The organism is Rossellomorea sp. NRS-1567 (assembly GCF_050467885.1).
In the GTDB taxonomy this organism is placed as follows: Bacteria; Bacillota; Bacilli; order Bacillales; family Bacillaceae_B; genus Rossellomorea; species Rossellomorea aquimaris_C.
The window spans coordinates 230,687-288,357 of record NZ_JBITPL010000001.1 but is presented as its reverse complement, the minus strand read 5'-3'; the positions used below and the strand labels follow the sequence as shown (position 1 = coordinate 288,357).

At 43.4% G+C, this 57,671-nt stretch carries 58 protein-coding genes, 1 other RNA gene and 2 other annotated features (2 of these 61 running past the window's edge); of the genes, 51 read left to right on the top strand and 8 right to left on the bottom strand.

Annotation, left to right across the window (positions count from 1 at the left end):
* The 8 genes from ACIFOD_RS01495 to pheA form a co-directional block, all read left to right on the top strand.
* Positions 1-648, top strand: partial view of an Rne/Rng family ribonuclease gene (locus tag ACIFOD_RS01495; protein ID WP_430313223.1) — the end only. 798 nt of this gene lie to the left of the window's left edge; the window shows 648 of its 1,446 coding nt (coding positions 799-1,446); its start codon lies beyond the left edge, outside the window; its stop codon occupies positions 646-648.
* A 67-nt stretch (positions 649-715) separates the two neighbouring features.
* Positions 716-794: a sequence feature (ribosomal protein L21 leader region), on the top strand.
* A gap of 12 nt (positions 795-806) precedes the next feature.
* Positions 807-1,115: a 50S ribosomal protein L21 gene (rplU, locus tag ACIFOD_RS01490; protein ID WP_060670849.1), complete on the top strand. Its 309-nt coding sequence runs from the start codon at positions 807-809 to the stop codon at positions 1,113-1,115.
* A gap of 11 nt (positions 1,116-1,126) precedes the next feature.
* Positions 1,127-1,462, top strand: coding sequence for a ribosomal-processing cysteine protease Prp (locus ACIFOD_RS01485; RefSeq protein ID WP_113969488.1), 336 nt, complete (start codon positions 1,127-1,129; stop codon positions 1,460-1,462).
* Between the two features lie 12 nt (positions 1,463-1,474).
* Positions 1,475-1,765 carry a 50S ribosomal protein L27 gene (gene rpmA / locus ACIFOD_RS01480; RefSeq protein ID WP_034757227.1) on the top strand — a complete coding sequence of 97 codons (291 nt, stop codon included), beginning with the start codon at positions 1,475-1,477 and terminating at the stop codon, positions 1,763-1,765.
* A 416-nt stretch (positions 1,766-2,181) separates the two neighbouring features.
* A complete protein-coding gene (locus tag ACIFOD_RS01475; RefSeq protein ID WP_430313222.1) occupies positions 2,182-2,712 on the top strand; it encodes a Spo0B C-terminal domain-containing protein in 531 nt (176 codons plus the stop codon).
* Positions 2,713-2,747: 35 nt separating this feature from the next.
* Entirely contained in the window at positions 2,748-4,034 is a 1,287-nt protein-coding gene (gene obgE / locus ACIFOD_RS01470; protein WP_397552078.1) for a GTPase ObgE, read from the top strand.
* A 145-nt stretch (positions 4,035-4,179) separates the two neighbouring features.
* A complete protein-coding gene (locus ACIFOD_RS01465; RefSeq protein ID WP_044339521.1) occupies positions 4,180-4,635 on the top strand; it encodes an ACT domain-containing protein in 456 nt (151 codons plus the stop codon).
* A 55-nt stretch (positions 4,636-4,690) separates the two neighbouring features.
* Positions 4,691-5,581, top strand: coding sequence for a prephenate dehydratase (gene pheA / locus ACIFOD_RS01460; RefSeq protein ID WP_430313221.1), 891 nt, complete (start codon positions 4,691-4,693; stop codon positions 5,579-5,581).
* A 44-nt stretch (positions 5,582-5,625) separates the two neighbouring features.
* On the opposite strand, the gene ACIFOD_RS01455 is transcribed toward pheA, so the two are convergent.
* Both ACIFOD_RS01455 and ACIFOD_RS01450 read right to left on the bottom strand, forming a co-directional pair.
* Positions 5,626-6,201 (bottom strand): transcription repressor NadR, encoded by a 576-nt coding sequence (locus ACIFOD_RS01455; RefSeq protein ID WP_430313220.1) that lies wholly within the window; start codon positions 6,199-6,201, stop codon positions 5,626-5,628.
* 15 nt (positions 6,202-6,216) lie between these two features.
* Positions 6,217-7,359 (bottom strand): IscS subfamily cysteine desulfurase, encoded by a 1,143-nt coding sequence (locus ACIFOD_RS01450; protein ID WP_430313219.1) that lies wholly within the window; start codon positions 7,357-7,359, stop codon positions 6,217-6,219.
* A 121-nt stretch (positions 7,360-7,480) separates the two neighbouring features.
* On the opposite strand from ACIFOD_RS01450, the gene nadB reads away from it, so the two are divergent.
* The 13 genes from nadB to yajC all read left to right on the top strand — a co-directional run bounded on the left by nadB (position 7,481) and on the right by yajC (position 19,911).
* Positions 7,481-9,070 (top strand): L-aspartate oxidase, encoded by a 1,590-nt coding sequence (gene nadB, locus ACIFOD_RS01445; RefSeq protein WP_430313218.1) that lies wholly within the window; start codon positions 7,481-7,483, stop codon positions 9,068-9,070.
* Positions 9,039-9,884, top strand: a complete 846-nt coding sequence (gene nadC, locus ACIFOD_RS01440) for a carboxylating nicotinate-nucleotide diphosphorylase (protein WP_430313217.1) — start codon at positions 9,039-9,041, stop codon at positions 9,882-9,884. The genes nadB and nadC overlap by 32 nt, the downstream gene beginning before the upstream one ends.
* A 2-nt stretch (positions 9,885-9,886) precedes the next feature.
* Positions 9,887-10,993 (top strand): quinolinate synthase NadA, encoded by a 1,107-nt coding sequence (gene nadA, locus ACIFOD_RS01435; protein WP_397552084.1) that lies wholly within the window; start codon positions 9,887-9,889, stop codon positions 10,991-10,993.
* Between the two features lie 159 nt (positions 10,994-11,152).
* The gene (gene safA, locus ACIFOD_RS01430; RefSeq protein WP_430313216.1) at positions 11,153-12,718 is read left to right on the top strand and encodes a SafA/ExsA family spore coat assembly protein; all 1,566 of its coding nucleotides are present in this window, start codon (positions 11,153-11,155) and stop codon (positions 12,716-12,718) included.
* 1 nt (position 12,719) lies between these two features.
* A complete protein-coding gene (locus ACIFOD_RS01425; protein WP_430313215.1) occupies positions 12,720-13,694 on the top strand; it encodes a phosphotransferase in 975 nt (324 codons plus the stop codon).
* 103 nt (positions 13,695-13,797) lie between these two features.
* Complete coding sequence (locus tag ACIFOD_RS01420; protein WP_397552087.1) at positions 13,798-14,535, top strand: YhcN/YlaJ family sporulation lipoprotein; 738 nt, start codon at positions 13,798-13,800, stop codon at positions 14,533-14,535.
* Positions 14,536-14,730: 195 nt separating this feature from the next.
* Positions 14,731-15,270 (top strand): BofC C-terminal domain-containing protein, encoded by a 540-nt coding sequence (locus ACIFOD_RS01415; protein ID WP_397552088.1) that lies wholly within the window; start codon positions 14,731-14,733, stop codon positions 15,268-15,270.
* A 220-nt stretch (positions 15,271-15,490) separates the two neighbouring features.
* Entirely contained in the window at positions 15,491-16,102 is a 612-nt protein-coding gene (gene ruvA, locus ACIFOD_RS01410; RefSeq protein WP_397552089.1) for a Holliday junction branch migration protein RuvA, read from the top strand.
* Between the two features lie 28 nt (positions 16,103-16,130).
* Positions 16,131-17,132, top strand: coding sequence for a Holliday junction branch migration DNA helicase RuvB (gene ruvB / locus ACIFOD_RS01405; RefSeq protein ID WP_324744679.1), 1,002 nt, complete (start codon positions 16,131-16,133; stop codon positions 17,130-17,132).
* Positions 17,129-17,335: a DUF2905 domain-containing protein gene (locus ACIFOD_RS01400; RefSeq protein WP_324744677.1), complete on the top strand. Its 207-nt coding sequence runs from the start codon at positions 17,129-17,131 to the stop codon at positions 17,333-17,335. Before ruvB ends, ACIFOD_RS01400 begins: the two co-directional genes overlap by 4 nt.
* Positions 17,336-17,374: 39 nt before the next feature.
* A complete protein-coding gene (queA, locus tag ACIFOD_RS01395; RefSeq protein WP_430313214.1) occupies positions 17,375-18,400 on the top strand; it encodes a tRNA preQ1(34) S-adenosylmethionine ribosyltransferase-isomerase QueA in 1,026 nt (341 codons plus the stop codon).
* 58 nt (positions 18,401-18,458) lie between these two features.
* Positions 18,459-19,598 carry a tRNA guanosine(34) transglycosylase Tgt gene (gene tgt, locus ACIFOD_RS01390; protein ID WP_113971487.1) on the top strand — a complete coding sequence of 380 codons (1,140 nt, stop codon included), beginning with the start codon at positions 18,459-18,461 and terminating at the stop codon, positions 19,596-19,598.
* Positions 19,599-19,638: 40 nt separating this feature from the next.
* Entirely contained in the window at positions 19,639-19,911 is a 273-nt protein-coding gene (yajC, locus tag ACIFOD_RS01385) for a preprotein translocase subunit YajC (RefSeq protein ID WP_113971488.1), read from the top strand.
* Positions 19,912-19,979: 68 nt separating this feature from the next.
* On the opposite strand, the gene ACIFOD_RS01380 is transcribed toward yajC, so the two are convergent.
* A complete protein-coding gene (locus tag ACIFOD_RS01380) occupies positions 19,980-20,351 on the bottom strand; it encodes a TIGR04086 family membrane protein (protein WP_324744672.1) in 372 nt (123 codons plus the stop codon).
* Between the two features lie 162 nt (positions 20,352-20,513).
* Here ACIFOD_RS01380 and ACIFOD_RS01375 point away from each other — a divergent pair, with 162 nt between their 5' ends.
* Positions 20,514-21,809, top strand: coding sequence for a sodium:proton antiporter (locus tag ACIFOD_RS01375; RefSeq protein WP_397552091.1), 1,296 nt, complete (start codon positions 20,514-20,516; stop codon positions 21,807-21,809).
* Between the two features lie 68 nt (positions 21,810-21,877).
* Positions 21,878-22,528: a DUF421 domain-containing protein gene (locus ACIFOD_RS01370; protein WP_430313213.1), complete on the top strand. Its 651-nt coding sequence runs from the start codon at positions 21,878-21,880 to the stop codon at positions 22,526-22,528.
* A 65-nt stretch (positions 22,529-22,593) separates the two neighbouring features.
* Here the strand turns inward: ACIFOD_RS01370 and spoVB are convergent, their stop codons facing one another.
* Complete coding sequence (gene spoVB / locus ACIFOD_RS01365) at positions 22,594-24,144, bottom strand: stage V sporulation protein B (RefSeq protein WP_430313212.1); 1,551 nt, start codon at positions 24,142-24,144, stop codon at positions 22,594-22,596.
* 125 nt (positions 24,145-24,269) lie between these two features.
* Here spoVB and ACIFOD_RS01360 point away from each other — a divergent pair, with 125 nt between their 5' ends.
* The 4 genes from ACIFOD_RS01360 to ACIFOD_RS01345 all read left to right on the top strand — a co-directional run bounded on the left by ACIFOD_RS01360 (position 24,270) and on the right by ACIFOD_RS01345 (position 28,363).
* Entirely contained in the window at positions 24,270-24,590 is a 321-nt protein-coding gene (locus tag ACIFOD_RS01360) for a post-transcriptional regulator (protein WP_113971491.1), read from the top strand.
* A gap of 129 nt (positions 24,591-24,719) precedes the next feature.
* A complete protein-coding gene (gene secDF, locus ACIFOD_RS01355) occupies positions 24,720-26,984 on the top strand; it encodes a protein translocase subunit SecDF (protein ID WP_397552094.1) in 2,265 nt (754 codons plus the stop codon).
* 145 nt (positions 26,985-27,129) lie between these two features.
* A complete protein-coding gene (locus ACIFOD_RS01350; protein ID WP_397552206.1) occupies positions 27,130-28,014 on the top strand; it encodes a cation diffusion facilitator family transporter in 885 nt (294 codons plus the stop codon).
* A gap of 13 nt (positions 28,015-28,027) precedes the next feature.
* Positions 28,028-28,363 carry a LapA family protein gene (locus tag ACIFOD_RS01345; protein WP_113971270.1) on the top strand — a complete coding sequence of 112 codons (336 nt, stop codon included), beginning with the start codon at positions 28,028-28,030 and terminating at the stop codon, positions 28,361-28,363.
* A 102-nt stretch (positions 28,364-28,465) separates the two neighbouring features.
* On the opposite strand, the gene ACIFOD_RS01340 is transcribed toward ACIFOD_RS01345, so the two are convergent.
* Positions 28,466-28,666, bottom strand: coding sequence for a hypothetical protein (locus tag ACIFOD_RS01340; RefSeq protein ID WP_430313211.1), 201 nt, complete (start codon positions 28,664-28,666; stop codon positions 28,466-28,468).
* A gap of 65 nt (positions 28,667-28,731) precedes the next feature.
* Here ACIFOD_RS01340 and recJ point away from each other — a divergent pair, with 65 nt between their 5' ends.
* The 4 genes from recJ to dtd all read left to right on the top strand — a co-directional run bounded on the left by recJ (position 28,732) and on the right by dtd (position 34,532).
* Positions 28,732-31,095: a single-stranded-DNA-specific exonuclease RecJ gene (recJ, locus tag ACIFOD_RS01335; RefSeq protein WP_430313210.1), complete on the top strand. Its 2,364-nt coding sequence runs from the start codon at positions 28,732-28,734 to the stop codon at positions 31,093-31,095.
* Positions 31,086-31,598 (top strand): adenine phosphoribosyltransferase, encoded by a 513-nt coding sequence (locus ACIFOD_RS01330; RefSeq protein ID WP_113971272.1) that lies wholly within the window; start codon positions 31,086-31,088, stop codon positions 31,596-31,598. The genes recJ and ACIFOD_RS01330 overlap by 10 nt, the downstream gene beginning before the upstream one ends.
* Positions 31,599-31,888: 290 nt before the next feature.
* The gene (locus ACIFOD_RS01325; protein ID WP_430313209.1) at positions 31,889-34,078 is read left to right on the top strand and encodes a RelA/SpoT family protein; all 2,190 of its coding nucleotides are present in this window, start codon (positions 31,889-31,891) and stop codon (positions 34,076-34,078) included.
* A gap of 13 nt (positions 34,079-34,091) precedes the next feature.
* Positions 34,092-34,532 (top strand): D-aminoacyl-tRNA deacylase, encoded by a 441-nt coding sequence (dtd, locus tag ACIFOD_RS01320; RefSeq protein WP_430313208.1) that lies wholly within the window; start codon positions 34,092-34,094, stop codon positions 34,530-34,532.
* A 75-nt stretch (positions 34,533-34,607) separates the two neighbouring features.
* On the opposite strand, the gene ACIFOD_RS01315 is transcribed toward dtd, so the two are convergent.
* Positions 34,608-36,350 carry an SH3 domain-containing protein gene (locus tag ACIFOD_RS01315; protein ID WP_430313207.1) on the bottom strand — a complete coding sequence of 581 codons (1,743 nt, stop codon included), beginning with the start codon at positions 36,348-36,350 and terminating at the stop codon, positions 34,608-34,610.
* Between the two features lie 225 nt (positions 36,351-36,575).
* Here ACIFOD_RS01315 and ACIFOD_RS01310 point away from each other — a divergent pair, with 225 nt between their 5' ends.
* From ACIFOD_RS01310 to ACIFOD_RS01265, 10 genes are all read left to right on the top strand, one after another.
* Positions 36,576-36,728: an RNA polymerase subunit sigma-70 gene (locus ACIFOD_RS01310; protein WP_395940685.1), complete on the top strand. Its 153-nt coding sequence runs from the start codon at positions 36,576-36,578 to the stop codon at positions 36,726-36,728.
* A gap of 70 nt (positions 36,729-36,798) precedes the next feature.
* Positions 36,799-37,027: a binding site (T-box leader), on the top strand.
* Positions 37,028-37,102: 75 nt separating this feature from the next.
* A complete protein-coding gene (gene hisS, locus ACIFOD_RS01305; RefSeq protein WP_430313206.1) occupies positions 37,103-38,377 on the top strand; it encodes a histidine--tRNA ligase in 1,275 nt (424 codons plus the stop codon).
* Positions 38,378-38,409: 32 nt separating this feature from the next.
* Entirely contained in the window at positions 38,410-40,176 is a 1,767-nt protein-coding gene (gene aspS / locus ACIFOD_RS01300; RefSeq protein ID WP_430313205.1) for an aspartate--tRNA ligase, read from the top strand.
* Between the two features lie 71 nt (positions 40,177-40,247).
* Positions 40,248-40,437, top strand: a non-coding RNA gene (gene ssrS / locus ACIFOD_RS01295) — 6S RNA.
* A 202-nt stretch (positions 40,438-40,639) separates the two neighbouring features.
* Positions 40,640-41,404 (top strand): tRNA threonylcarbamoyladenosine dehydratase, encoded by a 765-nt coding sequence (locus tag ACIFOD_RS01290; protein ID WP_397552102.1) that lies wholly within the window; start codon positions 40,640-40,642, stop codon positions 41,402-41,404.
* Positions 41,405-41,612: 208 nt separating this feature from the next.
* The gene (locus tag ACIFOD_RS01285) at positions 41,613-42,392 is read left to right on the top strand and encodes a hypothetical protein (protein ID WP_430313204.1); all 780 of its coding nucleotides are present in this window, start codon (positions 41,613-41,615) and stop codon (positions 42,390-42,392) included.
* Between the two features lie 3 nt (positions 42,393-42,395).
* Entirely contained in the window at positions 42,396-42,770 is a 375-nt protein-coding gene (locus ACIFOD_RS01280) for a GntR family transcriptional regulator (RefSeq protein WP_430313203.1), read from the top strand.
* Positions 42,771-42,772: 2 nt separating this feature from the next.
* On the top strand, positions 42,773-43,483 hold the full coding sequence (locus ACIFOD_RS01275; protein ID WP_397552105.1) for an ABC transporter ATP-binding protein: 711 nt from the start codon (positions 42,773-42,775) through the stop codon (positions 43,481-43,483).
* On the top strand, positions 43,483-44,409 hold the full coding sequence (locus ACIFOD_RS01270) for an ABC transporter ATP-binding protein (protein ID WP_430313254.1): 927 nt from the start codon (positions 43,483-43,485) through the stop codon (positions 44,407-44,409). Before ACIFOD_RS01275 ends, ACIFOD_RS01270 begins: the two co-directional genes overlap by 1 nt.
* Entirely contained in the window at positions 44,402-45,352 is a 951-nt protein-coding gene (locus ACIFOD_RS01265) for an ABC transporter permease (RefSeq protein ID WP_430313202.1), read from the top strand. Before ACIFOD_RS01270 ends, ACIFOD_RS01265 begins: the two co-directional genes overlap by 8 nt.
* A 168-nt stretch (positions 45,353-45,520) precedes the next feature.
* Here the strand turns inward: ACIFOD_RS01265 and ACIFOD_RS01260 are convergent, their stop codons facing one another.
* Positions 45,521-46,240 (bottom strand): protein-glutamine gamma-glutamyltransferase, encoded by a 720-nt coding sequence (locus tag ACIFOD_RS01260; RefSeq protein WP_430313200.1) that lies wholly within the window; start codon positions 46,238-46,240, stop codon positions 45,521-45,523.
* A 292-nt stretch (positions 46,241-46,532) separates the two neighbouring features.
* Positions 46,533-47,807 carry a replication-associated recombination protein A gene (locus ACIFOD_RS01255; protein ID WP_428974875.1) on the bottom strand — a complete coding sequence of 425 codons (1,275 nt, stop codon included), beginning with the start codon at positions 47,805-47,807 and terminating at the stop codon, positions 46,533-46,535.
* A 213-nt stretch (positions 47,808-48,020) separates the two neighbouring features.
* Here ACIFOD_RS01255 and cymR point away from each other — a divergent pair, with 213 nt between their 5' ends.
* The 10 genes from cymR to ACIFOD_RS01205 form a co-directional block, all read left to right on the top strand.
* On the top strand, positions 48,021-48,440 hold the full coding sequence (cymR, locus tag ACIFOD_RS01250; RefSeq protein ID WP_044339554.1) for a cysteine metabolism transcriptional regulator CymR: 420 nt from the start codon (positions 48,021-48,023) through the stop codon (positions 48,438-48,440).
* Positions 48,441-48,453: 13 nt separating this feature from the next.
* Positions 48,454-49,596 carry a cysteine desulfurase family protein gene (locus ACIFOD_RS01245; RefSeq protein ID WP_430313198.1) on the top strand — a complete coding sequence of 381 codons (1,143 nt, stop codon included), beginning with the start codon at positions 48,454-48,456 and terminating at the stop codon, positions 49,594-49,596.
* 47 nt (positions 49,597-49,643) lie between these two features.
* Entirely contained in the window at positions 49,644-50,759 is a 1,116-nt protein-coding gene (mnmA, locus tag ACIFOD_RS01240; RefSeq protein WP_430313196.1) for a tRNA 2-thiouridine(34) synthase MnmA, read from the top strand.
* A gap of 172 nt (positions 50,760-50,931) precedes the next feature.
* Positions 50,932-51,603, top strand: coding sequence for a tetratricopeptide repeat protein (locus ACIFOD_RS01235; protein WP_397552112.1), 672 nt, complete (start codon positions 50,932-50,934; stop codon positions 51,601-51,603).
* A 17-nt stretch (positions 51,604-51,620) separates the two neighbouring features.
* On the top strand, positions 51,621-54,014 hold the full coding sequence (recD2, locus tag ACIFOD_RS01230; RefSeq protein WP_430313194.1) for an SF1B family DNA helicase RecD2: 2,394 nt from the start codon (positions 51,621-51,623) through the stop codon (positions 54,012-54,014).
* 808 nt (positions 54,015-54,822) lie between these two features.
* Positions 54,823-55,419 carry a biotin transporter BioY gene (locus ACIFOD_RS01225; RefSeq protein WP_430313192.1) on the top strand — a complete coding sequence of 199 codons (597 nt, stop codon included), beginning with the start codon at positions 54,823-54,825 and terminating at the stop codon, positions 55,417-55,419.
* Between the two features lie 18 nt (positions 55,420-55,437).
* Entirely contained in the window at positions 55,438-56,439 is a 1,002-nt protein-coding gene (gene bioB / locus ACIFOD_RS01220; protein WP_397552115.1) for a biotin synthase BioB, read from the top strand.
* A gap of 203 nt (positions 56,440-56,642) precedes the next feature.
* Positions 56,643-56,828 (top strand): hypothetical protein, encoded by a 186-nt coding sequence (locus ACIFOD_RS01215; protein WP_034757353.1) that lies wholly within the window; start codon positions 56,643-56,645, stop codon positions 56,826-56,828.
* A 15-nt stretch (positions 56,829-56,843) separates the two neighbouring features.
* Entirely contained in the window at positions 56,844-56,975 is a 132-nt protein-coding gene (locus ACIFOD_RS01210; RefSeq protein WP_082051298.1) for a YrzQ family protein, read from the top strand.
* Between the two features lie 107 nt (positions 56,976-57,082).
* Positions 57,083-57,671, top strand: partial view of an AI-2E family transporter gene (locus ACIFOD_RS01205; protein WP_430313191.1) — the 5' portion only. 488 nt of this gene lie beyond the right edge of the window; 589 of the gene's 1,077 nt are visible here — the first part of the coding sequence; the start codon lies at positions 57,083-57,085; its stop codon lies off the right edge, out of view.

The following is a 57,671-nucleotide window of genomic DNA, read 5'->3' as shown; positions in this document are numbered from 1 at the left end:
TCTGTATGGGAGAACGTACTGAAAAAAGTGGTATGGCTCGATAATGGAGCATTTATCGTCATTGAGTCAACAGAAGCCATGACCGTAGTGGATGTGAATTCAGGAAAGTTTACGGGTAAAGACGATTTGGAACAGACCATTTTACAAACCAATAAACTGGCAGCGAAAGAAATGGCGAAGCAACTCACACTTAGAAATTTGAGTGGCATGATTCTCATCGATTTTATCGATATGAAAAAGGAAAGCCACAAACAGGAAGTGATGGATGCACTTTCTGATGCGTTAGTATCAGATAAGCAGCGCACGACGATCGTAGGCTTTACATCCCTTGGCATTCTTGAATTGACGCGAAAGAGAACCCGTCAGCCCCTGTCTGCCTACTTGACTCGCCCTTGCTCGGTATGTCATGGTACAGGGAGAGAAATGACGCCTGAGACGCTTGCATTCCAGCTTGAACGGGAGCTGTGGGAAATGAAGTCAATGGGTGGATCCCTCATTGAAGTGGAAGCGACCGTGGAAGTCGCAACCGTTTTTTCCGGGCATCAGAACGTTCACCTTCAAAGATTGGAAAAAGCGTTGAGTAAAGAAATCAAAATCAAAGAAATCACTCATGGACATCCTTATTATCATGTAACAAAGTTGATATGATTTTCTTGATTGTTATTGACAGTACATCGATTTTTATGATAGGATTCTAATGTTATTGATTGTAGCACCCGTGCTACAACCGCTCATTACAGGTACAAAAGTGTGGAGCAATCCAACACCTGTCATTGGCGAGTCTGAGTTTATAAGGAGGTGCGATTATGTACGCAATTATCGAAACAGGTGGTAAGCAAATCCGTGTAGAAGCTGGTCAAGCAATCTACATCGAAAAGCTTAACGGAGAACAAGGCGATACGGTAACTTTTGACAAAGTTCTATTCGTTGGTGGCGACGATGTGAAAGTAGGAAGTCCGTTAGTGGATGGAGCTACTGTAACAGCGAAAGTTGAAAAGCAAGGCCGCGCGAAAAAGCTTGTAGTATTCAAATACAAAGCGAAAAAGAACTACCGTCGTAAGCAAGGTCACCGTCAACCTTACACTAAAGTTGTCATTGACGAAATCAACGCGTAAGGCGTGAGATTATGATTAACGTTTACGTAGAGCGTTCATCGGGGAAAAGAATCCGTTCTTTCTCTATGGATGGACATGCTGATTTTGCCGAAAATGGGCAAGACATTGTTTGTGCAGGTGCTTCTGCTGTTTCATTCGGCAGTATTAATGCCATTATGGCGTTAACCGGTGTAGAACCGTCCATCGAGCAATCCTCTGATGGTGGATATCTTCGCTGCGTCATCCCTGATGATCTTCCGGAAGAAACAGAGAGCAAGATTCAGCTGCTACTGGATAGCATGCTTATCAGCCTCCAGACGATTGAAAGAGACTATAGTGATTTTATTAAAATAACCTTCAAAAAGTAGGAGGTGGAACAGATGTTAAGATTAGACCTTCAGTTTTTTGCGTCCAAAAAAGGAGTAGGTTCGACTAAGAATGGTCGTGACTCTATCTCAAAGCGCCTTGGTGCTAAGCGTGCAGACGGTCAAATGGTTTCTGGTGGATCAATTCTTTACCGTCAACGCGGTACGAAAATTTATCCAGGCCTAAACGTCGGCCGTGGCGGCGACGATACACTTTTCGCTAAAACCGACGGTGTTGTTCGTTTCGAACGCATGGGTCGTGACAAGAAAAAAGTGAGCGTATACCCAGTTGCGAATGAAGCTTAATCGCATATCTTTAACGAAAACTCTAACCGACTTTCGGTTAGAGTTTTATTTTTATCAATAACTTCCTGAGGTTTGGAACGAAATTGTATTGTGATTATGGGCCATTTTTTTAATTCAGGCTAGAGTAAGGTTGAATTTGAGTGAGTCATAAATAAGATTTAACGAGTATGAACGGGTGTGTTGAGGATATTATCGACTTTCGCTGATTTATTATCGAGTTTTGGGAATATATTATCGACTTTTCCAGGTTTATTATCGACTTTGCTCAATTTATTATCGACTTTCGATTTTCTAATTTCCAAAATCGATCAGCAGACCCTATTTTCATTCACCCACCAATTTTACAGAAACAATATACGCGAGAGTCTCATCTTTGATATACTTACAGGTAGCACTTAAAGTATAGGAGTTAGATTATGAGCGAAAATTGGGGTGTAGTCGAAGCGTTAAGGCATGCTCGCCACGACTGGATGAATGATTTGCAATTAATAAAAGGCAACTTGGATCTTGATCGCATGGAGCGTGCGAAACTAGTGATCGAGGAAATGGTTCTTGTTGCACAAAATGAGTCGAAGCTATCGAATTTAAAGCTTCCATTATTGGCAGAATGGATATTAACCTATAATTGGTCAAGACATTTGATTAAGCTGGATTTTGAAGTCCTTCAATCAGAGTCATCACACGGGCTTGAAGATCGAAGGCTTTACAACTGGTGCAAGGAGTTTCTTGAATTCCTTGAATCAAATGTAATGAACAATGTAGAAAATCAATTATCCATCTTACTGGACATTACAAAAGAACAATCCCGTTTTATATTTGATTTCACAGGTATACTAAAGAGTAGAAGCTTGGTGGAAGACTGGATAAAGAATCAACGATCAAACGGAGAAAATATAGAAATAGAACAACTTCAAGAAGAGGTTCTTGTCATTCATGTAGTCGCCTGATGAGGCGATTTCACGGATAAGTTAGGAGTGAAAGTATGTTTATAGATCAGGTCAAGGTTTATACAAAGGGCGGTGACGGCGGAAACGGTATGGTTGCCTTCCGTCGTGAGAAATATGTACCTAAAGGTGGTCCCGCCGGAGGAGATGGCGGTCACGGTGCAGACGTTATTTTCGAAGTGGAAGAAGGGCTAAGAACCTTAATGGATTTCCGCTATCAACGTCATTTCAAAGCACCTCGTGGAGAGCACGGGATGAGTAAGAATCAGCACGGACGCAATGCGGAAGATATGGTTGTGAAGGTACCACCCGGGACAGTCGTGAAAGACGATGATACGGGTGAAACGATTGCAGACCTTGTACAGCATGGTCAACGTGCCGTGATTACGAAAGGTGGACGCGGCGGAAGAGGGAATTCCCGATTCGCAACGCCTGCCAACCCTGCTCCTGAGCTTTCTGAAAAAGGGGAGCCGGGACAAGAACGCTATATCGTAATGGAATTAAAGCTACTGGCTGATGTTGGCTTGGTAGGATTCCCAAGCGTTGGGAAATCCACATTGCTTTCAGTTGTTTCAGCAGCGAAGCCAAAGATTGCTGCATACCATTTCACAACGATCGTTCCTAATTTAGGAATGGTGGAAACGGGAGATGGTAGAAGTTTTGTTATGGCTGACTTACCTGGATTAATCCAGGGAGCACATGAAGGCGTTGGACTCGGTCATCAATTCCTTCGTCACATTGAACGTACACGTGTTATTGTTCATGTGATCGATATGAGTGGAATTGAAGGCAGAGACCCGTACGAGGACTATCTGACAATTAATGAAGAGCTAAAGCAATACAATCTTCGTTTAACAGAAAGACCTCAAATCATCGTTGCCAATAAAATGGACATGCCTGATGCAGAAGAGAACCTGAAGATCTTCAAAGAAAAAATTCAGGAAGATTATCCTATCTTCCCGATCTCAGCGGTCACTCAGCAGGGGTTAAGTGAACTTCTATATGCTGTAGCAGATAAAGTGGAAACAACGTCTGAGTTCCCTATTCATGAAGAAGAAGAAACCGGCATTCACCGTGTGCTTTATAAGCATGAAGAAGAGGAAAAAGAATTCGAAATCACACGTGATCCAGATGGAACATTCGTTGTGGGCGGTGCGAAAATCGAGAGACTATTCAAGATGACGGACTTCTCACGTGAAGATTCGGCAAGACGTTTCGCCAGACAGCTTCGTTCGTATGGTGTAGATGATGCGCTTCGTGAACGTGGTGCCAAAAATGGCGATACGATCCGTTTAATAAAATATGAATTCGAGTTTGTAGATTAAGTTTCATTCTTCATCTATTTCAGAGAGAAAAGCTGAGTCGTTCTTTAATTGGGCGGCTCTGCTCTACAATAAGAAAGCAAAAGCGGTTTTCATAGGGCACAGACTGCCTCAAACCACTGCAGCCAGACAATTGGAGGAATAGTCATTGGGGAAAAAATTTCAAGAGGGCAAGTTTTATTTAGTGCGTGAAGATGTGCTGCCCGAAGCGATGAAGAAAACCCTGGATGCGAAAGAATTGATTGAAAGAGGCAAGGCCGACTCAGTATGGGAAGCGGTCCATCGGGTTGATTTAAGCCGTAGTGCCTTTTATAAATATCGTGATACTGTGTTTCCGTTTCACACCGTGGTGAAGGAGAGAATCATCACGCTATTCTTCCATCTGGAAGATCGTTCAGGAACGTTGTCTCATTTACTCAGTGAAACAGCCAAGCATGGTTGCAATATTTTAACGATACATCAGACGATCCCTTTGCAAGGAAGAGCGAATGTCACGCTATCACTGAATGTGACAGACCTTACGATAGGATTGGAAGACTTACTTTCAAAGCTGAGACGATTAGAATTTGTAGAAAAAGTAGAAGTGTTAGGTTCAGGTGCCTGATGCTTCTTTTTTTTTTGCTTAAAAACTCTTCCTCTTTGATGCTGGACGTGTTAGAATGGTCAATAAATTTGGTGAGTGTGAGAGGAAGATCAGAGTGAAAATTGCTTATTTAGGACCCCAGGCTTCCTTTACAGATTTAGCTGTCAAGAAGGCATTTCCAGAACAAGAAACGGTGCCATATGTAACGATTCCTGATTGCATTGAAGCGGTGATAGAAAATGAGGTCGATTATGCCGTTGTTCCTTTGGAAAATGCCTTGGAAGGCTCGGTACATATTACAGTCGATTATTTGTTTCATGAAGCGGATTTAACGATTACAGCAGAATTGACGTCCGCAATCCAGCAGCACTTAATGATACATCCGGAATGGACCGATAGTGAAGAACCGATTCGAAAGATTCTTTCCCATTCCCATGCATTGGCACAGTGCCATAAGTTTTTACATAAGCAGTTTCGGGGCGTTTCTTTAGAACAAACGACCAGCACGGCAGCCGCAGCTAAATTCGTGAGTGAGAACCCTGATGCGTTTCTAGGGGCGATCGGAAACGAGTTGGCCGCTGAAAGATACGGGTTAACGATCCTGCATGAAAACATTCATGATTTTGCCTATAATCATACAAGGTTCATCGTTTTACATAAGACGGCCGATTCCTTGTCGCTTCCCCAGGAAAAAACGATGGAGAAGACGACCTTGATGGTGACTCTCCCGAAAGATCGATCCGGAGCGCTCCACCAGGTATTATCAACCTTTGCCTGGAGACAATTGAACTTAAGTAAAATTGAATCCAGACCGTTGAAAACAGGGTTAGGGGATTATTTCTTCTTGATTGATGTGGCTCACGAAATGGATGATGTGCTACTGCCCGGAGCGATCAGTGAAATGGAAGCCCTCGGATGCAAAGTGAAAATGATCGGAACGTATTCTTCTTATTTATTGGATAATTGAACAGTGAAAAGGCAGATTTCCAATTGGAAATCTGCCTTTATTTCTTAAGACTGAATTAGAAACCCTGCTTCCTGAAGGGCACTTTCTGCTTTTTCCAGTGTTTCTTCATTTGGAGCCATTAGTGTATGTAAATGAACTCCATCTGTTAGTTCCGATAGAAAGGAAGCTCCTGTATCCTCAATTTTGTTCATGAATTGTTCTACCTCTTTACGGTTTGAAACCATGATCGAAGCGGTTAGATCTCCGTAAACGCCGTGCTCGATCTTTACATCTTTAACAGTTACGCCGTGATCGACAAGTAAGAATAGTTCTTCTTCTGATCGTTCAGGCGTGTGCTGACAGGCAACCGTGCGTTCAATCAGCGTTTCCTGATTGGAAGTCGGCATGTACAGATAGCCTTGACTGGTTGCAATGATGGGTTCTCCTTTTGCTTTCAGCAATGTGATGTCACTTACGATGACTTGACGACTGACATTGGTCTGTTTAGCGAGATCTCCACCTGTTACAGGAGCTTGTTTTGTGATTAATTTATCGAGGATCCATCGTCTTCTCTCATCCCCAAGGATCTTTTTTCCTGCCAAAGGTATCTCCCCCGTCCCCCATTTTATATAGGAAATCATACCACATCTCGTTCTTCAAGTTAAGGAAGATACGTGAGCCGCATGGATTTTAGAAAAAGTTTCTACCAATGCTTCTACGTGTTCTTCCCTCGTATCTCTTCCGAATGAAATCCGGATGAATTCTTTTCCGGCTCTTTGCTCGACTCCCATACTGGTCAATGTCTTAGACATATCCTGTGATCCTGCCGCGCACGCACTGCCTGTGGAAATGCCCATTCCTCGCCTGTTGCATTCGAGCATGAGCCATTGACCCTCCAGGCGGTGAATCCCAAGTCCGACAACATGTGGCAGCTGAGCGGGTGCAGGCCCTTCATAGAGGGTGTAAGTGCCCGAGAGTTGTTCTTCTAATCGTGATAAGAAATGAGTTCTCAACCGACTAAAATGCGGTGTTGAAAAGGATTCGTGACACATACCTGCGGCTGTCACGAATCCCGCTATTCCCGGCAGATTCACCGTTCCTCCCCTGAACCCGTCTTCATGAGTCTGTCCCGGAATCATGGGAGATACGTCCAGGGAAGGATTGATATAAAGAGCGCCGACTCCCTTTGGTCCATAAATTTTATGAGAAGAGAGTGTGAAACTGTCGACGATGGAAGTGAATTCCGTGATGTCCATTTTCCCGAAGGATTGAACCATATCGCTGTGCAGTAAAATGTCACGGTTTTTCAATAGATTCTTAATGTCGTACAGTGGCTGGATCGTACCGATTTCTCCGTTGACGTGTCCGATGCTGACAACGGTCGTGTCTTCTGAAATCGATTCTTCTAATTTTTGAAGGTCGATCAATCCTTGAGAGGTGAAAGGGATTTTTGTAATGATAAAGCCAAATTGCTCAAGAAAAGCCGCTGAGGAATGCAGGGATGAATGTTCTGCACCACCCAGGATGATGTGTTTTCCTTTCTCTTGTCGGCTTAGTGCGAGTGTGACAAGGGCTAAATGATTACCCTCTGTCCCCCCGGAAGTAAAGTATATTCCTTTAGGTGGGACCCCAAGCATTCCCGCCAATTTTTCTCTGCATTTAGTCAGTAGAAGCTGTGCTTTTCCGCCAATGTCGTGAAGACTGCTCGGATTTCCCCAGAACTCCTCACTGACTGTTTGAACCACATGTAAACTTTCAGGATCTATAGGGGTTGTAGCGGCGTAATCAAAATAGTTCATCATGTAACCTGCCTTTTAAAATAGTCTGAATATATGAGTCTGGTAAAAAACTCTTGTCATTAGTTTAAATATGTGTAAATATATGTGTCAAGACACCTGTAAATAATCAGGAGGGTTTTTGATGAAAAAAACCGATATTATCATCGTTGGAAGTGGCATTGCCGCCTTGCAATTGGCACGTCAGCTTCAACATCATTTTTATGTGATGATTATCACAAAGGATAAAATCAAAAGTGGTAACTCTTACCTCGCTCAAGGCGGGGTTGCGGCACCTTTAGGACTGAAGGATTCTGTAAATGCTCATTTTAAAGATACATTGGAAGCAGGACGCTATCACCAGGATGAAGACGGTGTGAATCAACTCATAACAGATGGTAAGAGAATCGTACAATCCCTGGTGGAGGAAGGAGCACCCTTCGATAGAAAGGAGGATGGAAGTCTTTCTCTGGGGATGGAGGGGGCACATAGTGCACATCGCATCCTGCATAGTGGTGGAGATCAAACGGGGAAATATTTAGTGAAGTATTTGTTGAAATCCCTTTCAAATGAAAAGGTCGAATTCATTGAAGGGGAAATGGTTTACGAGCTTGTAAAAGATGACAAGGGCCATTGCTGTGGGGTGAAAACGAAGGATAAGAGTGATTCAATCCGCTATTACTATGCTTCCCATGTCGTACTCGCCACAGGAGGAATCGGCGGGTTATATTCCTCTACATCCAATCATCCAGCTGTGACGGGGGATGGAATGGCGCTTGCCTTTCTTGCAGGGGCAAAGCTGTCAGATATGGAATTTATTCAGTTTCATCCGACCCTGCTTTGGCAGGACGGGAAAACATGCGGTCTTATTTCAGAGGCCGTGAGAGGGGAAGGCGCCCTTCTGTTAAATGATAAGGGGGAAAGGATCATGGAGGGAGTCGATCCCCAACTTGAACTTGCCCCCCGGCATATTGTCGCTGAACGTATTTATAAGGAGCGGCAAAGGGGAAGGAACGTGTATCTGGATATTAGTAGAATAGAAGATTTCCAGGTGAAATTCCCTTCCATCTCCACTCTTTGCTTGAAACATAACATTTCCATCGAAGACGGGATGATCCCTGTTTCCCCGGGATGTCACTTTATGATGGGCGGGGTCGTAACCGATCATGCGGGGAGAACGAATATCCCCGGGTTATATGCCATCGGGGAAGTTGCCTGCACCGGCATTCACGGGGCTAATCGACTGGCAAGTAACTCATTATTAGAAGGATTGGTATACGGTGATCGCTTGGGCAAATTTCTTATTCAAAAGGGAGTCAGCCCCTCGCCTCATCTCCACTCCACATCCGACCAGATCAAAGAGGGGGAGTCCCTGAATATCCCCTTTCAATCGGCTGATATAAAAGAAGGTATGATGAATCGTGTCGGGATCATTCGCGAGGAAGAAGGGCTGCTCGCTCATTTGAAGTGGTTAAAGGTACAGCCACTGACATTCCATGAGCTTCTTGATTTTAATTCACGTGAAGAAATTCACATGTATTTCATGTGGATCGTAAGCCTGCTCGTGACCGAGTCCGCTTTATTACGGAAGGAAAGCAGGGGAGGTCATATTCGATCAGACTTCCCTCGTGAAGATAATGATCAATGGTTTAAACGAAAAATGGTTTTACAAAACAATGATGGTAGATTGAGGGTGGAATATCATGAACAAAATGAAACTAAAATCTATGCTTGAAGAGTTTTACCGTGAAGATCTGGGTGATGGAGATCTCTCTTCTGAAATTCTGTTTTCTCAAGACGAGGAAGGATCTTTTTCATTCCTGATGAAAGAGAACGGAATATTTTGTGGGAAAGATGTGATCGAGGTTGGGTTCGGGCTCTTCCATCCATCCATCCAAACAAGTGTGTTCATTGAAGATGGAGAAAGGGTCGAAACAGGACAATTGATTGCTGAAATCAGAGGTCCTATGAGGGATCTTCTCCAGGCTGAACGAGTTGTCCTTAATTTGATTCAGCGCATGAGCGGTATTGCCACCGAAACCCATCGAGCCGTACAGCAGGTGAAAGGCAGTGGAGTTCGATTATGTGATACACGGAAAACAACTCCCGGATTACGGATGCTTGAGAAGTATGCTGTAAGGACCGGAGGAGGATTCAATCACAGAAATGGCCTTTATGATGCCGTCATGCTGAAAGATAATCACATTTCATTTGCGGGATCGATTACAAATGCTGTGAAAAAGGTGAAAAGTCACATTGGCCATATGGTGAAAGTGGAAGTGGAAATCGAAACAAGGGAGCAATTAGTGGAAGCGATCGAAAGCGGAGCAGATGTCATTATGTTCGATAACTGTAGTCCAGAGGCGATCCGGGAGTGGATCCCCCTTGTTCCCTCTCATATCGTGACGGAAGCATCGGGTGGAATCACGAGGGAAAGTCTCAGTGCTTATGCAGTGACAGGTATTCATTATATCTCCCTCGGGTACTTGACACATTCGGTGAAATCACTTGATATCAGCGCAAGAGTAAGAATAGCGAAAGGGGTATGAATATGGGGTTGCTGGATGAATTAACAAAAGAAACGGGTGTTTTGCCTGAATCGATTACAAGCCTCACAACGGAAGAAATGGAAAACAGAGTGAGGGAAATTAAGTTCCAATTAGGAAAGAAGCTTTTTATTCCGGGGCATCATTATCAAAAAGATGAAGTGATCCAATTTGCTGATGCCGTCGGGGATTCTCTTCAACTTGCCCAAATATCCGCTCAAAATAAAGAGGCGGAATTCATTGTGTTTTGCGGTGTCCATTTTATGGCCGAAACGGCAGATATTCTAACGGATGAAAATCAAGTTGTCATCTTACCCGACATGAGGGCGGGGTGTTCAATGGCAGATATGGCAGATATTTATCAGACGGAAAAGGCATGGATCAAACTGACGGAGCAATTCGGTGATACAATCATTCCCCTCACGTATGTCAATTCCACCGCAGCAATCAAAAGCTTTGTTGGAAAGAATGGAGGAGCTACGGTTACGTCATCGAATGCACATAAAATGGTCGAATGGGCATTAGGGCAGAAGGAACGGATTCTCTTCTTGCCTGATCAACACTTAGGACGTAACACGGCGGCTGATCTTGGTGTTTCTTTAAGTGAAATGGCTGTCTGGGATCCGATTAGAAACGAGCTGATCCATGATGGAGACCTTGATGGTGTGAAAGTGATCCTATGGAAGGGCCACTGTTCCGTACATGAAAATTTCACAGAGAAGAATATTGAGGAAATCCGGAAGACTCACCCTGACATGAAGATCATCGTTCATCCTGAATGTCGCCGTGAAGTGGTGGAGAAATCAGATTATAATGGAAGCACGAAATATATTATAGAAACGATCGGCCAGTCGGCTCCAGGCTCTTCCTGGGCGATTGGAACAGAAATGAATCTCGTGAAAAGACTGATCAGTCAACATCCCGATAAGACAATTGTTTCCCTAAATCCATATATGTGTCCCTGTTTAACGATGAATCGCATCGATTTACCCCATTTAGTATGGTCCTTAGAAAAGATTATGGAGGAAAAACCCGAAAATATCATTAAAGTGGATGAAGATACTTCAAGAAATGCGATTTTCGCTTTAGAGCGCATGTTAGCCCGTGCTTAATGAAGCTGAATAATAATAACGGCCAAGCCGAAATATACCTTCCCATCGCCTGGGACGGTATATTTTTTTTGAATCACTCATAAGTTTTTATGTAGATGATTAGCAATTTGCCTATCTTTTCATAGGATATATAGACTTATGCCTGAGGAGGGAAAAAGAGTGAAAATCCATATTGTTCAAAAAGGGGATACTCTATGGAAGATCGCCAAGAAGTATGGCGTGAATTTCGAAGAGTTAAAACAGATGAATGCCCAGCTATCAAACCCTGACATGATCATGCCTGGCATGAAAATTAAAGTGCCGACTACAGGCGGATCCGTAAAGAAAGAGACACAGATCAAATACGGTTCCAAGGAAATGCCAAAGAAGGAGATGCCGAAAGCAGAGCATCCGTTCAAAGAGCAGAAGCCTATGGCCATGCCAGTCGAAGAGCCGAAGAAAGAAAAGCCGAAAGAAGTACAAAAGCCATTTGCACCTAAAATGCCTCAACCAGTAGTGCCGGAAATTGATATTAACAACTACTACATGATGAATATGGCGAATATGCAAATGCAACAGCCGATGCAACAACCAATGCAGCAACCAAAGCAGCAAGCAAAGCCAAAACCAAAACCTCAAACGCCGCCTAAACCTACTAATGTACTTCCAAAAGCAAAAGAACAGCCAAAGCCAAAACCGAAACAAGAAGCCGTTCAAGGTATTCAAGAAGAAGAAAGCTTGCAAATGCCATCTAAACCACAAGGAGGGAACACCCAGCCTATGTTTAACCCAAATAATTGCGTACCCGTATCACCGGTAATGCCAGGATCAGGTTTCTGTCCACCACATGGATGGGGGATGCAGCCAGGAGGATATGGAATGCCGATGGGTCAAGGAATGCCGATGGGCCAAGGAATGCCAATGGGACCTGGAAGCGGGGTTCAGGGTGCTTCCATGATGCCTGGAATGCAGCAGATGCCAATGATGCCACAAATGGGGCAAGAAGAGTCTTCATCTGTCATGCCATACATGCCGCATGGTCAAATGCCGATGCAGCAGCCGATGCAAATGCCGATGCAGCAGCCGATGCATATGCAGCAGCCGATGCAAATGCCAATGCAACAACCAATGGGTCAGCCGTCCGGAGTAATGGGTGTGTCAGATGAAAATGGCTATCCATCCGTTCAAATGCCGCAACAGGTATCACCGGCCATGATGTATCCTCAGAACTGCTATCCAGTCTCTCCTGTCATGCCGGGACCGGGATTCCAGGGTGGAATGCCAGGCGGTTATCCAATGGGGCCAGGAGGTCAAGTTCAGGGAGCAATGTCAGAAGAGTCTCCTTCTTCGATGTATGGACATCAAATGCCGATGGGCCAGCCATCAGGTGTGATGGGAGCCCAAATGGGTGGTCAGATGCCAATGGGTCAGCCGTCCGGAGTAATGGGAGCAAGCGACCAAGGTGATTGCGGATGTGGTGCACCTCAAGGATATGGGCCGATGATGCATCATCCAATGATGCAACAGCAAATGCAACAACAAATGCCTCAAGGAATGCAGCAACAACCATACGGCTTCGGACCGGGAATGATGGGGCAGGGAATGCCTGGCCAAGGGATGCCTGGCCAAGGGATGCCGATGGGACCCCAAGGTCAGGGGATGGGCATGCCAATGGGACCTCAAGGAATGTTTGGTCCAAGAGCATTTTCCATGCCGAACTTCAATGACGATGACTTTGAGGGCTAACATGCATGTACGAGGGGACGATTATTCACATCGTCTCCTTTCTTATTTACAATCTAAGTTAAACGATCCCGGAGCATCCCTTAAAATGTTAAAAGAAGGAAAATGGAAGCTCAAAAGCAATGGAAGAAAGTGGTTTGTGAAACGATTTCCAAATCAACTGAGATTCTTACATCAGGAACGGCTGATTTCAACGTTGTTAAGGGAAAATTTTTATCACGTTCTGCCTTTTCATCCTATTCATGAGCGGGAGATATTATTATTTGAAGGTTCTCCGATCGGTATTACCACGTGGTTAGAAACGTCCCGGTCCATCCGTTATGATCAACCTGAAGATCGGGAAGATGCCTTAAAGGTCATGAAAAAATTTCATTCAGTATCGAAAAAGATCAACCATTCATGGACAACTGAAATTCCACGGTACAAATGGCTGAAAAAATGGAAAAAAAGAATGATGCAGTTTCAATATAATCTTCCCTATCTGCAAGCCTTCATTCAACCTTATTATTTGTATACGTATTTAGAATGGGGGAAGTGGGCACTGAAAGAATTAAAATCAATCGACATCGATGAGTATGGAAAATGCATTACTCATGGAGATGTAGCACATCATAACTTCTTAAGAGGAAAAAACGGGATGGTGTATATGATTGACTTTGATTTAATGTCACTTTCTACAGAGTTAACAGATGACCTGCAGTTTTGCAACCGGATTTTACCTTATTTAAATTGGTCTCTAAGTGACGTCAAACGCCTGACACCGTTCAAATCATACGAGGATGAGCTCATCTTTTATCTTGGTTTAATGTATCCATCAGATGTGTTTCGGGAGTGGAATCGATTCATCCGTGAAGATCAATCTTATAAGCAGCGTGTGTGGGGTTACTTAATCAATTTAACCCTTCATCAATTTTCGCAGCGAATGCAATTCAATCAAGAGCTTCATGGAGAAGTGAAAAGGATCAATACCCAATTGTAGGGGATGTCTCCAAACTTTGACCCGAATGAAAGGTGAGCCCCTTTCACAACCTAATGGTGAGCAGAAAATATGCTCAAGTATTGGGTTGAAGGAGGAATCACCATTGAATAAACGATTATTCATGGTACCATTAACAGCCGTCATGACATTGGGCCTTGCTGCATGTAATAGTGGAGAAGAAGAAGCCCAAGATCGCTATACAGACTCCTATGAACCCCTCGGCTTCTATTCAAACGAAGGCCACGGAGGAGATAAGGGAGATGAGAGGGACGGACCTCTAACGGAAATGTATGATCACTCTGTTGGGAAAGAAGGACAGGACATCCGACATAAGAAACGAGATTTCCTTCAAGTGAAGGATGAAAATGGAAATCCCCAAAATCCTTCAAGACCCCTCGCTGACAATGACGAGAATTTCATGGCCCAAGACGGCCGCGCGAGCCATGGTGATGCGAATTATCACGGTCATCTTGATGACAATACGCGAAATGCGAAGAGATCTTATTATACAGCTTATGAAGGTGACCTCGCTGAGAAAATTGGCGATGTCACAGGAAAAGTTGAAAATGTAAGTGACGTTCGTGCGGTAGCTTATGGTTCTGATGTCCTGATTGCTGTAGAGCTTGATGACCATAGCAAAATAGAAGAAACGAAAACCAGAGTGAAAAAAGCCGTACAGCCGTATCTTCATGGAAGAACCGTTTCGGTCGTGACCGATGAAGGAACATTCAGTCGGGTCAGAAACATTGACAATGATTTACGTGACGGCGGACCAAGAGAAGGAATTAACTTTGATATGCACGATATGTTTAAGTCAGTAAAGCATCGTATCAATGAATAAGCAGGGTGAGACTACTTAAAGAGTTCAATCTCTTTGGTAGTCTTTTTTTGTTCTTCAAAGTTCACCTTTTTGAGTGGGGATCACTCCTTGAGGTCCGTCCCCCTGAAATAATTCACTCCAGACTGGATATTCTTAGCATGGTTTGGCAAGACTAGTGGATAGAGCGTTACATAATTTAAGTTCGAGGTGATCACGATGACGATTAAGGTTCGAATCGTGTTTATGGTGATGTTGTTAATAGGTGCTTTTTACTTCACATTCTTTTATACAGAAGAGAAGCAGGCTGCTGATGGAGGCGGGCTGAATGAAACACCGGCAGAGGTTGCGTCCGCCCATACAATCACGGTGATACTGGAAAGAGTATATCTGGATGGTGAGGTCAGTGAGGAAATCGTTCAGGAAACGATTTGGAGCATGGAAGACTTCTGGGCTGCATACGAGGATTGGCAGCTGATGGATATGACGGAAGAACAGGTCGTGTTTCAAAAACAGATGGATGATATATCCCCTCTCCTAAAAACCAATGGATATTTCGGTATATCCGATAATGGTGTTCTATCCATTTTTAATGGAAAACCGGGACAGGCAGAGATTATTCAATCCTTCTTCCAGATTGATGTTGAGAAGCTTGAAAGTAAGCGGCATGATGATTTAGTCAAGGGCATCCCCATTAAGTCGAAGCAGGAATATGAAGAGGTACTCGAACAATTTAAAGCGTACTCCGTCCCTAAATAAGAGTGAAAAACCAGTGAGGATACCACTGGTTTTTTTATCGTTGAATTCTTCCCTGCCCAAGCTATTCCAATCTGATGAAATTAGAACAAGTGTTTCTTTTTTTGTCTCTCTTTCCCATCACTTCAAATAGTGATATGATACAATAGGTTTTATATGACTTATGAACATGGCATGAAAGACTTTAGATAAATAGTGATAGTGGGAACAAGGAGAGAATGTAATGTATGAATATATAAAAGGGACAGTGACTCAAGTGGGTCCCGAGTACGTAGTGGTGGAGAATAACGGGATCGGGTATCAGTTGTATACGGCGAATCCGTTTGTTTATTCTAAATATCAAAATCAAGAGATTCAGATTTTTACATATCAGCATGTGCGTGAAGACCTTATTGCCCTTTATGGCTTTCTGGCAATGGAAGAAAAATTGCTATTTATGAAACTATTAAACGTTTCGGGAATTGGTCCCAAAGGAGCTTTAGCGATTTTGGCCTCGGGTGCCCCCCAGCAGGTAATCACCGCCATTGAAGAAGAGAATGAGAGTTTCCTGACGAAGTTTCCCGGAGTGGGTAAGAAGACAGCACGTCAGATGATCCTTGACTTAAAAGGGAAGCTTCAGGATGTTGTGCCTGATTATTTTCCAAGTTTATTCTCGAATCCAGAGGAGGCAGAAGTGTCCTCAGGGAAGGATGAGGCATTTGATGAAGCGATTCTTGCTCTTAAAGCCCTAGGCTATTCTGAACGTGAAATCAAGAAAATCACTCCAAAGTTAAAAGGAGAAGGGCATACATCAGACGAAATCATCAGGAAAGCTCTTCAGCTCCTATTGAAATAAGTGGATTCCATGAAGGGAGGAAGTCTGGATGGAAGAAAGAATCGTATCAGGCGAATCAGAGTTAAATGAAGATTCCTTTGAATATTCCTTGCGTCCTCAGACAATAAAACAATATATTGGGCAAGATAAAGTAAAGCATAATCTGGAGGTTTTCATTGAAGCGGCAAAGATGCGTCAGGAAACCCTGGATCATGTTCTTCTTTACGGTCCACCAGGATTGGGGAAAACAACCCTCGCTGCTGTCATTGCAAATGAAATGGGCGTAAACCTGCGCACCACATCCGGCCCTGCTATTGAGAGACCGGGAGATTTAGCTGCCGTCCTGACGGCACTGGAGCCCGGTGATGTGTTGTTCATCGATGAAATCCATCGTTTGCCACGGGCGATCGAAGAGGTTCTTTATCCGGCAATGGAAGACTTTTGTCTGGATATTGTCATAGGGAATGGTCCGAGTGCCCGGTCCGTTCGTTTAGACCTTCCGCCTTTCACACTCGTGGGAGCGACGACCCGCGCCGGTGCATTATCAGCCCCTCTCCGTGACCGATTTGGAGTTTTATGCCGTTTGGAATATTATAATGAGGAACAGTTGAATGAAATTGTTCAGCGGACAGCCGCGATATTAAATACAAAGATCGAAGCGACTGCATCTGAAGAATTGGCCAAGAGGTCAAGGGGGACCCCACGTATCGCCAACCGGTTACTCCGAAGGGTGAGGGATTTTGCTCAGGTGAAGGGCAATGGGGAAATTACGACCAACCTTTCAAGGGAGGCCCTCGAGCTTCTTCAAGTTGACAAACTGGGCCTTGATCATATCGACCATAAGCTTCTTAAGGGCATCATCGAGCGCTTTAGAGGCGGGCCGGTAGGACTTGATACAATCGCAGCGAGTATCGGGGAAGAGTCCCACACGATTGAAGATGTATACGAGCCGTACCTCTTGCAAATCGGGTTTATTCAACGGACTCCAAGAGGGAGGATCGTCACTCATCTTGTGTATGAACATTTCCAGTTGGAGGTGCCAAACAATTGACGGGATTGCCTAAGCTACTAATGATTATAGGTGGAATCATCCTTATTATCGGATTCCTGATGCAATTTATCAAAATAGGTAAGCTTCCTGGAGACATTATTATTAAAAAAGAAAACACAACATTTTATTTTCCACTTATGACTTCTATTCTGTTAAGTGTTATACTTTCCGTTGTCTTTTATTTAATTGGGCGATTTAAATAGGAATCATGGGTGAGATTTAAATAAGCTAGGTGACAAATTGTGAAAGTAGAAGATTTTGATTTTCATTTACCGGAAGAACTGATTGCCCAGACTCCTCTGGAGAATCGTTCCGAAAGTAAACTGATGGTGTTGGATAAAAAGGATGGATCCATGGATCATCTCCATTTTAAAAATATCGTGGATTTCCTTCACGAAGGGGATTGCCTCGTTTTAAATGACACAAGAGTACTACCGGCACGTCTTTTTGGACAAAAAGAAGATACGGGTGCCAATATTGAAGTGCTTCTTTTGAAACAAGAGGATGGAGACCAGTGGGAGACGCTTGTAAAGCCTGCGAAACGAATCCGCGTAGGTACGGAGATCGTCTTTGGAGATGGAAAGTTAAAAGCAACCTGTGTCGGTTTAAAAGAGCATGGGGGAAGGATTCTTGAATTCCATTACGAAGGGATCTTCTACGAGGTTCTTGATGAACTGGGAGAAATGCCCCTGCCTCCATATATTCGCGAGCGGTTGGAAGAACAGGACCGCTACCAAACCGTATTTGCAAGGGAAAGAGGATCAGCGGCAGCTCCGACGGCCGGTCTTCACTTTACGGAAGAACTGTTGGAAGAACTGAAAGCAAAGGGTGTACATATTGCGTTTATTACCCTTCATGTGGGGCTGGGTACGTTCAGACCGGTTTCCGTCGATACGATCGAGGAACATGATATGCATGCTGAGTTCTATCAGGTATCTGAAGGAACTGCCCGTCTTTTGAACGATGTGAAAGAAAAGGGAGGGCGTATCGTAACAGTCGGAACAACGTCGACACGAACCCTCGAAACCATTGCTTCAAAACACGGAACCTTTGTAGAAGAAAATGGCTGGACCAATATTTTCATTTATCCTGGATATGAGTTTAAAGGAATCGATGGATTGATTACCAATTTCCATCTTCCGAAATCAACCCTGATCATGCTCGTCAGTGCCTTTGCGGGACAGGAAAACGTGATGCATGCCTATGAAACGGCCGTAAAAGAACATTACCGCTTCTTCAGCTTTGGAGATGCGATGTTTATTAAGTAATACGCTGATTGAACAAACTATTTACCCCTTTATGGAAAGTGGAAGGAGAATTCGCACGTTGACTGCAATTAGATATGAATTAATCAAAACATGTAAACAAACGGGAGCCAGACTGGGGCGTGTCCATACACCACACGGTTCATTCGAAACGCCTGCCTTCATGCCAGTAGGAACCATGGCCACAGTAAAGACCATGTCTCCAGAGGACTTAAAATCAATGGATTCCGGCATCATATTAAGTAATACCTATCATCTATGGTTACGACCTGGACATGAAATCATAAGAGAAGCGGGCGGCCTTCATAAATTTATGAACTGGGACCGTGCCATCCTTACCGATTCAGGCGGCTTCCAAGTGTTCAGTTTGAGTAAGCTTCGCCAAATTGAAGAAGAAGGAGTCCATTTCCGTCATCACCTGAACGGAGACAAACTCTTCCTCAGTCCGGAGAAAGCGATGGAGATTCAGAACGCCTTGGGCTCGGATATCATGATGGCTTTCGATGAATGTCCACCGTATCCTGCTGAATATGAGTATATGAAGAGTTCTGTAGAGCGTACATCGCGCTGGGCAGAACGCTGTCTGGAAGCTCACGAACGACCGCAGGATCAAGGTTTATTCGGGATCGTCCAAGGCGGGGAGTACGAAGAGCTTCGTAAGCAAAGTGCCCGTGACCTTGTATCCATGGATTTCCCGGGTTATGCTGTGGGAGGCCTTTCTGTCGGGGAGCCGAAGGACGTCATGAACCGGGTACTGGATTTCACGACGCCTCACCTGCCTTCTGATAAACCTCGTTACCTGATGGGAGTTGGATCTCCGGATTCACTGATCGATGGTTCGATGCGCGGAATTGACATGTTTGATTGTGTCCTTCCAACCCGTATCGCCCGTAACGGTACCCTGATGACAAGTGAAGGCCGCCTGGTTGTGAAAAATGCTAAATTCGCAAGGGATTTCAGACCGATTGATGAGAATTGCGATTGCTATACATGTAAAAATTATAGCCGTGCGTATATCCGTCATTTAATTAAATGTGACGAAACGTTCGGAATTCGCCTTACGACTTATCATAACCTTCATTTTCTGTTAAAATTAATGGAGCAAGTCAGACAAGCGATTCGTGAAGATCGTCTGGGAGACTTTAGAGAAGAATTTTTCGAGCAATACGGATTCAACCGGCCTGATGCGAAAAACTTCTAAAGCTAAACCATAAATAGATAGTTGAAAGGAGGGGAAAAGAATGGGAGGAAGTTTAGGAACAATTTTACCTTTAGTATTAATGTTCGTTCTGTTTTACTTTTTACTGATCCGTCCTCAGCAGAAGCGTCAAAAAGCCATTTCAAAAATGCAAAATGAGCTTGCCAAGGGTGATAGAATCATCACGATCGGTGGATTGCACGGTGCGATCGATGCTATCGAAGAAGGAAAAATAGTCATTCTATGTGGTGACGGCAGTCGTCTTACATATGATCGTAATGCGATCAGAGAAGTAGTGAGAGCAGATCAAGTATAATAAATTAGGGTTCCTCATCATTGTGCCTAGGCACTTTGGGAGGGACCCTTATTTATTTGGTGAGGGAACTAATTCTCCCTTTTTCCACCACTCATATTCACCCCGAGGATTCCCCCCATCATGGCTGTGAGGATGTAGCAGCCGTGATAGATAAGCTGCTCCATTGAAAACAGACTATCATAGCCGAGGTATTGAAATAAGAAGATGACCAGGGTGTAAATGAGCCCGGTTGATCCTCCGAGAACCCATCCTTTTGTCTTTCCTTTTCCCCCGGACATAAATCCGCCAACAAATAAAGACAGAAACGATATGATGGTGACAAATAATGTGATGGAGCTTTCAGTCAGTTCCGTAAACCGAAGCAGCAAAGAGAATAATAAGCTTGCGACAATCGCTATGACAAATATGGTTGTTGTCCCGTATAGAACGGCACCTCCCATTTTTCTCGCCTCGATGATGGTCCTCTCCCTTCTAACTCATTAAATTTTATTCATGTGATAGTACAAGCATATTCATCCATCCCTTGAAAAAGACTAGAAATTTTTTATGGTCAAGCCTCATAGACTAGTATGAAACTTCCTGGAGAAGGAGGGGGTGTGACCATGTCTCCGATGATCGTATTGATTGTGTTTGTTTCTGTATACATCCTGCTGATAACTGAGAAATGGAACCGGGTACTTGCTGCCATGGCAGGCGGTGTTGCCATGCTTTTAATTGGGGCTTTTCCCATTGAGAAGGCGTTGTTTACGTATATAGATTGGAAAACCATCACTCTGCTGTTTTCCATGATGTTAATTGTGACGTTGACGAGTAAAACGGGGTTCTTTGAGTATATTGCCATCCGGTTTGCACAATGGGTGAATGGGAATGGACTGGCTCTTCTTACCCTATTTTCCTTATTGGCGGCGATTGGCTCTGCCTTTTTGGCTAACGTAACGATTGCCATGTTATTAGTACCAATCCTTTTTAAACTGACGAAGCTGCTTGAACTTCCTCCCATCCCTTTTCTCATCATGACGATCCTCGCTTGTAATATTGGTGGAACTGCGACTTTAATTGGCGACCCGCCTAATATGATGATCGGTCAGGCGGTTAAACACTTTACGTTTAATGCATTTATTGAGAATTTATTACCCGTCGTTTTGATGGTTTATATTGTTACCTTACTCATCATGTGTGTCCTGTACAAAGAAGTCCTCCATGTTAAGGAAGACAGAAAGTTACTCCTCAAAGGAATTAAGGCAGAGGAGTATTTAAAGAAAGACAGGGGGCTCCTTCAGTCCCTGGTTGTGCTTGGATTAGTGTTGGCCGGCTTTTCTTTATATCCGATGTTTCATCTCGATATAACGACCGTCTCCCTTGCCGGGGCTGTTCTGTTAATGCTGCTTCTCGAAAAAATTTATCCTCCGGAATCGATATTAAAAGAGGTGGAGTGGGGGACGCTGTTTTTCTTTATGGGCTTATTCCTTCTTGTGGGAGGAATCGAAGAAGCGGGCTTCATAGATGAAATCGCACGTGAAATTTTGCGGCTGACAGATGGAGATATGAAGAAAACGGCATTCGTCATTTTGTGGGGGACCGGTATATTGTCTGCCATTGTAGATAACATTCCATTTGTAGCTGCCATGATTCCGGTCATCCAGGAATTTGGTGAATTCGGTATGGTCAATATGGATCCATTATGGTGGTCGTTGGCTCTGGGTGCTTGTTTAGGCGGGAACGGTACATTGCTTGGTTCTTCATCAAATCTTGTGATTGCTGGACTGGCATCAAAAGAGGATGTACATATCAAGTTTTATCAATATTTACTTATTGGTGTACCCGTGACGTTGATTTCCCTTGCTGTTTCAACGATTTATGTGTATTTCAAATATATTCAGCCATTTTTAGGTGGATAAATATTCCTCCCATTAAATTTCTCTATCTGTCGATACTACAAAAGACGAATGTATGAGGGGGAAAAGCAGTGGAGGAATATTTCCTGATTATTATACGCACTCTTTTTCTTTACTTTTTGATCATCTTTATTTTTCGAATCATGGGAAAAAGAGAGATCGGCGAACTAAGTATACTCGATTTAGTGGTCTTTATCATGATTGCCGAGATGGCTGTCATGGCCATTGAACAACCTAAGGACCCCATCATCCACACGTTGCTTCCAATGGGGGTCATTGTGACGATACAAATCGTATTTGCATGGATTTCCCTAAGGTCCAAACCGTTTCGTGAACTGTTGGATGGTACACCATCCGTTATCATCCATAAAGGGAAAATCGATGATAAGGTGATGAAAAAACAGAGATATAACTATGATGATTTACTTCTGCAATTAAGAGAAAAAGATATCTTCAATCTGGCAGATGTGGAATTCGCAATCCTGGAACCTTCAGGTAAATTATCTGTATTAAAGAAAGATGATGAGGAGGAAGGGTCTCAGTCCCTGACTTTGCCGTTGATATTGGATGGAGAGGTCCAAACCACTCATCTGGATATGATCGGGAAAACGGCTTTCTGGTTACGTAAGGAATTGAGGGATAGAGGCTTTAAGAATATACAAGAGATTTCATTCTGCAGCTTTCAGAATGGGCAATTCTATGTTGACGAAAAAAATCATTAGTCTATTTGTTAACGTTCACATAAAAACACCTCCACAACATGTGAAGGTGTTTTTATGCGTGATGATTACATGGTAATAAATCGGCGGATGAATGGAATGCGTGCAAGGTCGTGTTTCACGATAAGCTTAAGGCCGATGGAGAGGAGAAGGTATACAATCGTTGAAGACATGACTCCAAATAATAAGCGGAACACGAGGCCTTCATTGCTAAATAAGTATAGATACGAATAATGGGCCCATAATCCTGTCGCAATCAGGACGAAGCCGGTCTTTAAGTAATCCCTTAAGTAAATCGTCATCGGGATATATTTAAGGATGGTCATGAAATGAAGCAAGGTGACGAGCATGAATCCCGTTACAATCCCGAGAGCGGCCCCGTTGATCCCGAAAGCGGGTTGTGAGGCAAGAATGAAGATGACCCCGGTCTTCACCACGGCACCGATCAAGCTGTTGATCATGGCGGCCCTTGCCAGGTTCAGAGCCTGGAGAACAGCTTGCAGGGGCCCTTGATAGTAATAAAATATAAAGAAAGGGGCCATAATCATTAAGAAACCTGCCCCACTTTCGCTTCCGTACATCACCTGCATGAGAGGCTTGGCATAGACGTAAAGGATGACGACGGATATGCCTCCCGTAATCAAGCAGAATCTCAGTGCCTGTTGAAGCCTGTGCTCAATTAATGTGAAGTTCTTTTGAGAGTTGGCTTCGCTTATGGCTGGTACTAGAGATTGAGATAATGAGAGTGTAATGAATGACGGAAGGAACAAGAGAGGCAGGGCATACCCTGTAAGGGATCCATACTGCTTCGTTGCCATTCCCGCCGCCACTCCGGCAAGGGCTAAGCTGTTGACAACGACGATCGGTTCGAAAAACCAGGCAATCGAGCCTATCATTCTACTCCCGGTTGTTGGCAGGGCCACACTCATCAATTCATTAAACGTCTTCCGACCATTTCGGATCGAGGTGAAGAAATTTCGTCTGATTTTGAACTTTTTCTTGATTTTAAAGCTGGCAAACAGGTAGAGAAGAGAAGCAAGTTCTCCTAATACAGACGCCACCATGGCAGCGGCGGCTGCATATTCAATCCCATACGGAAGGAAGGTTTTCGTTAATACGGCAATCAACGTAATCCGGACGACTTGCTCAATGACCTGGGAATAAGCAGAAGGCTTCATGTTCTGTCGTCCCTGGAAATAACCTCTGATGACAGAGGAAATCGCTACAATCGGAATGATCGGAGCGATGGCAACCAAAGGATAATAGATTCGATCATCAGTAAATAAAGCTTCGGTCAAGTACGGAGCAAGCAGAATGAGAGCCGGGGTGAAAATGATGGAAAGCCCGAGTGTGATCGATAAGGAAACCACCAATATTTTTTTGACCTTCCGGATATCTCCCCTGGATTCAGCTTCAGCCACATTTTTTGAGATGGCTACAGGAAGGCCCAGTTGAGTGATGGTGATGACAAGGATCAGGGTCGGAAATGCCATCATAAAAAGACCGACGCCTTCTTCACCGATGAATCTTGCGACGACGATCCGGTTTACAAACCCTAATATTCTAGTAATAAAGGCTGCCATCATTAAGATCATTGTGCCCTTAAGAAATTTTGACATAAAATTCCCTGCCTTCTCAAAATTGGTATTATCGTATACAATGATGTATATGCACAAGGGTGGACAAAGCATGACAAGTAGTGAACAATTCCGGCTATATTTAGCCCAGATGGGGTGAACGGGGAATGAAGAATAATCAGCATCCTTATGAACGTTTCTATGAATCGTTAGAACCGGCACTAATAAGCAAAGTAGAAGAATTTGAAATTCTTGGCTACGGAAAAGCAGAGGTTAGCCGACTTTGGTCCTATTTAACGAAGAAGAAATGGAAGAAACCCGAAACGGATGTGAAATTCTTTCAGTTAGTGAGTGATGTATTAACGGTTAAACCCGGGGAGTATATGAGCTTTGAAACGATTGAAGCATTCAGGTCTCCCAATTGGTTCGCAGATGTGAATGAAGATGAGTTGAACGAACTTCTTCGTCCCAATAAGCACGGAAAATAGCCCGAAAAGAAATTGACACCTTTTTCTTTCTCATAGATAATGAGAATATTGAAGATTTCAGGAATTATATTACTTTTTGAAGCACATAGTTCGCATGGTTTTTAAAACGGCAAGGAGGATCTATACATAATGGTAAAGCGTGGCCGAATAATTGCCTTCTTTATACTTGTGGTATTACTTGCAGGTACTATGGGAGGAACAACGAAGAATATTGTCGATAACATTAAATTAGGTTTGGACCTGCAGGGTGGGTTTGAGGTTCTTTACGAAGTTCAACCGATCAAAAAGGGTCAGGAAATTACGAAAGAAACGGTTGCCAATACAGCTGATGCGTTGGACAAGCGTATTAACGTATTAGGTGTCAGTGAGCCTAATATTCAAATTGAAGATGGAAACCGGATCCGTGTTCAATTAGCGGGAGTGGAAGATCAAAACGAAGCAAGAGAAATCTTGTCCACTCAAGCCAACCTGTCGTTCCGCGACGTAAATGATAAAGTCCGGTTGGATGGTTCCGATCTTGCATCCGGGTCTGCGAAGCAAACCTTTGATGACAAGAACAATCCAATCGTTTCCTTGAAATTAAAAGATCGTGAAAAATTCTATGAATTGACAAAAGAAATATCTGCAATGGCTCCTCAAAATCAGCTGGTGATCTGGCTGGATTTCGAGGAAGGAAAAGATTCTTATCAAGCTGAAGTAGGGAAAGAAGATCCGAAATTCTTGTCGGATCCCGCTGTAAGACAGCCGATCAACTCTGATGAAGTCATCATTGAAGGGAATTTCACCGTTGAGCGTGCTCAGAATCTTGCTTCCTTATTGAATGCAGGAGCACTCCCTGTAAAGCTGGATGAAAAATATTCAACTTCTGTCGGGGCAAAGTTCGGTCAACAGGCTCTTGATAAAACAGTCACTGCCGGTATCATCGGGATTGCGATCATCTTCTTATTCATGATTGCGTATTACCGTTTCCCGGGCCTGATTGCTACGATTACACTTTCAGTTTATATTTACTTGATTCTATTGATTTTCGATTTAATGAATGGGGTCCTGACACTCCCTGGAATTGCAGCACTCATCCTTGGGGTCGGTATGGCCGTCGATGCCAATATCATCACCTATGAACGGATCAAAGAAGAAATGCGCGTTGGAAAGCCGATTCGTTCAGCCTTCCAAGCGGGTAATAAATCTTCGTTCTTAACGATATTGGATGCTAACGTAACAACGATCCTTGCAGCAACGGTACTATTCTTATATGGAACAAGCTCTGTAAAAGGATTTGCAACGATGCTGATTGTCAGTATCCTGACAAGCTTCGTTACAGCTGTATGGGGTTCGCGTTTATTACTTGGACTGTGGGTGAACAGCCGATTCTTTAATAAAAAACCAGGCTGGTTCGGCGTGAACAAAAACGAAATCAAAGACCTGGCGGAAAATTACGATACGCTGGATCTGCCAACTCGCTTCGATCGCTTTGATTTTGCTGCACAGCGCAAAAAATTCTTCGGATTATCAGCTATCCTGATTACGGCGGGAATCATCATCCTGGCTATATTCAGATTGAATCTGGGGATCGACTTCGTGAGTGGTTCACGTATGGAAATCCTTGCCGATCAAAGCTTAAAGACAGAAGAAATTCAAGAGGAATTAAAAGAGCTTGATTTGCCTTCTGAAGATGTAGTGATTTCAGGGGACGATGGGAATATCGCCGTTGTTCGCTATACGGAAGATTTAAACAAAGATGAGATCGCCGCATTAAAGGACCGATTTAACGAACTGTACGGAGCGGAACCAAGCATCAGCACCGTTTCACCTGTTATCGGGAAAGAGCTTGCTAAAAATGCGATGATCGCTATTGCGATCGCATCGATCGGGATTGTCATCTATGTGACATTCCGCTTTGAATGGAGGATGGCAGCCGGTGCGATTCTTGCACTCCTGCATGATGCATTCTTTATCATTGCCTTCTTCAGTTTAACAAGACTTGAAGTAGATCTTACATTTATCGCAGCTGTCTTAACCATTGTCGGTTACTCGATAAATGATACGATCGTTACCTTTGACCGTCTGAGGGAAAACCTTCATAAGAAGCGTAGGTTGAAAACGGATAAAGATATTGAAGATGTCGTGAATCAAAGTATCAGACAAACGATGGGGCGTTCGGTGAATACCGTATTAACGGTGGTGTTTACGGTTCTGGCTCTCATGATCTTTGGTAGTGAGTCCATTCGTAACTTCTCCATTGCCTTATTGGTCGGGTTGATTTCAGGTACGTATTCTTCCGTATTCATTGCCTCTCAAGTTTGGCTGGTGTTGAAGAAGAAAGAACTGAAGAAAAATGGTACGATTAAAACCGTAAAAGAAAAGAAGACGTGGTCAGACGAACCACAAGTATAAGAGTATGAATGGGTCCGGGGAGAGCTTCTCCCCGGACCTGTCTTTTTTTGTTTTTTTACGGTATTGGGTTACAATACTAATAGTTGAAAGGAGGCGGAACCGCTTGAATCATGAAGACCGTTTTAGAAAAGCTGAAATAGCTGCAATGATTGGTGTTGTAGGGAATATTGTACTGGCGGTTATTAAGTGGGGAGCCGGTACATTAGGAAATAGTAGAGCGTTGATTGCAGATGCCGTTCACTCTGCCTCGGATGTTGCAGGGTCTCTCGCCGTCTTTATCGGATTACGTGCAGCTAAGCAGCCTCCTGATCAGGATCATCCATATGGGCACGGGAAGGCCGAGTCCATAGCAGCAATCATTGTGGCCGTCTTATTGTTTTTAGTAGGGATTGAGATTGGAAAATCGTCCATAGAATCTTTCTTTCATCCTTTAACACCTCCAACAGCAATTGCCATCTATGCCGTCATCTTTTCCATTATTGTGAAGGAAGCAATGTTTCAATATAAATATCGATTGGGTAAAAGAATAAAGAGTGATGCTTTGATCGTCAATGCATATGAGCATCGTTCAGACGTCTTTTCATCCATTGCCGCACTTGTCGGGATTTCCGCATCCATCCTCGGAGGGAAATTCGATATTGACTTTCTTGTATACGCAGATCCGGTAGCCGGTATCTTTGTTTCACTCCTTGTCCTCAGGATGGCCTGGCACCTGGGAGCTGAATCCATACATAATACGCTGGACCACGTCATGCACGAGGAGGATATCGTCCCCTTTCGTAAAATAGTGGACTCTGTACCTGAAGTGAAGGAAATCAATGAACTTCATGCCAGGGAACATGGGCATTACGTCATCATTGATTTGAAAATCAGCGTAGATCCGCATATGACTGTCGAGGATGGTCATCGCGTCGGGAAGCAGGTCAAGAAGAAACTTCTCGAAGAATCCAATGTGAATGATGTGTTCATTCACATTAATCCGTACAATCCGGATTCTGAAGAAAGGGATGAACAAATAGACTTATCATAAGGAGGGGAATCCCATGAAATTTCAGTGGACATTATTATTAGGTATTTTCTTTGCATTGGTTGTTTCCGTTTTCGCTGTCATCAATGTAGATCCCGTCACCGTCAATTATTTCTTTGGTGAAGCTGATTGGCCTCTTATTTTAGTCATACTTGGATCTGTATTTATGGGGGGAATCATTATCGGGTCGGTTGGACTGTTTCGATTATTCGTCGTCCAACGAAAAGTAAAGGCTCTAGAGAAAGAAAATTTACTATTAAGAGAACAGGCTGAAGGTATGCATAAAGAAAAGGCCGAAAAAGTCCCTTTGAAAAAGAGTGCTCCCGGCTCAGTAGGGGAAACAGGGGAGTAAACAGCTTGGTGGTTTTGCCACCAGGCTGTTTTTTTATTGTAGAGGATCATTCTGATGGGAAAGGCATCCAGACCGGTCGTCAGTCCTGTTTGGTAAGAATTGTTAAACGGCCGGATTTTTTCGAATTTCGGCCGGATTTTCAACCCAAACGGCTGGATTATCACCAATTTTGGCCGGATTATCACGAAAAACGGCTGGATTTTCACCAATTTCGGCTGGATTATGACCCAAAACGGATGGATTTTCTTCACAACTATCCAGGAGTGGGTTCGGATTCCAAAGCAGCCTTTTCTTTTGTATCACCCTTCTATTAAGATTGAAACCAACCCTTCCTTTTTGTATAATGAGTAAGGCTGAGGGGTGAACGTATGTTAAACTCAAAAACACGTTGGATGATGACAGAATCAGATCAACATAAAATATCAGAACTGGCAAATGAATTAAAATTACCTTCGCTTGTGGCGAAACTATTAATCAACCGGGACTTGGACGATGTAGAAGAAGCCCGGAATTTTTTATTTGATACAGGCGATTCATTTCACGATCCATTTCTATTTGAAGATATGAAAAAAGCAACCGAAAGAATCCATAAAGCCATTGAAAATGGCGAGAGGATTCTTGTTTATGGTGACTATGATGCCGATGGAGTCAGCAGTACGTCGGTATTGATGACAGTGTTAAGGGACCTGGGTGCAGAGGTGGAATTCTATATCCCAAACCGGTTCAGCGAAGGATACGGCCCGAATGAAGGTGCCTTTCGCTGGGCAAAGGAAGAGGAATTCACGCTCATCATAACAGTAGATACGGGAATATCCGCTGTGAATGAAGCAAAATTGGCAAAAGAACTGGAAATCGATTTGATCATTACGGATCACCATGAACCTGGACCGGAATTACCTCCGGCTTTTGCCTTGATTCATCCAAAGGTCGAAGGGACCACTTATCCATTTGGAGAACTGGCAGGAGTAGGAGTGGCATTTAAACTGGCTCATGCCCTTTACGGTGAGCTGCCTGTCCATCTGCTTGATCTTGCTGCGATTGGGACCATCGCCGATTTAGTACCATTAAGAGGGGAAAATCGCCTTTTGGCCAAGCGTGGGATTGCCCAGCTTCGGGTTTCAAACCGATTGGGGATAAAAGCATTATGCAAAATCGCCAATGCCCAACAACAGGAAATTACGGAAGAATCCATAGGATTCATGATTGCTCCCCGTATAAATGCTGTCGGTCGGTTAGGGGATGCAGACCCTGCCGTCGATCTTATGCTCACAGAAGATGATGAGGAAGCAAAGGTCCTGGCTGAAGAAATTGACAGCTTGAATAAAGAAAGACAGGCGATCGTGTCGCAAATGACAGAAGAAGCGGTTGAGATGGTGGAGAATGAATTTCCCCTGAACGATAACTCTGTCCTTGTCATTGGAAAAGAAGGCTGGAACCCTGGAGTAGTCGGAATTGTAGCTTCACGCTTAGTGGATAAGTATTATCGTCCAACCATCGTGCTTAGTTTCGATTCCGAGAAAGGAACGGCAAAGGGGTCTGCAAGAAGTATCGCAGGTTTTGATTTGTTCAAGAATTTATCAACCTGCCGTGATATCCTTCCACATTTCGGAGGACATCCCATGGCTGCAGGCATGACTTTACAGTTAGGCGATGTAGCCCAGTTCAGAAACCGATTAAATGAGTTGGCTCAGACTGAGTTAACGGAAGAGGACTTTATACCAGTCACACAGCTTGATGCTTCTGTTACAGTGGACGAAATCTCCGTAGAGTCGATTGAAAAGCTTCAGCTTCTGGCACCTTTTGGGATGCATAATCCTAAACCGAAGTGGATCATAGACAATGTAAGCATCGGACATTATAAAAAAATTGGATCTGCACAAAATCATCTGAAGCTGGTCTTAGAAGATAAGGGCGTACAAGTGGATGGTGTCGGTTTTGGATTGGGAGAACTGGCCGATCATATGACCCCATTTTCGAATGCCTCTGTTATAGGTGAATTATCCATTAACGAGTGGAATAATCGCAAGAAGCCTCAGGTGTTTTTACATGATGTGAAAATTGAACATTGGCAATTATTTGATGTTCGCGGGATTAAACAAGTCCATAAATGGAATGGGCTTATCCCGGAAGAAAATAAAGTAGTCATTTGTTTTAATCCAGCTACTTTAGAAAAGCTGAGTCTGGAAAAAGACGAAGTGATGCTACTTGAGGATGGTTCTTCACTTGAAGGATTTTCCACCGATAAGGCAAGCCTCGTGCTTCTGGATCTGCCCACTTCCAAACCAATACTTGAAGAGCTCTTGAAGAAAGGGCAACCTCACCGGATCTATGCTCATTTCTTCCAGGATGAAGATCATTTTTTCAGTACGATGCCAACACGTGAGCATTTCAAATGGTACTATGGATTTTTAACAAAGCGTGGAACATTTGATTTAAATAAACATGGTGATGACCTGGCGAAATACAAAGGCTGGTCAAAAGAAACAATAGATTTCATGTCACAGGTGTTTTTTGATTTGAAGTTTGTTACAATAGTGAATGGATTTATTTCTCTCAATCCTGAGAAAACCAAGAAAGATCTTTCTGAATCTCTAACATATCAGAAGAAACAACAACAATACGAACTTGAAAACGAATTGTTATATTCTTCCTATCAAGAGTTGAGGACTTGGTTTAATGAAAGGATAGAAGAGTCTGTTACAATTGAGGAGGAAGTAAAAGCATGGACTTAAAACAATATGTTACGATCGTTGAGGATTGGCCTAAAGAAGGAATTAAGTTTAAAGACATCACAACATTAATGGATAATGGTGATGCTTATAGATATGCTACAGACCAAATCGTCGAATATGCTAAAGAGAAGCAGATCGACCTGGTTGTGGGACCGGAAGCACGTGGATTCATCATCGGCTGCCCAGTCGCTTATGCATTGGGTGTAGGCTTTGCCCCTGTTCGTAAACCTGGTAAATTACCGCGTGAAACGATCCAGAAGGAATATGGTTTGGAGTATGGTAAAGATTCTCTAACGATCCATAAAGATGCGATTAAGCCTGGTCAACGTGTATTGATCACAGACGACTTACTTGCTACTGGTGGAACGATCGAAGCAACGATCAAGCTTGTAGAAGAATTGGGTGGGGTTGTCGCTGGTACAGCATTCTTAATCGAATTAACGTACCTGGATGGCCGCGACAAGCTTGACAACTATGATATTCTTACATTAATGCAATACTAAAATTGTTTATCGATTCTCATATTCGTATATACTATGTGATATACTGTTAACTTAAGGGACTGACATCTGGTTTTGAATGTCAGCCCTTATTTTTTATTTGGAAGGGTCAAATCGAGGGTAGATGTGGATCATGCGGATTTTTTCTCATCGACAATTTTCGACGAAAATAGATGGAATCTGAGAATTTTACTCTAACCCCTTTACATAACCCTATTTTTTTTTGATAATAGTAACAATCATTAAAATCGAACACTAGTGAAATATATTAAAATACAAAGGTGATTTTGATCATGGCTAAAGATCAAGTACTAACCCCGGAACAGGTTTTTGATAAGACAAGAGAATACTTAAACGATGAGCATGTAGGGATGGTCCAGAAAGCCTATGAGTATGCAAGGGATGCCCATAGTGAACAGTACCGTAAGTCTGGTGAACCCTATATCATTCATCCCATCCAGGTAGCGGGAATACTAGCGGATCTGGAAATGGATCCGGCAACCGTCGCTGCCGGTTTTCTTCATGATGTAGTGGAGGATACGGGCGTTTCTCTTGGGGAAATTGAGGAAGCATTCAATGCCGAAGTGGCCATGCTTGTAGATGGGGTCACAAAGCTTGGAAAGATTAAATACAAGTCACAGGAAGAGCAGCAGGCTGAAAATCACCGGAAAATGTTTGTGACGATGGCTCAGGATATCCGTGTCATTCTGATTAAATTGGCAGACCGTCTGCATAATATGAGAACGTTGAAACATTTGCCACAGGAGAAGCAGCGAAGAATTGCAAATGAAACACTGGAAATCTTTGCTCCTTTGGCACATCGTTTAGGGATTTCGAAGATTAAGTGGGAATTAGAGGATACGTCGCTCCGATATTTAAATCCTCAACAGTATTATCGTATTGTCAACTTGATGAAGAAAAAGCGTGCCGAGCGTGAGGAGTATTTAGAGGACGTTGTCAATGAGGTGAAAGATAAGTTAGGCGACGTGAAAATCACAGCGGAAATCTCCGGCCGTCCCAAGCATATTTACAGCATTTATCGCAAGATGGCTCTTCAAAACAAGCAGTTTAATGAAATATATGACCTATTGGCAGTGCGTGTAGTAGTAGATAGCATCAAGGATTGCTATGCCGTTTTGGGAATCGTCCATACGTGTTGGAAGCCAATGCCTGGCAGGTTCAAAGATTATATCGCCATGCCGAAGCCGAATATGTATCAATCTCTTCATACAACGGTCATCGGTCCTAAAGGGGATCCTCTTGAAGTGCAGATCAGAACGCTTGAAATGCACCAAATCGCTGAGTACGGTGTGGCGGCACACTGGGCATATAAAGAAGGAAAAGAAGCGAACGAAACGGTTTCCTTCGAGAAGAAGCTTTCCTGGTTCAGGGAAATATTAGAGTTCCAGAACGAATCTGCCAATGCGGAAGAGTTCATGGAGTCTCTTAAGATTGATCTCTTCTCTGATATGGTCTTTGTGTTCACACCTAAAGGGGATGTACTGGAACTGCCGTCGGGATCCGTTCCGATTGACTTTTCTTATCGTATACACTCAGAAATCGGTAACAAAACGATCGGTGCCAAGGTAAATGGTAAGATGGTCACTCTTGACTATAAGTTGAAAACGGGGGATATCATTGAAATTCTCACGTCCAAGCATTCTTACGGTCCCAGTCAGGATTGGCTGAAGCTTGCGCAAACATCTCAAGCGAAGAATAAGATCAAGCAATTCTTCAAAAAGCAGCGAAGAGAAGAAAATATTGAAAAAGGCCGGGATTTAGTAGAAAAAGAAATCAAGAATCAAGATTTCGATGTGAAAGAAATCCTGAATCCTGAAAATATTAAACGTGTATCTGAGAAATTCAACTTCTCAAACGAGGAAGATATGTATGCAGCCGTTGGCTATAACGGGATTACGGCGGCTCAAATCGCCAATCGCTTAACGGAGAAAGACCGGAAGAAACGTGAACAGGAAGACAACCTGGAAGAAACGATGAAGGAATTGAATTCCCAACCAGTCAAGCGTAAAAAAGACGCCGGTGTCCAGGTAGAGGGCATTGACAATCTTCTTATCCGTTTATCCCGTTGCTGCAGCCCTGTTCCCGGGGATGAGATCGTAGGGTTTATTACGAAAGGCCGTGGGGTTTCTGTGCATCGTGCCGACTGTACAAACGTAATGGCCGATGAAGTAGAGCAGCGTCTCATTCCAGTGTCATGGGAAAGTGATAGAAATGACCGTAAGGAATACAATGTGGATATTGAAATCTCCGGTTACGATCGCAGAGGCCTTTTGAATGAAGTGCTTCAGGCGGTAAACGAGACGAAGACGAATATATCGGCTGTAAGCGGAAAATCCGACCGAAATAAAGTGGCAACTATCAATATGTCCATTTCGATTCAAAATATATCCCACTTACACAAAGTCGTGGAAAGAATTAAACAAATTTCAGATATTTATGCTGTAAGAAGAATCATGAACTAAAGGAGATTTCTTTATGAGGGTTGTACTGCAAAGAAGTAAAGAAGCCTCCGTCACTGTTGATGGAGAAGTAAAGGGAGCCATTCGTTCAGGTGCTGTATTGCTTGTGGCGATTACCCATGAAGATACGGAAGAAGACGCTCGTTATGTTGCGGACAAAGTAGTGAACCTGCGTATTTTTGAAGACGAAGAGGGGAAGATGAATCATTCTTTACTGGATGTAGAAGGGGAAATACTCTCCATCTCTCAATTCACTCTTTACGGGGACTGCCGTAAGGGAAGAAGGCCAAACTTCATGGGTGCAGCGAAGCCCGATCACGCAGAGTCTGTTTACGACTACTTTAATAAGGTATTAAAAGAAAAAGGTATCAAAGTGGAAACGGGTGTATTTGGAGCCATGATGGACGTGAATTTAACAAATGATGGCCCTGTGACGTTAATTATAGAAGGCAAATAAAGAAAAGCTGATCCTGCAAATTTTAGGATCAGCTTTTCTTATTTTATTAATATCGTAATGGTTTTCTCAGCAGCATCAGTCGGAAAAATAATCCCCTAACCCATGATAGATAGCCGTTGCCGCCAGGTCTTGAAAATACTGTGTATTGACATTGGCTTCCTCTGCCGGATTACTTAAGAATCCCAGCTCCAACAGGACAGCCGGCTGATTGTTTTCACGGACAACGTGATAATCTCCTACTCGTACACCGCGGTCTTTCGTCGGTAAACGATCTGCCAGGCTTCCATGAATTTCATCGGCCAGTTCTTTCTGGTGACCTTGATAATAGTAGGTAGTATGCCCGACGATAGAGGAATCAAGAATGCTGTCAAAATGTAGGCTGATAAAGGCATCAGCCTGATAATAATGAGATAATGATACCCTGGATGGTAATGAAAGATATTCATCGTTTTTCCTTGTTAAGACCACTTTGGCTCCAGCGCTCTTTAGCTTTTCGGCAAGGAGTTCCCCGGTTCTCATGGTAAGGAGCTTTTCCAATGTCCCGCTTGCTCCGGTCGTTCCACTGTCTCTGCCTCCGTGCCCCGGATCAATCACCACGACTTTATCTTGTAAGCCGCCGCTCCGCTTGCGTGAAGGAGTGGTGTTTTCCCCGCTACTGGATCGGATGGACACCACCCAGCCGGCCACAAAACCTGCACTGCCGTCTTCTAATTCAATTTCATACCAATCTCCGTTTTTGCTGATAACGGGGAATGTGTCACCACTTGATCCTCGTTCGATGACGCTTGCCCGGGCATTTGCTTCACTTCTGATATTGGTACCATTGTAAAGGACTGTGACGTTTTCATTTTCTGAAGTGGGTTCACTCTCATGGGCGGAGGCAGTGACGGTTTTTTGGACATACCAACCGGCAATCCAGCCTTTTTTCCCATTTGAGAGCTTAATCTGATACCAATTGTTTTTTTCTTTTAATAAGGAATATTTCTCCCCTTTTGAAACCTTTCCAACGACGCTCCCGTTTAAAGAGGTTTCGTCACGGACATTTAAACCGTGAACCGTAATGATTCCTACAAGATCTGTGGACGAGGAGGCAGCCTCCTCATCATTGGCCCTCGAAGAGAATTCTACATATGCATCGTTCACCCACGCCTTGTCACTGCCAAATTGAATCTCGTACCACCCGCTGACACTTCCTGTTACCTCTACGTGATCTCCCTTATTTAATACTCCCAGGACGGAACTTTGAAGAGAGGGAGAGGTTCGAACATTTAGGGAGTTGTCGGTGATGATCCCTTGTTTATTCTCCCTCCTTTTCGATGGGGAAGAAGTGGTGTTGTTTTCCGACACGTAGTCCTCATGAACCCAGCCGCTGCCATTTCCCCATTCGATGAACAGCCAGTCAGCCTCTTCGTCGGAAACGGATACTCTATCTCCGGTGTTTAAAACCGTCACCACTTCTTCAGAGGTGCCAGGCCCTTTTCTGACACGTAACCCATCGGTGTTCACCCGTCCTTCCTGTTTTGGAGAAACATCGGAAGCAGCAGATTCAACTGAGACTAACCATTCGGCTACCCAGCCCTCTCCACTATCGGTCCTGACCTTATACCAATCATTTTGTGTGTCTACTATACTGTACTCTTCCCCTCTATGTACCTTCGTCAGAACCGGGTAGCTCAGTCCTGGCCCCGTACGAACATTCAGAGTCGAAACACTGATCGTGGCCGTGCCGGTTTCTGCATGGGCATAATCAGCTTCGAGTGGCTGAAAAGGAATGATCATGAGCACAATCAGTATAGATGCTATTATCTTCTTAATCATCTTCACCTCCTGTTTGAAATACAAACACCCATAGTAATATCGGATTTCTTCACTTAGATATTGATCAAAATTTCGACGATTCATCAAAAAAATCCCTTATGGGTTTAATACGATAAAAAAAATTAAATTCCTCTAAAACGAAATAAAAATAGGTAATTGGAAATGATAGAGTTAAGGATTGTTTTGGAAAGGATGATGGAATTGAGGTCAAGTGAAAAAGGGTTTATGAATGCAAACGGTGATAACCAGTTGTTCGGTGTGGATTTTCATCAGTTTTTAGAACGTGAGAAAGATGCTTTAAATGTGGAACTTGCTTCCGAGTTCGGGTTATCGTTAAAAGAAGTTAAGCTGCTGAAAAAGAAAATGGAAAGATCGTAAGGAAATTTTCTTTAACCTCTTGACATGAACTAACGGCATCCGTATCATTATAGAAATAAAATAACATTTACAAAAACCGTTGATCGAGCATAGTAGCTGACACCCACGTGTAAAGAGAGGAAATGCCTTGGCTGAGAGCGTTTCTACAATGTGACTTAGTGAATGAACACTCAGGAGGTTTCTCTCTGAAAAAGTTTCTTTAGTAGGAGATGAACGTACCAGGCGTTAACTGGCTAAGTGGAGGTCTTATAGACTTCAATTAGGGTGGCACCACGGGAATAACAGCTCTCGTCCCTTGTATGATATACAAGGGACTGAGGGCTTTTTTTATTTACATAAATATCAATTTGCTTTTATAAAAGGAGGAAATCAACTTGTCCATTCAGATTCCAAGAGGTACACAGGACATTCTACCAGGTGAAGTAGAAAAATGGCAGTATGTAGAGGAAGTGGCGAAGAACCTTTGCCACGCCTATCAGTATAAAGAAATCCGCACACCTGTCTTTGAGGCGAGCGAGTTGTTTACCAGAGGCGTAGGGGATACGACGGATATCGTTCAAAAAGAAATGTATATGTTTGAAGATCGCGGAGGCAGAAGCTTGGCGCTCCGACCTGAAGGAACCGCTTCTGTTGTTCGTTCCTTTGTAGGAAATAAGATGTTTGGGTATCCAAATCAGCCGACAAAGCTCTTTTACTCCGGTCCAATGTTCAGGTACGAAAGGCCACAAGCGGGCCGCTACCGTCAATTTGTCCAGTTCGGGGTTGAGGCATTGGGAAGTGAAGATCCTGCGATTGATGCAGAAGTGATTTCATTAGCGATGGGGATTTACAAGAAACTGGGACTTACTCAATTAAAGTTAGTCATTAACAGTCTTGGTGACACGGGGAGCAGAAACGCCCACAGAGAAGCGCTGATCAATCACTTTAAACCAAGAATCGATGAATTTTGCGGAGATTGTCAAAATCGTTTAGAGAAGAATCCATTGCGTATTCTCGATTGTAAAAAAGACCGTGACCATGAATTGATGGCTACGGCGCCATCGATTCTCGATTACTTAAATGATGAATCTAAAGCCTATTTTGAAAAAGTCCAATCCCACTTAACCGGGATGGATGTTGAATTCGTAGTCGATCCGACTCTTGTTCGCGGCCTTGATTATTATAATCACACAGCCTTTGAAATCATGAGTGATGCAGAAGGTTTTGGAGCCATCACGACCCTTTGTGGCGGTGGACGCTACAATGGATTGGTTGAGATGATCGGTGGTCCGGAAACTCCAGGAATCGGTTTTGCCTTCAGCATCGAAAGATTACTTTCGGCACTGGAAGCTGAAAACGTTCAACTTCCAATCGAGCGGGGCGTCGATTGCTTTATCGTTTCATTGGGAGAAGAGGCAAAAGATTATGCGGTTAAGCTTCTTCACGATTTAAGACAGGTGGGAATTTCTTCAGAAAAGGATTACCTTGATCGAAAGGTGAAAGGTCAATTTAAAGCAGCGGACCGTTATGAAGCGAAATATGTAGCCGTCATTGGTGACAACGAATTACAGGAAAATAAAATCAACCTGAAAGATATGTCTACTGGTGAGCAGGAAGAAGTAAGTCTTGATCGTTTTGTAGAGAATGTGAAAGGCAAACTTGGTAAATAGAACCCGTTGATTTTGACAAGGAGGAGAACATGATGACGAAAAGAACAGCGTATTGCGGAGATATCACAGAATCATACATCGGTGAAAAAATTACGATTAAAGGCTGGGTACAAAAGAGAAGGGATCTGGGTGGATTAATCTTCATCGACCTTCGTGACAGAGAAGGAATCGTACAAGTCGTCTTTAATCCGGATTTATCAGAAGAAGCCCTCGCCCTTGCGGAGAAAATTCGTAATGAGTATGTACTGAGTGTGACAGGTACTGTCGTGGCAAGAGGAGAAGGAACGGTCAACCCTAACCTGAGAACGGGGAAAGTTGAGATTCATGTAGAAGAGGTTCAAATCATAAATGAAGCGAAGACCCCTCCTTTCATGGTTGATGATCAAATGGAAGTGTCGGAAGATGTCCGCTTGAAATATCGTTACGTAGACCTTCGCCGCCCAGCGATGATGGAAACGTTGAGAATGCGTCATAATGTGACGACATCCTTCCGTACCTTCTTAAACAAAAACGGATTCCTGGATGTGGAAACACCGATTTTAACAAAGAGTACGCCTGAAGGTGCCCGTGATTACTTAGTGCCAAGCCGTGTTCATCAAGGTGAATTCTACGCGCTGCCACAATCACCGCAAATCTTCAAACAATTGCTCATGGTATCCGGCTTCGACCGTTATTACCAAATTGCCCGCTGTTTCCGTGACGAAGATCTTCGAGCAGATCGTCAGCCCGAATTCACTCAGATTGATATGGAAATGAGTTTCATGGATACAGAACAAATCATTACCCTTGTAGAAGATATGATGAAGAAACTGATGAACGATGTGAAGGATCACAATGTTCAATTACCATTCCAAAGAATGACGTATGATGATGCCATGAGTCGATACGGCTCGGACAAACCGGATACGCGTTTTGGAATGGAACTGATCGATGTATCGGAAATCGTGAAGGAGTCCGGATTTAAGGTATTCGCAGGCGCAGTAGCAAGCGGTGGTCAGGTGAAACTGATCAACGTAAAAGGCGGTGCTTCCCAGTATTCCCGTAAAGACATCGATGGGTTAACAGAATTTGTTTCCCGTTACGGTGCAAAAGGACTTGCCTGGTTAAAGGTAGAAGAAGAAGGCTTAAAAGGACCTATTTCCAAATTTGTAACAGAAGAGGATGCTTCGCAAATCTCTGCTTCAGCAAATGCAGAATCGGGAGACTTATTGCTTTTCGTGGCGGATAAAAAATCAGTAGTGGCAGATGCCCTTGGTGCTCTTCGGTTGAAGTTAGGAAAAGAGTTGAAACTGATCGATGAAACAAAGTTCAATTTCTTGTGGGTGACCGACTGGCCGTTGTTTGAATTTGATGAAGGCGAGAATCGTTATTATGCTGCCCACCATCCATTCACAATGCCGGTGAGAGAAGACCTGGAACGTTTCGAGACGGATCCTTCTTCTGTCCGTGCCGAAGCCTATGACCTTGTATTGAATGGGTACGAACTTGGAGGGGGATCCCTTCGGATTTATGAGCGTGATATTCAAGAAAAGATGTTTAAAGTACTTGGTTTCTCAAAAGAAGAAGCAGAAAAGCAGTTTGGGTTCCTATTGGAAGCCTTTGAATATGGAACACCTCCACATGGCGGAATCGCCCTTGGTCTGGACCGTTTAGTGATGCTCCTTGCAGGACGCACAAATCTCCGTGATACCATTGCGTTCCCTAAAACGGCAAGTGCAAGCTGTGTCTTGACGGATGCTCCTGGTGAAGTGAGTGAAGCTCAATTAAAAGAGTTATCCTTGTCGCTGGATGTAGAATAATGTAAATAAGTTCCGGGGGGGCATTCGTTGAAATCATCAAGGTGATATGATATTATTTAAACAATCACAAACGAGTCCTGATGTGTGCGACGTTTTTACCTAACAGTTTTGACCGAACACTTCAAACTTCGGGAGCTTGACGTTTCTACTAGGCGTTCATGCCTCATGCCGAGGACTAACAAATAGTGGAATAAAGCACCCACCTGCCGAGAGCGGGTTCAAAACGAAGGAAATGATGGCGACGGCACGATTGGGACTCGTCCAAACATGATTTTTAATGAAGATCCCATAGAATGAAGAGTCAGGCTGAAAATGGCCTGGCTTTTTTTTGTTGAGGCTAAAGTTTCTCTTAATAGGGTAAACAAGAAGGGAAGGGCAACATTTCATATTGATTTTCGTTCCTGTATCCTTTATTCTAATTCAGTATAAACCTAGTTGAATACTTATAATGGAGTTGATTATTTTGCTACACCAGTTTTCACGAAATGAACTAGCGATCGGTAAGGAAGGTCTTCAAACCCTTAAGAATAGTACGGTGGCAGTACTTGGAATCGGGGGAGTGGGATCCTTTGCAGCCGAAGCTTTAGCCAGATCAGGTGTAGGCCGTCTTGTGTTAGTGGATAAAGATGATGTGGATATTACAAACGTAAATCGTCAAGTTCATGCATTGCTTTCTACGGTAGGTCAGCCGAAAGTCGATCTGATGAGGGACCGCATCAAGGATATTAATCCGGACTGTGAAGTCATTGCCTTAAAGATGTTCTACACGGAAGAAACCTACGAAGAATTCTTTAATCAAGGATTGGATTACGTCATAGATGCTTCTGATACGATCTCGTACAAAATACATTTAATGAAAGAATGTCTAAAACGCGATATTCCATTGATCGCAAGCATGGGAGCGGCGAATAAAACCGATCCGACACGTTTCAAAATTGCGGATATCAGCAAGACTCATACGGATCCAATCGCAAAGGTGATCCGGACACGCCTGAAAAAAGAAGGCATTAAAAAAGGCGTGACTGTTGTTTTCTCTGATGAGAGTCCCATCGTCATCCGTGAAGAAATCAGAAAAGAAGTAGGGAACGATGATGCGAAGATTCGTAAAGCGCAGCTTCCTCCATCTTCAAACGCATTTGTCCCATCGGTTGCAGGTCTTGTTGCAGCCAGTCATGTGATGAATGAGCTGTTAAAGCATATTGAAATCAAAAGAGTAAAAGACAAATAAAGGCCGTGCAATGAAAAGGACTGAATCCACTTTCGGATTCAGTCCTTTTTCTATGCTGTATACAGCATGGTGAATTCTCTATCCAGCTCGCTGTACATATTCATGAAAACTAATTCCATTAATTAGGTAAAAAAGGTATTGACGGTATAATGTGTCATAGTGTACTATCTAACTAGAACACTAAAACACGTTATGAAGGAGTGCAAGTATGAACGCTTTTAAAGGTCTTCTTTGGAAAGACTTCAAAACCTCCAAGGTTTGGTTCTATGGCTGGATTGCCATTATTTTTCTGATATACATCATCGGAATGGTGATCGGGAACTTCGTCAACGAGCCTATAATCGTTCAAATATTTATTATCATGATCGGTGTGTTTCACTTTGCGTTTCTGCCGGGTATTGTCTTCTCCATGCTTCGATTAGAAGGAAAGACGCAGCTTTGGCTCCATAGTCCGTATAGTGGATTTATGCTTTTGTTGCCGAAACTGATCATTGCCTTTATATACTCTACGGTCTCCCTTCTATTAGTGGATCTTTTAGGTGTGATCACCATGGCAGTCTTCCCTGAAGACTCTATTTTTTCCTATTGGCCAATCAAAGAAGGTATCCTATTTAATTTAGGAGTAACAGTAGTTGGCCTATATTTTTCCGGATGGACGATTTTCTTGTGGACTTTCTACCACTCACTTTCAAAGTACCCATCCATCAAGAGTGTACGATGGATCTTTGTAGCTGGTTTTATCATTGTGTATCAAAGTGTTGTCGCCTTTCTTATGAGCATTGAATGGGTGGAAAGATTACTCTTCGATACTTTTACAGTTGAAGTGAGTTCGGGCGTCTTTTTCTCGGTTGGTTCTAATGAGGCGACTGCCGGTTTTGACCCTGAAATGATCCCGCTGCCCTTGCTGCCGTTTGTATTTGAAGGAATGGTCATGATGATCGTATTTATCATTTCCTGCTGGCTATTAGATCGTAAGGTTGAGGTGTAGGTCATGACAGAAGAATATACAGCTTCCAAGCCGATATACCTCCAAATAGCTGATCGAATCATACGGGAGATTGTAAGAAAAGAGTTATCTCCCGGGGACAAACTGCCTTCTGTCCGGGAAATGGCCGTTCAATCCGGGGTGAATCCAAATACCATTCAGCGTACGTATAGCGAATTAGAGAGGATGGACATTGTGGAGACGAGGAGAGGGCAAGGGACATTTGTCACGGAAAAGAAAGAGGTTCTTTACGTGTTGAATGAAAAGGTTCAAGAGGAAGTAATCGAGTTGTTCATTAAGAACATGAAAGAACTGGGGTTAACAAAAGAGCAAATGATAAAAGGCGTCGAGAGATATCTTGCCCAAAGAGGGGGGGAATAGGATTGGTTGTAAAATTTGAAGCTGTGACCAAAAAATATGGTAATGAATCGGCCTTGAAGAATACGTCTTTTCACTTCGAAAAGGGAAAGATTTATGGTCTGCTCGGTCCAAATGGCAGCGGGAAATCGACCACTTTAAAGATGATTGCGGGATTAGTTCTTCCGAATGCAGGTTCAGTGACCATGAACGGGAAGCCGATTACCCGGAAACGAGCCAGTGAAGTGGCTTATTTAACAGAGCTGGATATGTTTTATGAAGCATTTACCGTTGATGGGATGATCCGGTTTTACGCCTCTCAGTTCGCCGACTTTGATATACAGCGTGCACATGAGCTAGTGGGATTCATGGAACTGGACAGTAAGAAAAAAATCAAGCATTTATCAAAAGGGAATCGTGGCAGACTGAAGCTTGTTCTTGCCCTGTCCCGAAATACGGAGGTCCTGCTCCTGGATGAACCATTTTCAGGATTGGATCCCATGGTAAGGGACTCCATTGTCAAAGGTCTACTATCTTATATCGATTTCGGAAATCAAACCGTGATCATTGCAACCCATGAAATCGATGAGATTGAAGGGATCCTGGATGAAGCGTATATCATCCATGATGGTGAAATGAAAGGGCACTGTCAGGTAGAGGAGCTTAGAGAAATAGAAGGATTGTCTGTCCTGCAGTGGTTGAAACAAACAACGAAAAAAGAAGGGAAGATGAAGTAATGAAGACGGTTGTGCAATTACAGGATGTCTCAAAAGTCATTAAAGGCAAGACCATTATCGATAATTTATCCTTTGACGTGTATGAAGGGGAAGTATTCGGTTTTCTGGGACCGAATGGAGCAGGAAAAACGACGACGATCCGAATGATAGTGGGACTGATGAATATTTCAAAAGGAGACGTCCTGATTTCGGGGAAAAGTATCAAAAAAGATTTCGAAGGTGCCATAAAGGATGTTGGTGCCATCGTTGAAAACCCAGAGCTCTATAAGTTCATGTCGGGATATCAGAACTTAAAGCATTTTGCCCGCATGCAAAGTGGAATCACCGAAGAAAGAATGAAGGAAGTCATCGAACTGGTCGGATTAACAGACCGCATCAATGATAAAGTGAAAACCTACTCCCTTGGAATGAGACAGCGCTTGGGTCTGGCGCAATGCCTGCTCCATAAACCGAAGCTCCTCATACTCGATGAGCCTACAAATGGTTTGGATCCTGCCGGTATCCGCGAAATTCGTGCGTATATCAGAAAGCTTGCCCAGGAAGAGGGTATGGCGGTCATCGTATCAAGTCACTTATTATCTGAAATGGAAATGATGTGTGATCGAATTGGGATCATCCAATCCGGAAAGCTTGTGGATGTACAGCAGGTACGTGATTTCATTGAAGGTTCCGAACAGGTCTACCATTTTGAGGTGAATGATGCAGAAAAGATCAAAGCTGTACTCATGAAGTTCGATCCGGGAATCAAATATGAAACGAAGGGTTCGGAAGTACAGGTCGCTTTAACGAAGGAACAAGTACCGAATGTCATTCGGGCACTTGTGGATGCGGATGTTCAAATCTTTAGTGTCATGCCAATTGCCAAGACACTGGAAGACAGGTTCTTAGAAATCACGAATGAAAAAGGAGAGGTCGTGCATGCTTAGTCTCATTAGAAATGAATGGACAAAAATATTTAAACGGGTCGGAACATATGTCATGCTCGGATTGCTTATTCTGATTATTGGAGTGACGGCCGCTTTTACGAAGTATGATGACGGGAAAGCAAAGGAATCGGAAAACTGGAAGCAGGAACTCACAGCACAAGTAGAAGCAGATAAACAAATGTTGTCGGAAAATCCAAATATGAACAAGTTCATAGAGAAAGACACAGAACGAAGAATAGCACTAAATGAATATCGTATTGAAAATGACATTCAACCGAAAGTGAAAGAAACGGTTTGGACGTTTGTAGAAACGAATGCCTTTTCCGTACTTGTAGTCGGCCTGTTTGCCATCATTGTGGCAGCGGGAATTGTCGCAAGTGAGTTCAGCTGGGGTACGATCAAGCTTTTGCTCATTCGTCCCATCTCAAGAACAAAGATCCTTCTATCGAAGTATTTCACCGTCATCTTATACGGAATGAGCATGCTACTTATTTTATTCGTCGTATCGTTCCTGATCGGGCTATTATTATTTGGTGGAACAGATCAGTCCACCCACCTGGCGTATGTGGATGGGAAGGTAGTCGAACAGAACATTGTGGGGTACTTGATCAAAACCTACTTATTGAAAACCATTGATGTCGTGATGATGGCTACAATGGCCTTCATGATTTCAACTGTGTTCAGAAGCAGCTCACTGGCTATCGGGATCTCCTTGTTTCTATTGTTTGTGGGAGCGAATGCTACAAGCCTGCTCGCTCTTCGATTCGACTGGGCAAAATTCAGTCTGTTCGCAAACACGGATCTGACTCAATACACAGGTTTCACACCAACGCTAGTGGACGGCATGACAATGGGCTTCTCCATCACCATGCTCATCATCTACTTCATCATCTTCCAACTGCTGGCCTTCATCGTCTTTAACAAAAGAGATGTGGCGGCATAGAAAAGCGGAGGCGGCTTGGTCTGGCCCGACAAGCATAAGACGAACCACCTGGAAAGGCGCACTTTGCCTTTATAGGTGGTTTGACTTATGACCTCGAGGGCCAAGCCGCCGTAGCTGGACAACTAAATAGAAAACAAAAAGTGACGGACTCATCAGAGTTCGTCACTTTTATGCATACCGGTATAAATCTGCGAACTTCAAACGTGTGACTTGTTGAAGGAGAAAGGCTGGTTCGGTGGCATTTTTTTTTCGAAGAGTATTCAAAGCTTCTATCATTTCATCATGAGTCATGATTCCGACTCCGTGACCAAAATACTGATCCTCTTCTAAAAACACTGAATTTTCCCCCATCCATATAGGATCGTCATAGTCTGGATTAGAGAAGTAGTATACATCCCCTGGAATATAGTCCACTCCTTCATAGGTGACCATGCTCATATCATCGTCATAATTGTGACCCCACACTAAAAGGGGGGAAAACAGCTGGTTGAAATAAGAAGTCCTGATCATATCAAGGATGGATTTATAGTATATGAGGACAATGCTGGTGACGCATTCGAAGCTATAGGCAGAGCTATTTGTGAAAATATCTTCAATGGCCTCTGATGGAAGCTTCGAGTCGCGAAGTCTATATCCGTATGGGGTCTTGATCCAATAAGCAGAGTTAAAATAAGAGTGTTCAAAAGCAGCGAATTTGGCGTCACCTTCATCCATGCTCCTTGCATTGACAATGAATCGTTCCCGCATCTTCAACTCAAATCGGAGCTCACCTAAGTTACGGTAACGATACTCCGTAGGACTGCTTTCCAGCGCTTTTACGATGCTTTCTTCTACAGGTGACAGATTTGTTAACCCTTTACTTGACAATCCGTTTTCAATGATAATCAATCCATACACCTCCAGGCCTTTTTACTAATGTATGATGGTGTGGAGAGATATGGCATTGACATGTTAAAAAAACTCCCAGCTAGTTGGGAGTTTTTAAAGTGAGAGTCACAATTTGGCGTAACAAATCCCGGAAGTGCCGCATCAAACGTCAAAACTGCCTCCGTTTGTTTCATCCAGCTCCGACAGCTAGAGGCTCGAGGTCATAAGTCAAACCTGCCAAAAAGGCAAAGAACGCCTTTCCGGCAGGTTCGCCTTATGCTTGTCCCCTCTGAACAAGCCGCCTCCGCTTTTGTTATTTCATCTGTTTATTAATTTTCTCATACACCTGAGCAATCGCCTGTTCGAATTTCCCTGTCGATTTAGGGGTATAGTATTGAGCATTCTTAAGTTTATCTGGTAAATAGGTTTGTGGTACCCATCCCGATTCATAGCTGTGTGGGTACTTGTACTCGATGCCTCTTCCCAGTTCCTTGGCTCCTTGATAATGAGCATCCTTCAGGTGATCCGGAACCTCGCCGCTTTTTCCTTTGCGGATATCACCGAGTGCAAGGTCGATGGCTGTGATCGCCGAGTTCGATTTAGGTGAGAGACAAAGCTCGATGATCGCATTGGCTAACGGAATTCTCGCTTCTGGGAACCCGATTTTCTCAGCTGTTTCGACTGCCGCCAATGTTCTTGGTCCCGCTTGGGGGTTGGCAAGGCCGATATCTTCATAGGCAATCACCAATAGTCTGCGGGCGATGCTCGGTAGATCCCCGGCTTCAACGAGTCTGCCTAAATAATGTAGAGCTGCATTCACATCACTTCCCCGAATTGATTTCTGAAACGCGCTTACGACATCATAATGGGCGTCACCGTCTTTATCGTGAGAAAAGCTTTTCTTTTGCAGGCACTCTTCCGCGATATTGACATCAATAGAAATCACACCGTCCTCATTCGGTGAAGTGGACAAGACAGCCAGTTCCAATGCGTTCAACGAACTCCTCACATCTCCAAAGCTGCTGCTTGCAAAATGTTCAATGGCATCAGAGGTTACATCGAGTGAATATCCACCTAATCCACGTTCTTCATCCTTTATGGCTCGATGCAAGGCGATTTTCATTTCATCGATCGTAAGTGGCTTTAGCTCAAAAATTTGGCATCTGCTTCTGATCGCTGGATTAATGGCGTGGTAGGGGTTGCTCGTCGTTGCCCCGATCAATGTGATCATCCCGTTCTCTAAATAAGGAAGGAGAAAATCCTGCTTTCCTTTATCCAGGCGATGCACCTCATCCAAAAGAAGGATCACTTTCCCGGACATTTTGGCTTCTTCGGCTACGATTTGAATATCTTTTTTATTATTGGTTACGGCATTCAGAGTTTTAAACCGGTATTTCGTACTTCCGGCAATGGCGCTCGCGATGGACGTTTTTCCAATTCCCGGTGGACCGTATAATATCATGGATGACAGCTGCTTTGCTTTTACCATCCTGTCTATGATTTTGCCTTCTCCAACTAAATGCTGCTGCCCGATGATCTCATCAATGGTCCTCGGTCTCATCTTAAAGGCAAGTGGTTTAATCGACATGAAACATCTCTCCAAACTGACGTTCTAGTTAAATTCACTTTATCATAGGAGGTTCTCATAAGGAAATATTGTGGCTTTAGGAAAGGGGTGGGAAAAGTGAATGAAGCCGCCCCTTTCACAGTGAGAGGACGGATATGCTATAATAACAAAAGTCAATACAGAAGAAAAATACGTCTGAACGTGACGTTATTAAATATAGTAGAGGTGCTGGACATGAAGATATCAACTAAAGGCCGATACGGTTTAACGATTATGATCGAATTAGCAAAACGCCATGGTGAAGGGCCGACTTCACTGAAAACGATCGCACAGCAGCATGAGCTGTCGGAACATTATCTGGAGCAACTGGTCGCCCCACTGCGTAATGGCGGTCTTGTTAGAAGTATCCGGGGGGCATACGGTGGTTATGTTTTGGGACATGAACCATCTGAAATCACAGCGGGAGATATTATCCGGATCCTTGAAGGGCCCATTAGTCCTGTAGAAGGAATTGAAGATGAAGAACCGGCAAAACGTGAGCTATGGATTCGAATTAGGGATGCCGTTAAAGAAGTACTCGATAACACAACGATCGAAGATTTAGCCAGTCATTCAGATGACGGTGAATCCGATGCGTACATGTTCTATATCTAGGAGGTAACGAAAAATGGAAAGAGTGTACCTGGATCATGCTGCAACGTCTCCCATGCATCCTGAAGTAATTGAAGAAATGACTTCAGTGATGAAGGAGTCCTTTGGTAATCCATCGAGCATTCATTCTTTTGGGCGTGCATCACGTCATCTTGTCGACCGTGCACGTACCATCATCGCTCAAAGTATTCATGCAGATTACAATGACATCATTTTTACAAGCGGTGGAACGGAAGCGGATAATTTAGCTATTATCGGTTCTGCCGAGGCGAATAAAGGAAAAGGGAATCATATCATTACCACACAAACAGAGCATCATGCTGTTTTACATGCGTGTGAATTTCTTGAATCCAAAGGGTTTGAGGTGACTTATCTGTCAGTGGATCGTACGGGCAGGATATCGGTGGAGGAACTGCAAAGGGAACTTCGGGACGATACCATACTTGTTACGATTATGTTTGGTAATAATGAGGTAGGAACGATCCAGCCGATTAAAGAGATTGGAAAGCTTCTACAAAATCATCAAGCTTATTTTCATACTGATGCTGTACAAGCGTTTGGCTTAACACACATTGACGTGAAGGAGCTTGGAATCGATTTGCTTTCGGTTTCGGGTCATAAAATAAATGGTCCTAAAGGAATTGGGTTTCTTTATTCACACAAAAACGTGGATGTTCAGCCTGGATTATATGGGGGAGAACAGGAAAGAAAGCGTCGCGCAGGAACAGAAAACGTCCCGGCCATTGTGGGTCTTGGGAAGGCTGTGGAAATTGCTGGAAAATCCATCGAAGAGAAGAATTCACAGTACTCCCGTTTCAAGGTTTTACTGAAAGAAGCGTTAGCTGGAGCCGGCATTGATTTTGAGGAGAACGGATCTCTTGAGTATGGATTGCCCCATGTGCTAAACTTAAGTTTTCCTGGCACGGATGTAGAGTCCATGCTGGTGAATTTGGATATGTCAGGTATTGCTGTATCAAGCGGTTCTGCTTGTACGGCTGGATCTATAGAGCCTTCACATGTATTGGTCGCGATGTTTGGCAAACAGTCAGGGAATTCAAGGAACTCCATCCGCTTCAGCTTTGGTCAGGGGAACACGGATGAGCAGATTGTCTGGACTGCCCATGAAGTCGCAAAGATCGTGAAGCGATTAACAACTTAAGAAAGTCGTCTGAAACGGACGAATGAACGAATAAGGAGGTGGCGTTAGTGAAAAAAGAACCAAAGGATACGAGAGTGGTCGTTGGGATGTCTGGTGGAGTAGATTCTTCTGTGGCCGCATTATTATTAAAGCAACAAGGCTATGAAGTCATCGGGATTTTCATGAAAAACTGGGATGATACTGATGAAAATGGGGTTTGTACCGCAACAGAAGATTACAACGATGTGATTCGGGTATGTAACCAAATTGGTATTCCTTACTACGCTGTGAATTTTGAAAAACAATACTGGGATAAAGTGTTTACGTATTTCCTGGATGAATATAAAGCGGGAAGAACACCAAACCCGGATGTGATGTGTAATAAAGAAATTAAGTTCAAAGCATTCCTTGATCATGCACTGAAACTTGGTGCAGATTATCTGGCAACCGGCCACTATGCACAGGTGGAATATCGTGATGGGGAATATAAGATGCTCCGCGGTGTCGACAACAATAAGGATCAAACGTACTTCCTCAATCAGTTAGGACAGGAGCAACTTGAAAAAGTGATGTTCCCCCTAGGGGGCATCGACAAGAAAAAGGTGAGGGAAATTGCGAAGGAAGCGGGCCTTGCGACTGCTACCAAGAAAGACAGTACGGGGATTTGCTTCATCGGTGAACGCAACTTCAAAGATTTCTTAAGCAATTACTTACCTGCCCAACCGGGAACGATGGAAACATTAGACGGTAAAGTAATGGGAAAACACGATGGGTTGATGTACTATACGATCGGGCAACGTCATGGACTGGGTATAGGTGGAGCCGGTGATCCTTGGTTTGCCATCGGTAAGGACCTTGAAAGAAACGTGCTCTATGTTGGTCAAAGCTTTGAGCATCCTGCCCTTTATTCAGATTCCATTCTCGCTACAGATGTCCACTGGACCTCAAATGGAGAGATACCAGCTGAATTCGCCTGTACGGCAAAGTTCCGTTATCGTCAGGATGATAACAAAGTAACGGTTATTCCATTAGAAGATGGTAAGGTGAAAGTCATTTTTGATGAATCTATCCGTGCTGTCACACCAGGACAAGCGGTTGTTTTCTACAATGGTGATGAGTGTCTGGGTGGAGGAACGATTGATACCATTTATAAAGACGAAAAGAAACTTACGTATGTAGGTTAAGGTTGAACACAAAAAAGGACTGAGAAGAAGAGATGTACCACCTCTCTTCTCTCAGTCCTTTTTTCATCATTGATGTATATCAATATCGAGAGTACCTTATGTTATACTAGAAACGATAAATATCAATACTCAACTGGCATACATAAATCATAACAATATAGAGGTGTTTGAATTGGATAAGAATTTAAAAGGAATTGAGTTATTACAAGAAGGAAAAGTAGAAGAGGCTGTGAAGCTTTTTACAGAAGCCATCGAAGAAAACCCTAAGGATCCTGTCGGATATATTAATTTCGGGAACGTATTAATGTCGGTTGGAGACAATGAAAAGGCGAAGAAGTTCTTCGAACGGGCAATCTCGATCGACGAGAATGCAGGGGCAGCATACTATTCCCTGGGGAACCTGTACTTTAATGAAAATAACTTTGATGAAGCAAAAGATCAGTTTGAAAAAGCTGTTTCGAAAGGAATGGAAAATGCCGACGTTTATTTTATGCTTGGAGTCAGTTTGTTCCAATTAGAGCAGCCGAAACTCTCCCTTCCTTACTTACAACGAAGTGTCGAACTGAATGAAGAGGACATAGAGGCGCGCTTCCAGTTAGGTCTATGCTTAGCGAAGGTTGAAGCATACGAAGAAGCCATTGCGCAATTATCTCAAGTAGTGGAAGCAGATCCAACTCATGCAGATGCTTACTATAACTTAGGGGTTGCCTATGCAGGCCATAAGGATGATGCAGATACGGCACTGATGTATTTCAACAAAGCAATCGAAGTTCAACCAGATCATATGCTGGCGGGCTATGGCATCAAGATGATCGAAAAGCTAAAAAATGAACAAAGTGAATAGTTAGGGGGTTCACTGATTTGAGCCAGCAAGATTCTTTAAAGCTGTTTGGTGAGGAAGAAATCTATATAAAAGGAAGGCACCTTGTCACCATTTTTCATAATGAGGAAAATCTTTATACCGTGGTCCGGATCCGGGTGGACGAAACGAATGATTCTTATGAGGACAAAGAAGCAGTCGTAACCGGGAATTTTCCCAAGATACATGAAGATGAGACCTATGTGTTTTACGGGAGGTTTCAAGAGCACCCAAAGTTTGGCATGCAGTTTCATGCGAAGCATTTCAAGAAAGAAATCCCACAAACCACACAAGGTGTCGTCCATTATTTATCAAGTGATTTATTTAAAGGAATCGGGAAGAAAACAGCTGAGAAGATCGTGGAGCACATCGGGGAAAATGCCATCACCAAAATACTCGAAAATCCAAGCCTCCTGGATGAAATTCCAAAGCTTCCAAAGGAAAAGGCGAAAAGTATTTATGATACGCTTTCCGAGCATCAAGGCTTGGAGCGGGTCATGATCATGCTGAATGATCTGGGGTTTGGACCCCAAATTTCCATGAAGGTCTATCAAGCTTATAAAGAGCAGGCACTCGAAATCATTCAAAGTAATCCCTATAAGTTAGTGGAAGATATTGAAGGAATCGGCTTTACCCGGGCCGATGAGATCGGGTCTAAGATCGGTTTGACAGGCAGTCATCCTGACCGGATCAAAGCAGGCTGTTTATACACCCTTGAGCAAACATGTGTGAAGCAGGGACATGTGTATCTCGAAGCAGAAGAGCTCATTGTAACGGTGAAGGAGCTCCTTGAGAAAAGTCAGCCCGAAAAGGTCGATTACACTGAAATATCCAGTCAACTGGTTTCCTTGGAGGAAGAGGGTAAAGTCATTGGAGAAGGCACAAAAGTGTATGTTCCTTCTCTTTACTTCTCTGAAAAAGGGATCGTGACAAACATTGAAAAGATTATGTCTCAAACCCAATACAAAGACCAATTCCCTCAATCCGAATTTCTTCTGTCACTTGGAGCACTCGAGGACCGGCTGGGGGTACAATACGCACCTTCCCAAAAAGAAGCCATCGAAACAGCGTTAATGTCTCCCATGCTCCTGTTGACCGGAGGACCCGGTACCGGTAAGACGACCGTCATTCAGGGGATTGTCGAGCTGTTTGCTGATCTTCATGGCTGCTCCTTGGATCCCAAGGATTACAAAGATGAACCCTTTCCTGTCTTACTGACAGCCCCGACTGGTCGAGCGGCAAAGCGAATGACAGAATCCACGGGCCTCCCTGCCATGACGATTCACCGTCTTTTAGGTTGGAACGGTCAAGAAGGGTTTCAGACTGATGAAGAACGGGCGATTGAAGGAAAGTTGTTAATTGTGGATGAAGTGTCCATGGTTGACACATGGCTTGCCCATCAATTATTGAAGGCCCTGCCTGAGGATATTCAAGTGATATTTGTCGGGGATGAAGATCAATTGCCGTCTGTCGGTCCCGGCCAGGTACTAAAGGACCTATTGAAGTCGGAAGTGGTGCCAACAGTCAGGTTAACGGATATTTATAGACAGGAAGAGGGCTCTTCCATTATTGAGCTTGCTCACTATATGAAAAGGGGACAGGTTCCTAAAGATCTGACCAAACAGCAAAAGGATCGATCCTTCTTCCCATGCAGAACCAATCAAATATCCGAAGTCGTTCAAAAAATCGTTGAGAACGCGAAGAAAAAAGGGTACTCCCCAAAGGATATCCAGGTCCTTGCTCCTATGTATCGAGGCCCTGCAGGTATCGATCGATTGAATGAACTACTTCAGGAAATCTTCAATAGCAATGACGGTACCCGGAAAGAAATCGCTTTTGGAGATGTGAAATATCGTATTGGGGATAAGGTGCTTCAGCTGGTCAATCAGCCTGAAAGCAATGTTTTCAACGGAGATATCGGTGAAATCGTCTCGATTTTTTATGCAAAGGAAAACACCGAGAAGCAAGATATGATCATTGTTTCATATGAAGGAAATGAGGTCACCTATACGAGGCAAGATCTCATGCAAATTACCCATGCATATTGCTGCTCGATCCATAAGTCACAAGGAAGTGAGTTTCCCATTGTGATTTTACCTGTCGTGAAAAGCTATTATCGCATGCTGAGAAGAAATCTTCTATACACTGCCATCACCAGGAGCAAGCAATTCCTCATTCTTTGTGGAGAGCTTGATGCTTTTACCCTTGGAGTGGAGAGAGAAGATGATTTTCTCCGCAAAACCACCCTAAGCGAAAAACTGAAAGGTTTAACTGCTGCTGAAGAGAACACGGCAGTCTCTCCTGAAGAAGGCTTACCCATTGAAGAAATCCTATTGAATGAGGATCCAATGATTGGAATGGAAGGCATCAGCCCCTATGATTTCATGAAAGCATAAGGTCAACGAATGAATATTTCTCCTGCAGAAACCATTCATTCGTTGACCTTTTTCTATTGGTTTACTGTCTCGCCCACTGGTTTTGCACATCTTTCAAATAAGTGAATTTGTGTTCTAGATGAATGTGGGAACATAACGAGGACCGTTCCTTTCCGCTACAGGCACTTGCTTTCCGCGGGGAGGAAGTCAAGCCTCCTCGGGCTTTGCCCTGCGGGGTCTCGACCCTTCCTCTATTTCCCGCAGGAGACAAGTGCCTTCCGCTGCAATCCACTCTGTGCTACTACCTTGTCTCTGCTTATATGTATAGATAAACAAATTATCTACGAAAGAGTACAAAAAATGTGTGTTAACTCATAATTAGGACAAGCATTAAACTAACTTTCAAATGGGTCAGACAATTCATTTGGTCTATATTTGGTAGCAAATGTTAACTGCATGATTAGCTATATCTTTTCCTTGAATGACAAAAAAATAGTTCGAAAAACACTCTTTTGTGTTGATAATCTTTTTTGCTCCGCGGTAAATAACCTCTAGTGAAGAGCTGTAGTCGATCTTCTAATGTGTACTGAAATTCTGTTTTCTAAAGGTTGTTTTTGTCACTTTTAAGCTCTGTCACGAGATTTTCTTAAAGATGGTGAGGGGAACTGCGTTGACTCCTGCGGAAGTACGGTTGTGCCAGATCAACAATCTTTGCGAAAGGAGCCTATTGATAACGATTAATGTCAACTTAAAGTAAATTAAAGTTGACATATATTTATTGAAAGCGATATCCTTATCTTGTAGAAAAAAGACAGATGGGGGAAGACAGATGAACAGAAAATTAAGGACAATCGATCTTACACTGGCAGGGATGTTTGTTGCACTTATGGCGATTGGTGCCAACATCACGACATTCGTGCCTTTTATGGTAGTGGGCGGTGTTCCCATTACGTTACAAACATTCTTCGCCATTTTAGCAGGAGCGATCCTTGGCAGCAGGGTCGGGGCGATTTCCATGACAGTGTACGCACTGGTGGGACTCGTGGGTGTTCCTGTATTTGCACGATTTGGAGCAGGGTTATCTTCTATTGTGAGTCCGACATTCGGATTCATCGTATCATTTATTTTCACAGCTTACATTACAGGTAAAATCGTAGAAAAACATAAAGGAGTCAAGGTATACATTTTCGCGGCACTAGTCGGGATGGCGGTCAATTATGTGGTCGGTACGAACTGGATGTATGCAGCGTACAAACTTTGGGCTGCAGCTCCTGAAGGGTTTACATATAAGCTTGCATGGGCCTGGATGGTGGTCCCTCTACCGAAGGATATCATATTAGCCGTGTGTGCAGGAATTATGGCTCATCGCCTGGAGAAATCGGTCTTATCAAAGAGTACATTTAAGAATATAAAAAGAGCGGCATAAAAGGGGGAGGAATTTCACATGAAAACGTGGAAGGAACTGGCACTTGGAGTGATCGAGGGAGAAGAAATCACAAATGAAGAGGCTTTATCGATTTTACAAAGTCCGGATGACGAGCTTCTGGAATTATTGCATAGCGCTTACCTGATTCGAAAACATTATTATGGGAACAAAGTGAAATTAAATATGATCATCAATACGAAATCAGGTTTATGCCCTGAAAACTGCGGCTATTGTTCACAGTCCATTGTTTCAAATGCTCCGATTGAGAAATATCGCATGGTGGATAAAGAGACCATTCTAAAAGGAGCCCAAAATGCTCATCAGCTAAATGTGGGAACATATTGCATTGTGGCGAGTGGAAGGGGCCCGAGCAATCGTGAAGTGGATCATGTGGTTTCAGCAGTAAAGGAAATCAAGGAGCAATATAACTTAAAAGTATGTGCTTGTTTGGGCTTACTAAAAGACGATCAGGCGAAAAGGTTAAAAGAAGCAGGCGTGGACCGTTATAACCATAACATCAATACTTCAGAGAACCATCATGAAAACATCACCACTTCCCATACATATGAAGACAGGGTGAATACCGTCGAACAAGCGAAAGCACAAGGGATTTCCCCCTGTTCCGGAATCATTGTCGGCATGAAAGAGACATTGCAGGATGTGGTTGATATGTCCCGAAGCTTAAAGGTGTTGGATGCCGACTCCATTCCCGTGAACTTTTTACATGCAATAGATGGTACCCCTCTTGAAGGAACAAACGACCTCGATCCGAGATATTGTTTAAAGGTCCTTTGTTTAATGCGCTTCATCAACCCGACAAAAGAGATCCGTATTTCAGGGGGACGGGAAGTGAATCTGCGCAGTTTACAGCCGCTGGGACTTTATCCAGCCAACTCGATTTTCGTTGGTGATTACTTAACGACAGCCGGCCAGGAAGGGACAGCCGATCACCAAATGCTTGAAGATCTGGGATTTGAGGTTGATTATGTGAAGGAAGTAAGTGAGCAGGCAACATCATGAAATTTGAATAAATAAATTTAGGTGGGTGCTTTGGAAAAGGTTACTCCTTATGAATTCAAGAAAATATCCCACACTATATAAGAACGGTGATCAAACATCGTTTGGGCGGATATTCTCATTGAACAAGTATAAAACGAGCTCGGATTGGTCATGATGGTAGGGAATACACACCAGGTTTGGTGTAATAGAGGTGAACCTTACCGATGAAGTGTCCAAATTGTCAGAGCAAAGATATCGGAAAGATCGGCATCAACCAATATTATTGTTGGGGCTGCTATATAGAGCTTTCCTTGTCAAAGGGAGTCATTCATACTCACCAAGTGGAAGAGGATGGATCACTGAGCTCCTTAGACGACTTGTTTGATGAGGAAGAACGCCGATTAAGCTAGGAAGAGGTGTCTTTCTTGAACAAAACATTTGCATCCATCGTTGGTTTTGGAGCAGGAATCGCTGCTTCCATTTATTCTCAAAGATCCAATATGATGAACCAAAGACAAATGAAACGAATTCGTAAACAAGTAAAGAAACTTTTTTAACAGCTAAAAAGGCTGACTTTCGGGTCAGTCTTTTTTTATGTTTACACCTGAATGAATAAAACACCCTTCTATCTTCGAACAATATATAAGAGAAGGAGGTGTTAAGGATGGAAAAGAGACCCTATGCCAAATGGTTGTACCGACTTTCAATTGCCCTTATTCTTGCTTTATTTCTATATATTCTCTATTTATTAAAACCTGTATGGCATCCGGTCTTGGAAGTATTGTTCTTTTCGCTCCTACCCTTCTTGATAGGGGGATTCATTGCCTATTTGCTTCATCCAATAGTAGAAAAAATCCATGAGGCGGGCATTCATAGGGGAATAGCAATCATGCTCATCTACATCCTTTTCTTCGGAGGATTAGGATATGCGATCTATAAGGGAACTCCAATCATCATACATCAGCTGAAAGATTTATCAGAGAATGCGCCACTATTTACAAAACAGTACCAGAGGTGGCTGGACTATGTGCAAAGTGAGACCTCCACTTGGCCTGACGGAATCCAATCTCAATTAGAGGAAAGAATCGACGGGATCGAAGCCTGGTTGACGGGGCTGGTAGCAGTCGTTCTGGCTGCTGTCATGAAGTTTATGAACAGCCTGCTGCTTGTTGCGATCATTCCCTTCGTATCCTTTTATTTATTAAAGGATATTACGAAAGTGAAAAAATTTCTGTGGCAGCTTACCCCTAAAA

Coding starts and splice junctions, on each gene's coding strand:
- rplU (WP_060670849.1), top strand. CDS start 807: ATGTACGCAATTATCGAAACAGGTGGTAAGCAAATCCGTGTAGAAGCT.
- ACIFOD_RS01485 (WP_113969488.1), top strand. CDS start 1,127: ATGATTAACGTTTACGTAGAGCGTTCATCGGGGAAAAGAATCCGTTCT.
- rpmA (WP_034757227.1), top strand. CDS start 1,475: ATGTTAAGATTAGACCTTCAGTTTTTTGCGTCCAAAAAAGGAGTAGGT.
- ACIFOD_RS01475 (WP_430313222.1), top strand. CDS start 2,182: ATGAGCGAAAATTGGGGTGTAGTCGAAGCGTTAAGGCATGCTCGCCAC.
- obgE (WP_397552078.1), top strand. CDS start 2,748: ATGTTTATAGATCAGGTCAAGGTTTATACAAAGGGCGGTGACGGCGGA.
- pheA (WP_430313221.1), top strand. CDS start 4,691: ATGGTCAATAAATTTGGTGAGTGTGAGAGGAAGATCAGAGTGAAAATT.
- ACIFOD_RS01455 (WP_430313220.1), bottom strand. CDS start 6,201: ATGATTTCCTATATAAAATGGGGGACGGGGGAGATACCTTTGGCAGGA.
- ACIFOD_RS01450 (WP_430313219.1), bottom strand. CDS start 7,359: ATGAACTATTTTGATTACGCCGCTACAACCCCTATAGATCCTGAAAGT.
- nadB (WP_430313218.1), top strand. CDS start 7,481: ATGAAAAAAACCGATATTATCATCGTTGGAAGTGGCATTGCCGCCTTG.
- nadC (WP_430313217.1), top strand. CDS start 9,039: ATGAACAAAATGAAACTAAAATCTATGCTTGAAGAGTTTTACCGTGAA.
- nadA (WP_397552084.1), top strand. CDS start 9,887: ATGGGGTTGCTGGATGAATTAACAAAAGAAACGGGTGTTTTGCCTGAA.
- ACIFOD_RS01425 (WP_430313215.1), top strand. CDS start 12,720: ATGCATGTACGAGGGGACGATTATTCACATCGTCTCCTTTCTTATTTA.
- ACIFOD_RS01415 (WP_397552088.1), top strand. CDS start 14,731: ATGACGATTAAGGTTCGAATCGTGTTTATGGTGATGTTGTTAATAGGT.
- ruvA (WP_397552089.1), top strand. CDS start 15,491: ATGTATGAATATATAAAAGGGACAGTGACTCAAGTGGGTCCCGAGTAC.
- ruvB (WP_324744679.1), top strand. CDS start 16,131: ATGGAAGAAAGAATCGTATCAGGCGAATCAGAGTTAAATGAAGATTCC.
- yajC (WP_113971488.1), top strand. CDS start 19,639: ATGGGAGGAAGTTTAGGAACAATTTTACCTTTAGTATTAATGTTCGTT.
- ACIFOD_RS01380 (WP_324744672.1), bottom strand. CDS start 20,351: ATGGGAGGTGCCGTTCTATACGGGACAACAACCATATTTGTCATAGCG.
- ACIFOD_RS01375 (WP_397552091.1), top strand. CDS start 20,514: ATGTCTCCGATGATCGTATTGATTGTGTTTGTTTCTGTATACATCCTG.
- spoVB (WP_430313212.1), bottom strand. CDS start 24,144: ATGTCAAAATTTCTTAAGGGCACAATGATCTTAATGATGGCAGCCTTT.
- ACIFOD_RS01360 (WP_113971491.1), top strand. CDS start 24,270: ATGAAGAATAATCAGCATCCTTATGAACGTTTCTATGAATCGTTAGAA.
- secDF (WP_397552094.1), top strand. CDS start 24,720: ATGGTAAAGCGTGGCCGAATAATTGCCTTCTTTATACTTGTGGTATTA.
- ACIFOD_RS01350 (WP_397552206.1), top strand. CDS start 27,130: ATGATTGGTGTTGTAGGGAATATTGTACTGGCGGTTATTAAGTGGGGA.
- ACIFOD_RS01345 (WP_113971270.1), top strand. CDS start 28,028: ATGAAATTTCAGTGGACATTATTATTAGGTATTTTCTTTGCATTGGTT.
- recJ (WP_430313210.1), top strand. CDS start 28,732: ATGTTAAACTCAAAAACACGTTGGATGATGACAGAATCAGATCAACAT.
- ACIFOD_RS01330 (WP_113971272.1), top strand. CDS start 31,086: ATGGACTTAAAACAATATGTTACGATCGTTGAGGATTGGCCTAAAGAA.
- ACIFOD_RS01325 (WP_430313209.1), top strand. CDS start 31,889: ATGGCTAAAGATCAAGTACTAACCCCGGAACAGGTTTTTGATAAGACA.
- dtd (WP_430313208.1), top strand. CDS start 34,092: ATGAGGGTTGTACTGCAAAGAAGTAAAGAAGCCTCCGTCACTGTTGAT.
- ACIFOD_RS01315 (WP_430313207.1), bottom strand. CDS start 36,350: ATGATTAAGAAGATAATAGCATCTATACTGATTGTGCTCATGATCATT.
- ACIFOD_RS01310 (WP_395940685.1), top strand. CDS start 36,576: ATGAATGCAAACGGTGATAACCAGTTGTTCGGTGTGGATTTTCATCAG.
- aspS (WP_430313205.1), top strand. CDS start 38,410: ATGACGAAAAGAACAGCGTATTGCGGAGATATCACAGAATCATACATC.
- ACIFOD_RS01285 (WP_430313204.1), top strand. CDS start 41,613: ATGAACGCTTTTAAAGGTCTTCTTTGGAAAGACTTCAAAACCTCCAAG.
- ACIFOD_RS01280 (WP_430313203.1), top strand. CDS start 42,396: ATGACAGAAGAATATACAGCTTCCAAGCCGATATACCTCCAAATAGCT.
- ACIFOD_RS01270 (WP_430313254.1), top strand. CDS start 43,483: ATGAAGACGGTTGTGCAATTACAGGATGTCTCAAAAGTCATTAAAGGC.
- ACIFOD_RS01265 (WP_430313202.1), top strand. CDS start 44,402: ATGCTTAGTCTCATTAGAAATGAATGGACAAAAATATTTAAACGGGTC.
- ACIFOD_RS01255 (WP_428974875.1), bottom strand. CDS start 47,807: ATGTCGATTAAACCACTTGCCTTTAAGATGAGACCGAGGACCATTGAT.
- cymR (WP_044339554.1), top strand. CDS start 48,021: ATGAAGATATCAACTAAAGGCCGATACGGTTTAACGATTATGATCGAA.
- ACIFOD_RS01245 (WP_430313198.1), top strand. CDS start 48,454: ATGGAAAGAGTGTACCTGGATCATGCTGCAACGTCTCCCATGCATCCT.
- ACIFOD_RS01225 (WP_430313192.1), top strand. CDS start 54,823: ATGAACAGAAAATTAAGGACAATCGATCTTACACTGGCAGGGATGTTT.
- bioB (WP_397552115.1), top strand. CDS start 55,438: ATGAAAACGTGGAAGGAACTGGCACTTGGAGTGATCGAGGGAGAAGAA.
- ACIFOD_RS01215 (WP_034757353.1), top strand. CDS start 56,643: ATGAAGTGTCCAAATTGTCAGAGCAAAGATATCGGAAAGATCGGCATC.